Here is a 55,596-nt window from a genome sequence, read left to right as displayed (position 1 = left end):
AAATCTATTGCTCTCCGGTTCTTGACCCCGGCACGAGGAACGACATGGAAAACAGCGACATTACACTTTCGGAAGCCGCAGCGAAGCGAATCGCCCAGATCGTCGCAGCGGATGCGGGCAAGCAGGCTCTGCGTGTTTCGGTGGAAGGCGGCGGCTGCTCGGGCTTCTCCTACAAGTTCGACCTGGCGGAAGACCCCTCCGATGACGACATCGTGATTGCGCGCGGAGACGCCAAGGTGCTGATCGACAGCCTGTCGGTTGTCTATATGGCCGGCTCTGAAATCGACTTCGTCGACAATCTGCTCGGCCAGTCCTTCCAGATCAAGAACCCGAACGCGGTCGCAAGCTGCGGCTGCGGCACCAGCTTCTCGATCTGAGTGAAACGGCCCGCGGCTCTGCCTCAATGCTCTCAGCTTTGAGGTGATCCGCGTCCCTCTCCTGCCTCATCCCTGTCTCCCCGCCGCGCAGACGCGCGTCGACTGGATTCCTGTGACAAGCACAGGAATGAAGGGATAGAGACATGACGCTGACTTCGCGGCCCAGTTCACTCTACCAACCTCCCCTCTATCCACCACATCCTCACCAGCCGTTTCCAAAAACGGTGGCAATCGCTTTTGCATCGGGTAAAAGTAACCTCACAAAAGGGAAACTCCGATGAAGATTGCCACCTGGAACATCAATGGCGTCAAGGCGCGTATCGAAAACCTCTGCCAGTGGTTGAAGGATTCATCGCCCGACATCGTTTGCCTTCAGGAAATCAAGTCGGTTGACGAAGGCTTTCCCCGCCTTGAGCTGGAAGCGCTCGGCTATCACGTCGAGACCCATGGCCAGAAGGGCTTCAACGGCGTCGCCCTTCTGTCGAAGATGAAGCCCGACGAGATCAATCGCGGCCTGCCGGGCGACGATGCCGATGAACAGGCGCGCTTCATCGAGGGTGTGTTTTCCGTTGATGGCGGTGCGATCCGGGTCTGCTCGCTCTACCTGCCGAACGGCAATCCGCCTGACGATCCGGTCAAATATCCCTACAAGCTCGCATGGATGGAGCGGCTACGCCGCTTTGCCGAAGATCGCCTTGCGCTTGAGGAGCCGCTTATTCTGGCGGGTGACTACAACGTCATCCCCGAACCCTTCGATTGCCACGATCCGCGGGTCTGGGCTGGCGATGCGCTGTTCCTGCCCAAGACGCGCTCGGCATTCCGCAGGCTGGAAAATCTCGGCTTTACCGATGCCGCACGCGCGACGACGGATGAACCCGGACTTTATTCCTTCTGGGATTATCAGGCTGGCGCATGGCCGAAGAATAACGGCATCCGCATCGACCATCTCATGCTGTCGGCGGAAGCGGCCGACAGGCTGGAATCGGTGAGCATCGAAAAACATGTGCGGGCCTGGGAAAAACCGTCCGACCACGTACCGGTCTGCGGTTATTTCAATTTCACGCCGATCAATTGAACGGCGCTCGCCGGGCGAGTTAGAGAATTTCCGGTAAAAGTGCTCCGAAACGACGAGTTAGAGCACGTCAAACGATTCCGTTTAAACAGGACGTGCTCTGAGTCGCCTCAGCCACAATAGACATAATTGTCAGTTCGGATCGTCGATCTGCATGTTCTGCGCCAGCGCGATGGCCGCGCGGCGATCGTTTTCACCCGCGAGCGAAAAAGCCTGTTCCTGAAGGGTTTGGATCCAGGTGCAATCCACCGCCGTGCACTTGTCGAGCGCGGCCGTCATGAAGGCGAGTCCCTGCGTCGTCTGGCCTTCCTGGAAAAGCAGATTACCGAAAATCGACATGGCGCCGGCATGGCCGTGCTTGCGTGCCTGATTGAGCCACTTCTTGGCCTGCTGCACATCCGCCCGGCCGCCCTCACCCGCAAGGATCATTTCCGCCAGACGGAACTGGGCCTCAGCCACGCCAAAGGTGGAAGCCACCTGAAAATATAGCTGGCGGGCCTGCGACAGGTCCATCTTTACCGGAGTGCCGGGAATGCCGTGGCGGTAATAATCGGCAAGAGAAAGCAGCGCGTTGACGAAGAAGCCGGTATCCTCGGAGCCCGGCTCGACGCCCTGGCTGGCAATTTCGCTGTAGATCTTGAAAGCTTCGAAGTCGTTCTTGGCAACGCCATCGCCGAAGGCATACATATTGGCAAGCGCCCAGCGCGAGCCGGTATGGCCCTTTTCGGCCGCATAGCGATAGGCCTCTACGGCTTCGTCCTTGTTACCGTTCTTGTAGGCCTTGAAGCCGAACTTGAACAGGTCGAAGGGGCCGGATTCCTTGGTAACGCCTGCGTTGATGTCAAAAGCCAGCACCGGCATTGCGAGCGACGCAAGCAAAAGGCTCATGATGAGCGGCTTTAGAACATGTGCTTCACATTTCAGCATTTAGGCGAACTTCTCTCACTCTTCCCGGCATATAGCCAATACTTGCGGAATACTGCAAAGCTGAACCCCGCCGGGTCGCGATTTTTCGAACACACTGCGTCTTTCCGGCAGCACTTTCCAGCGCACTGCCGGTGGTCATATGCGGTAATTGCTCCAAATTTTCAGTGAGACAGATATAGGCATAATTTCCGGCAATATAACGGCGTTTGACCGCCTGCCGGTCAGCGCCAAACAAGAAACCCGGATCAAATTCCCGTATTACTTGCTTAAACCCTGAATCCAAACCCGTTTTCACTCTTCGCAACTCCGCAGGCCCACATCAAACGCCTGCATGTTCTTCCATCCCCGCGTCCATAAACAGAAGCCAAGCACCTTGTTTGTGGCGGGAAATGGACAGATATGCCCAGATTCCAACGCGGCACCACGCTTGCAGAAAAGTGTTGCCAAATCGTCACAAAACTTTCGGGCTAGAAATTTTTATCGAGCAGGAATCATAGTCGGGAATGAAAAAAGGTCCGGTTGGTAAACCGGACCTTTCTTTTCGTTCAGGTGTGGCGAATGGTATCAGAACTTGACCTTGACGCCCGTAGAGATCGCAGCCACGAGATCGTTGCCGAAGTCGTAGCCCGCCTCATTGCCGCAGGTGAAGCCCGCACCGCAAGGTCCACCGTTGATGGATGAGCTACCGGAGGTCAGGAGGCCGAGAGCACCGGCAACCTTGAACTCGATATTCTTGTTCGGCGAGTAGACGATCTGCGTGCCCAGCGTCCAGGTGTCGGTCTGGGTGCCGATGACCGTCGATGTACCGCGATCCCAGGTCAGGCTCACAGCACCGCTCCACTGCTCGTTGAACTTATGACCAACGCCGCCGGAGATCGTCCAGCCATCACGATAAAACAGATCTAGCGTGTTCAGCGTGTCAGCGCCGCTCGGAACGCAGGGAGACGTCCCTACCGCGCAGAAAGGAATGACCTGAATCTGGCTCCAGTCAGTCCACTTCACCGAACCGAAAGCCAGCCAGTCCGGCGCTATGCCGGATTGCACCTTCAGTTCGATGCTGTCTGGCATCGAAACGGAGCCATAGATCGGCACCAGCTTGCCGCCGTATTTCGCCAGCGTCGGAGAGATGGACGGCGGCGTCTGCGGAACTCCTCTGACGTCGGCGAAACCGGTCAGGTCATGATCGACGGCGCTGTTATAAACAAGGCTCGCCCGGAAGGCGACCTCGGGGATTTCGTAGGCAACGCCGGCGCGCCAACCCCAACCGTCCCCTTCCATCTCAAGTTTGCCGACGCCGCTGAAGCTGGACCAGGCCGGATTGAGGCCAAGAACAGCTGGCCCAAGAACCTGACGGTATTTATAACCGCTGATCTCCTGGTAAAAGCCGCCGCCGATAATCGAGAAGTCGCCCTTGCCAAGATCAAACTTCACACGGCAGGTGGTGGCGTAATTGTGCGACTTTACCTTGGTTTCGATATTGTAGCTTGATCCCTGCCAGATGCCCGGATTGAGGTGCGCGCCCCAAGGCTGCGAATAATCGAACATGCAGTCGCCGAAATCGCCGATTGCCGCCTTGGCGCCGATGCGGGTCGACCAGAAGTTTTCAGAGTCATCTGCGCTCCTTGACCAAGTCGCAGGCAGCGGACCGCTCTTCAGCGGATTGTCACGCGCATTCTCAACCTTGCGCTGTGGCGCAACGAATGTAGCGGAACTGTCGAGAACATAGTCGGACGGGTCGAACAGCAGGTCGATATTGTAGCCACCGCGCTCGAGGCCGCCCGCCAGTGAAGGCGTGACCGCCGCGATGCTGGCTACGAAACATACTGCGCCGCGAAAAAATGCAGTTTTTGCCATCTCTCTCCCCAATCAAGGCAATGTGATCATTGAGAGAGTGAAATGCTTTGCGGCAAATGACAATCTGCCGTGGCGCGGCGCGGTTGCCACCGGATGGCCATTTTTTTACGTAAGTTTTTGATGTTTGGCATCTTACATAATCATTTTAGGCTATTATTCTAATCCAATTAGAAAAAACGACACAAAACGAAACAAACTCCCAATCCGCACCGGAAATGTCGCCAAATAACCACAGTTGGACGTTTCCGAAGAAAATCGCTTATCAGGCCGTTTTTATTGATCTTTTTCGTCTTCCCGCGCGGTTTTGTGCGCCTCGCGGCAGAAATAATCGCGCTATCACGCAGTGCATGATTCGCCATTGCAACGCAGCAATGAATTGAGCCGGCCCTGACAGAACGCAAAACGCCCCGTTTTCACGGGGCGTTTTGATTTTACACGCAACAGGAACCTTATCCTGCTTCGCTGACCCGCTGCAGGGCGGTTCGAAGACTTGTCAGCTGAACTTCCAGTTCCGCCTTACGCTCGCGCTCGGCGGCCACAACCTCCGGATCGGCATTGGCCACGAATTTTTCGTTCGACAGCTTCTTGTCGATGCGTTCCATCTCCGCATCCACCTTGCCGATCGCCTTTTCGAGACGGGCCTTTTCGGCCGCGAGATCGACGAGGTTACCGAGCGGCAGGCAGACCGTGGCCTCACCGATGATGATCTGCGCGGAACCTTTTGGCGCCACATCGGCACCACGGATTTCATCGGCACGCGCCAGGCGCCGGATGGCGGCGGCATGGCGGTCCAGCCGCGCTTCTGTCGAGGTATTGGCACCGACCACCACCAGCGATGCGGTGGCGCCCGGCGGCACGTTCATCTCGGCACGCGTAGAGCGGATGCCCGAAACCAGATCGATCAGCCAGTTGATTTCCGCAGCCGCGGCATCGTCGCGGAATTCCGGAGTCGGCCAGTCGGTAAGGCAGAGAAGATCAGCCCGCTCCTCGCCCTCGCCCGCCGTATGCGCCCACAGCTCTTCCGTCATGAAAGGCATGAAGGGATGCAGGAGCTTGTAGATCTCATCCAGAACATAGGCCGCGCAGGCCTGCGATTCCGCCTTTGCCGCCTCATCCTCGCCACCGAACACGGGCTTGAGCAGTTCCAGGTACCAGTCGCAGAACTGGTTCCAGACGAAACGGTAGAGGATACCGGATGCATCGTTGAACCGGAAGTTCTCAAGAGCCGCCGTCACATCGCGCGCGGTGTTGGCAAGCTCGGTAAGGATCCACCGGTTGATCGTCAGCGATGCGGTTTCGGCCAGGAAATGTGGATCGCGCTTTACACCGTTCATTTCGGCAAAACGCGTGGCGTTCCATAGCTTCGTGCCGAAGTTGCGATAACCGGCGATACGTGCCGGATCGAGTTTCACGTCACGACCCTGCGCCGCCATGATGGCGAGCGTGAAGCGCAGCGCATCCGCACCGTATTCGTCGATCAGTTCCAGGGGATCGATGACGTTGCCCTTGGACTTGGACATCTTCTGGCCGTTCTTGTCGCGAACGAGCGCATGGATGTAGACGGTGCTGAACGGCTCGACCGGATTGCCGGCATCGTCCTTCATGAAATGCAGACCCATCTGCATCATGCGGACGACCCAGAACGGGATGATGTCGAAACCGGTGACAAGCACATTGGTTGGATAATACCGCGCCAGTTCCGGTGTCTTTTCCGGCCAGCCGAGCGTCGAGAACGGCCACAGCGCCGATGAGAACCAAGTATCGAGAACGTCTTCGTCACGGGTCAGAATTTCACCCGGCTTGAAGTTTTCAAGCTTCTCCTCGACCCAGGCCTTCCACGGACCTTCATGGGCGATATAATGCTGGATAGCGGCCTGAAGCGCCTCTTCCTCGGTCTTTTCAACGAAGACCTGCCCGTCAGGGCCGTACCATGCCGGAATCTGGTGTCCCCACCACAATTGCCGCGAGATACACCAGGGCTGGATATTCTCCATCCACTGAAAATAGGTGTTTTCCCAGTTCTTAGGCACGAAATTGGTGCGGCCTTCGCGAACCGAGGCAATGGCCGGCTGAGCCAGCGTCTTGTTGTCCACCCACCACTGGTCGGTGAGGCGCGGCTCGATCGGCACGCCGCCACGGTCGCCATGCGGCACGACGTGCTTGTGCGGCTCGATCTTGTCGAGCAGGCCGGCTTCCTCGAAGATTTCGACGATGACCTTGCGGGCGAAGAAACGATCCTGTCCTTCCAGACGATCCCATGCGCCGTGCAGCGCCGCCGGATGATTGAGGCCCTCGAGGAAATCCTCGTTCTCCTTGATGGAGATCGTCCCATCGATATTCATGACGTTGATGGCGCGCAGACCGCAACGCTTGCCGACCTCGAAATCGTTGAAGTCGTGCGCAGGCGTGATCTTCACGGCGCCCGTTCCGGCCGTCGGATCGGCATAGTCATCGGCAACGATCGGGATCTTGCGGCCAACGATCGGCAGGATGACATGCTTGCCAATGATGCCCTTGTAGCGCTCGTCTTCCGGGTTCACCGCAACACCGGTATCGCCGAGCATGGTTTCTGGCCGCGTGGTAGCAACAACGATGTAATCGCGCGTTTCGAACTCGGTAGGCTTGCCTTCCTCGTCAAATGCGATCGGGTGCTGATAGGTCACACCCTTTTCCAGCGGATAACGGAAGTGCCAAAGGTTGCCCTTCACTTCCAGCTGTTCGACTTCCATGTCGGAAATCGCGGTCTGCAGCTTCGGGTCCCAGTTGACGAGGCGCTTGTCCTTGTAGATCAGGTTCTGCTTGTAAAGGGTGACGAACACCTCGAGAACGGCCTCGGACAGACCCTCATCCATGGTGAAGCGCTCACGCGACCAGTCGCAGGACGCGCCGAGACGCTTCAGCTGGTTGAAGATCAAGCCGCCGGATTCGGCTTTCCATTCCCAGACCTTGTCCACGAAGGCCTCACGGCCCATTTCGCGGCGGCCCGGAAGCTGCTGTTCCATCAGCTTGCGCTCGACGACCATCTGCGTGGCGATGCCCGCATGGTCCATGCCCGGCTGCCACAACACGTCCTTGCCGCGCATGCGCTCGAAGCGGACCAATATGTCCTGAAGCGTGTTGTTGAGCGCATGGCCCATATGCAGGGAGCCGGTGACATTCGGCGGCGGGATGACAATGGTGAAGGTTTCCGCGCCCGGTTTGGCGTTGGCGCCGGCACGAAAAGCGTTCGCCTCGTCCCAGGCTTTGGCGATTTTCGGTTCGACGGATGCGGAATCGTAGGTCTTTTCGAGCATTTCCTGACCTGAATTTTAGAGTTCTTGTGTGGATTTTTTTAAATAAGGATGGATGGTCGAGAGTCAACAGAAACCGACCCGTCAGCGACTATGACCCCATAGCGCCTTCATCTTCAACAAAAAAGCCGCCCCGGTGCCGGAGCGGCCTCTGTTTCATTATCTTGCGCATGTTACAAGACGCGGACGAACAGAGCCTAGCGGCGCGAGCCCCGCGCCACACGTTCGATTTCCTCACGCACGAGACGCTCCACCAGGGTCGGCAGATTGTCTTCCAGCCAGTCCTGCAGCATCGGACGCAGCATTTCGGCGGCCATATCCTCGATCGAGCGTCGTTCGACGCCATCGAAAATTTCCGCAAGTTCGCTGAAGGAACGGGCGATCTGCGCACCGGCAGCCTCGGAAATGAGGTTGAGCGACAAACCGCCCTCTTCCTTGGATTCGGCCAGATCGAATGACGGCATCTCGACAGCAGGTTCCTGCACCGAAATCTCGAAATGATCCTGGGCTACAGGCGTTTCGATGGCGCCACGCAGCGTCAGCTGGTCGAAGCGGTTCTCGAAAGCTGCGCTCTCGACAGCGGCAGCAGCAGCACGATCCTCGGCGGCAAAAGCTGCCGGCTGTTCACTGGTGCTCGCGGCAGCGGCCGCCAGCAGCGGCCGCACATCCGTCGGGCGCTGCGGCGCAGGGCGTTCAACCTGTTGCGCAGCCGAAGGCTGCGGTACGCTGGAGGAATGAGCGGCCGGGGCCGCCTGCGCGGGCTCACGCTGCGCCTGGGCGGCAAATGCCTGCGGCCCCATGGCAGCGTTGCGGTCGGCGGCAGCGCGAACGCGGGCGGCGACATCGGCAAGCGACATGCTTTTCTCGGCCGAGATTTCCTGCTGTTCTGGCGTCTGCTTTTCGGAGGCCGCGGAAAAATCCTGCACCGGCCTTGCGCCAAATGCCTGGTTTGCGGCGGGGGGAAMGCGCGCCGGCGGGCTGATGGCCTCCGTCACGAAGGACGCTTCGCCTGCGCCATCGTCTTCGTCGTCATAGACAGGCGGCAACTGCCCGGAAAACGCGCCGGTAGGCCCGGTCTCGTTGCTTTCGATGATCCGGCGTATGGACGCCAAGATCTCTTCCATGGACGGTTCACGCGCTACGCTTGGCTGAGCCATATCAATCCCCGGTTTCCACTCTCTAGACCGCCTTGCGTCCATACGGACGCCAAAAGGACGCTCCAACATTTTAAATCTGCACACCGTTCCTGTCGAAAATCGCTTCCGGTTTTCGGGCCGATGGCCTGAAAAGGGGTAGAAATACGCACACCCCGAATCACCCTTAGTCTAGGGCAGCATAGTCAGGAACTAAATCACTGATTCGACAAGTTTCGCCGTGATGCACAGCTTTGTGAGAATGGTTTTTTTGGGCAATTGGGTGGGCGAAGCGGGTCTGCCGGTGCGGCACCCGCAAAAATAAACGCCGGGGCGGAAAGTCCACCCCGGCGTCCAAAACAATGATCGCTTTTAAAGATCAGAAAACGAATTCGGCCGCCTTGGCAAAACCGGGCAGAGGCTTGATCGACGCGTTGAAAGAGGTTGCAGCCGAGGTGCTGTTGCCATCGCGACGGTAAACGGTTGCCTTGGCAGCGTTACCGTATCCGACAACGACGAGCAGACGTCCGCCATCGCGCAGCTGGTCGGTCAGTGCCGCCGGCACTTCCTCTACAGAGCCGTTGATGAAAATCAGGTCATAGGGTGCTTCGCCCGCATAACCCTTTTCGAGATCGCCGGTGACAACAGCAACATTGTCATATCCGAGCGAGGCCAGCGTCTCAGTCGCCTCAGCTGCCAGCGTTTCGTCGCATTCGAGCGAAACCACAGAACCGGCGAGCTGGGACAGGATGGCCGCGGTATAACCGGCGCCGCCGCCGACTTCCAGCACCACGTCTTCCTTGGTCACCGCCGCAAGCTGCAAAAGCTTCGCCAGCGGCGAGGCCTTCATGACGTAACGGGCCGGGCGACCATCCCGGGCGGGACAGATCTGCAGATCCTCGTCCACATAGGCAATCTGCCGCACACCCGCCGGCACGAAAGCTTCGCGCGGCACGCTCAAAAACGCCTTCAGCACAGAATGCGACGTCACGTCGGTCGTGCGCAACTGGCTGTCGACCATATTGGCGCGTGCGGTTTCGAAATCCATCATATCGTTATCGCCTCAATTTCGCGGATGCCGGTCGGGAAGCCTCGGCCCCAAAAGCTCAAAACGGCACGGGTCTCCCCTCGCCTTTAAACAATCTCATAATTGCCCAAGCCTGCGCTTTCAAGCGCGGTAAGCCGTAAGTGCTGGAAAAAGCGAAATGGCCGGGATTTTTTAGAACAGCAAGGGCAGCCGATGACCGCAAGGTGGGCCAAAGGTTCAAAAAAACAGGTTCTATTCGGTGAAGTTTTTGGAGGCCTCGCCCGGAATTGAACCGGGGTACAAGGATTTGCAGTCCTCTGCGTCACCACTCCGCCACGAGGCCTCACACGCTCATGAATTCGAGCGATGGCGGGCATTTAGAACGAATCCATTATGCGCGCAAGAGGGTTCGTTCCGAATGTGCTGTTTTTTCCGATCCGATGGACAAAGGGCAATCGACCACGTCCTAAGCCCTTCGGATTCCGACATTTTTTGTATCTCACTCATATTCCAGAAGAAACAATGCCCGCAGCCGGGGCTTTGCGCGGGTGCGGGCAGTCGCTGCATCTTCAATGCGGATCGATCAGATGCGACCCAGCAGAACAAGAACGAGGACGATGACCAGAACCAGTCCGAGGCCACCCGAGGGACCATAACCGTAATTGTGGTAACCCCAGCTTGGCAAAGCACCGATCAGGAAAAGAATGATGAGGATAACGAGAATGGTGCCGATCATGTTTAGCCCTCCATGAATAATAGGTATGCGCTGTATTTAATGATCAAACACGCAAAAAGTTCCGTTTCCTTCATCCGCTTATGGCATGGGCCGGAGAATTCATCTCCAGCCGATTCAACGGGTTAAACGGCATTTGCGGACAATGCGGCGGGTCGTGCGCGCGCACGGCGGCTGCGATTGGCTAGGCACCACGCTCCGCCCCCGGGGTGATCGACCAAGGTAGCGATTTATTCGAGGTAATTTCTCGGTCTATGTATATCGCGTACCGTTCGTCATACTAAATCAAGTCACCCGTTCCCTGAAACTGGCGGGGGACTGGGAGACCTGGTATCACTGGCAGTGCGCCAGGTCTCACCTGTTTCCTTCTTCTCCGGCGATCTTCCCGCCGCACGCAAACCGTTACCCAAACAGGCACACGGACATTTTACCTGCGGCGCTGCACGCCACGCTTGCCTTGCCTCTTTCTCTCCGGTTAGACCCCGGATCGGGAGGGAGAAATGAGAATCATATGTCCGGTTTTGCGAACCTCATCCCGCTTTTCATCTTCGGCCTGCTCGTCTACGCTTTCTTCCGCTGGGTCGCGCGCGACACTCAAAATCCGAGACGAAAGTAGCAGGTGCGAATAGCTCTGCCCTTTATCACTCGCGGGGAACCGTTGCGCCTCCATATCGTTTTCGCAGATGCACTTCGGAGGACAGGATGAAAACGCTCGTATCATTGGCCGCAATCGCGCTTACGCTTGCGGGCTGCACGACCTCAGGCCCGGCCGCTTATGTCGAACCGATCCCCGGCAGCATCACCTATAAGGGCCAGCCGCGCACCAAGCTGACGAAATCGCCGATCGGCAGTACCTTCAGCCACGAGTTCCGCATCGACGGCAGCACGAGGGCGGTGGAAACCTATCGCATTGCGCCCGATCGCTCGCTCGAACTCATAGACCGCCGCATCATTCGCGATTGGCTGTTCGGACGCGACGACTGACCGCACCGCAAGCCAACCGAAACCAATTGCGCATCCTGCTCGCTTGGTTTAGAGCCGGGCACGATAACCAACACGGATGAGCGATGAACACGCGCTGGCAAAAACCCGTCCTGATCGCGTTCGAAACGCCGGGCGACTATACGAGCATGGAGACCACGCAGGCGGCGTCCTGGGCCATGATCGAGGATTGGCCGATAGAGGACGGCGATGCGTTGGACGCGGCGTTGCTGGTCTGCGCCGCCGTCGATGCCGGCAGGAAAAAGCCGGAGGATGCGCGCAAGGCCTTCATCGCCGCCGCAATCGAGGCTGGCCTCGACATCAAGGCCTGACGGCATCAAGACCCATGGTCGAGAATTAAAATGGCGTACTGAGGCGAAACAAGTCAGGACAACAGGTTTAAAGGGTAAAAACAGATGGAAGCTTCTGGAAACATGAAAAAAGCCCTGTTCATATTTCTCCTCTCCTGCCTCGCCATCGGCCTTCTCGGCCACCTCGTGGTCGCCTTCGTCGTTACCGGCTGAAGCACCGATGTCCACTCCGTATTGTGGCGGAGCGGCAGGGCATTAAAATTTCCTAAATTTCATTCTGCTGTTATGGAACCGCGATAAATCTTTTCCGTTCTCTCTTCGATCAACAAGGAGGATTGAAATGCGTGACGGATTGAATGGTTTTCTCGAAATTTCCATGCTCGGCGTCGTGATTGCAAGCTGCCTTTTCATGGTCAACCTGCCGATCTGACCCGCCTTAAAACTCATTCCCTGCGGTACCGGCGACGTTAGATGCCGGGGTAAGAAAATGCGGCCTTTCGGGCCGCATTTCTTTTTCCAGCAATGCAGGCTCAAGCAGAAAGCTTGGCGGCCAGCTTCGCGACATGTGCGCCCTGATAGCGTGCGGCTTCCAGTTCGATAGCAGAAGGCTGACGCGAGCCGTCGCCATCGGTGATGGTGGAGGCGCCATAAGGCGAACCGCCCTTGATTTCATCGACGCCCATCTGGCCCTGGAAGGCATAGGGCAGACCGACAACGGCCATGCCGTGGTGCAGGAAGGTGGGGAGGAAACCAAGGATGGTCGATTCCTGACCGCCGTGCTGCGTGGCCGACGAGGTGAAGGCAGAGCCGACCTTGCCGACAAGCTTGCCGCCGAACCACAGACCGCCGGTCTGGTCCCAGAAATTGCGCATCTGTGAGGCAACAGTGCCGAAGCGGGTGCCAGCGCCGACGATGATGGCATCGTATTCTGCCAGTTCGTCAACAGTCGCGATGGGAGCAGCCTGATCGAGCTTGAAGTGCGAGGATTTGGCGACTTCCTCAGGAACCAGTTCCGGAACGCGCTTGACGACAACTTCCGCGCCGGCAGACTTCACGCCTTCGGCAACGGCATATGCCATCGTCTCGATATGGCCGTAAGATGAATAATAAAGCACCAGAACTTTTGTCATTTTCTTTGTATCCTTAGGGTTAATCGTCTCAGGCGTACCAGCCAGAAGCCTTTTTAAGAACGCGATGATCATTAGTGGTGACCCGTTACAAGCATGTGATGCAAAGGTAGCCCAGAGGCCGGTCCCACACCAGCGGTGCATCCGCATACGCACTGTTCGCAATCAGTGAACGAAACGCCGGAACGTCAACCTTTCATAGATAGACATTTTTTCAAAACCGCTTTGCATTCACCGGGCGGCGGACTAACGTCGGACAAAACAGCTGACGAGTACCCCCATGTCCAATCCCTCACCCACCCCATCTGTCGTGACCGCCGCCATGCTCGCCATCGGCGACGAATTGCTGTCGGGACGCACCAAGGACAAGAATATCGGGCACCTCGCGGATGTGCTCACCATGTCCGGAATAGACTTGAAGGAAGTGCGCATCGTCGCCGACGAGGAGCACGCAATAGTCGAAGCGCTGAATGCGCTGCGCGCCCGCTATGATTATGTCTTCACCTCCGGCGGCATCGGCCCGACCCATGACGACATCACCGCTGATGCGGTATCCGTGGCTTTCGGCCTGCCCTGCGAGCACGATGCCGAGGCTTTGCGGATATTGGGGGACATGTACCGTGTGCGCGAGATGGAATTCACCGAAGCGCGCAAGCGCATGGCCCGCATGCCAAGGGGGGCAAGCCACATCGCCAATCCCGTCTCGGTCGCCCCCGGCTTCGTCATCGGCAACGTCCACGTCATGGCCGGCGTTCCGCAGGTGTTTCAGGCCATGCTGGACAATGTCATGCCAACGCTGCGCACCGGCGCGAAAGTCATGTCGCAGTCGGTGCGCTCTCCCTATGGCGAAGGTGACATCGGCACGCCGCTGACCGCAATCCAGAAAGCGCACCCGGAAACCAGCATCGGCTCCTACCCGAAATATGACGGACAACGCTTTTCGACTGAGATCGTCGTGCGCGCCCGTGATGCCACCGTCCTGAAAGCGGCGGCGGATGCAGTGGCGACGATGATCGAAACCATTGGTCAGGAAAAAACACTGTCGGCCAGCAAGGGCGATGCAACCGCCTGAGACGGAAGCGGATTGACCAAAATCAAGGTGGCACCCGGCAAAGGCAGCCACTCTCCCCAAAACGACGCGTCACCGAGGAGCTAAAAAATGGGTTACAAAACGATACTGGCAGTGATCGACAATGTGGAGAACACGCAAAAGCTCGGCGATTTCGTGGTAAGTCTTGCCAACCAGTTTTCCTCGCATGTGATTGGCCTGCACATGGAAACGCTGGCCGCCGTTCCGCTCGTCGCGCCGATGGAAATTCCCGACCCCGCTACCGTTCAGGTGCTTCAGGACGTGGCGCACAAGGAAACCACGGATGTTGGAAACCTCTTCGAACACACGCTGTCTGCCAATGGCATCTCGCATGAGTGGCGCAGCTTTGTAACCTCGGTGGGTTACGCCTCGTCATCGGCAATCGATAGCGCGCGCTGCGCCGATCTCATCGTCGCCCGCCAGAGCAACTCCTCCGCACTCTCCGACAGCCGCTCGGATATAGACGGCTTTCTCCATGAAAGCGGCCGCCCTGTTCTTCTCGTTCCGCATGTGCTGACGGTTGCCAAACCGGTCAAGCGTGTACTGATCGCCTGGAACGGCTCCCGCGAGGCAACACGCGCCACCTTCGATGCCCTGCCCTTCCTGATTGCAGCCGAGAGCGTCGAGATCTTCTCCGTCGATCAGGCCGAGAGCGAAACGCAATCGTCTGGACTTGCCGGAACCGAACTGGCCGCAACACTCGCCCGCCACGGCGTCAACGTCACGGTAACCTCGCAGGAAAAAATCGCCGGCATCTCGCCGCAGGCGGCTATCGAAAACCGGCTGTCAGACCACAGCATCGACCTTCTGGTCATGGGCGCCTACGGCCATTCCCGCTGGTGGGAACTCCTGTTCGGCGGCGTGACGCGCACGCTGCTCGATTCCATGACGGCGATGACGCTTTTGTCGCGTTAAACACCGGTAGCCGTGGATGAAGCCGCAAGAGCCTGCGCGCAATGCTTGCCTTTTTGCAGGTCTTGCGGCTATTAGCCAAAGCCATCGACAATTTTGACCAGATGGTAGACGACATGTCCCTTCCCGATAAAGCCTTTCCCGTAACCTGGGATCAGTTTCACCGCGACGCCCGCGCGCTTGCGTGGCGTCTTGCCGGCCTTGGCCGGGAGTTCCGGGCGATCGTATGTATCACCCGCGGCGGTCTCGTTCCGGCAGCGATCATTTCCCGCGAGCTGAACATCCGCCTGATCGATACGGTCTGCATCGCCACCCGCCACGATTACGTCAACCAGGGCGACACGATTCTCCTGAAGGGCGTGGCGCCGGAGCTGATGTCCGACGGCGGCGAAGGCGTGCTCGTCGTTGACGATCTGACCGACACCGGCAAGACCGCACTGGAAGTGCGCGAAATGTTGCCGAAGGCGCATTTTGCCTGCGTTTACGCCAAGCCGAAGGGCGTGCCCACCATTGACACCTTCGTCACCGAGGTCAGCCAGGACACCTGGATTTATTTCCCCTGGGACATGGGCTTCACCTATCAGGAACCGATCGCCAAGGGATCGCGCGGCTGATCGCCTGTCGCAACCCAAAACCATGCCTGAAAAGCCGTCCCTTCGGGGCGGTTTTTTTGTGTGGAAATGCTTTTTTGGTAACGGCAAAAAAACACGGAAAAACCGCAGTGTCGCCTTTATGCCGCACCCCGGAAATGCGGGGTTTTCGCTTTCCGCTGCGGAAACCAGCCTCGCGCAAGCTTCAAAGTCTCGCGCCAAGTCACTGATTTTTTTGAACGCTTTTGCTATCCCCGTTTTCCACAGGCGCTGCACACAATATCTTGTGGTTAAAAAACGGTTTCAATCTATGGCTTGACGAATCTATGCCGCAGGAGGAAAGTGACAGTTATGTTGCGGCGGCAACGGACCGGAAAGTAACGAGGCCGGTTCCTTTCAATCTCAGTTCGCAAGTCCAGAAGGGGCGTCCCGACCATCAGGGGGCGGTTCGCCGGTGGATTTTGCGTGCCTTGCGGATACCGCCAAAAACATGACGCGGGGACTGGCGGCAGGAAGCTGTTGATACTATATTTAGTACTCACATGACTCTTGCAGCCGAATAAGCCACGAGATACAGGGATCACATCCAAGGATGAACATCCCTTACAGATCGGCAAAAACCGGCTGCGCGCATAGTTCGCACGGCTGGAACGAATTTTTGCGCCCTTTGCCGGGCGCCCAATGGACGAGGACACGAAACCATGCGCATCGAACGCCGCTTCACGAAGCCCGGCCAATCGTCTTATGCGGAAATCGAATTCCGCAAGGCCGTCAGTGAAATCAAGAACCCGGACGGTTCCATCGTGTTCCGTCTGGCGGATATCGACGTTCCCGCGCAGTTCAGCCAGGTCGCGACTGACGTTCTGGCGCAGAAATATTTCCGCAAGGCCGGCGTGCCGAAGGTGCTTAAGAAGGTTGAGGAAAACGATGTTCCTTCCTTCCTGTGGCGTTCGGTTGCCGATGAGAAGGCCATGAAGGACCTCCCCGAGGGTGAGCGTTATGGCTCCGAAACCGATGCGCGTCAGGTTTTCGACCGCCTTGCCGGCACTTGGACCTACTGGGGCTGGAAGGGCAAATATTTCTCCACCGAGGAAGACGCACTCGCCTTCCGCGACGAGCTTGCCTATATGCTGGCGACCCAGCGTGTAGCCCCCAACAGCCCGCAGTGGTTCAACACCGGCCTGCACTGGGCCTATGGCATCGACGGCCCGGGCCAGGGCCACTTCTACGTCGACCCCTTCACCGGCAAGCTGACCAAGTCCAAGTCCTCTTACGAACATCCGCAGCCGCATGCCTGCTTCATCCAGTCTGTCGAAGACGATCTGGTCAACGAAGGCGGCATCATGGACCTGTGGGTGCGTGAAGCGCGCCTGTTCAAATACGGTTCTGGTACCGGCTCCAACTTCTCCTACCTGCGCGGCGAAGGCGAAAAGCTTTCCGGCGGCGGCAAGTCCTCCGGCCTGATGAGCTTCCTCAAGATCGGCGACCGGGCAGCCGGCGCAATCAAGTCTGGCGGTACCACGCGCCGTGCGGCCAAGATGGTCGTCGTTGATGCCGACCATCCCGATATTGAAGCCTATATCGACTGGAAGGTGAACGAGGAGCAGAAGGTTGCCGCTCTCGTCACCGGTTCCAAGATCGTTGCCAAGCACCTCAAGGCAATCATGAAGGCCTGCGTCAATTGCGAGGCAGATAACGGCGATTGCTTCGACCCGGCCAAGAACCCTGCCCTGAAGCGCGAAATCCGCGCTGCCAAGAAGGACATGGTGCCGGAAAACTACGTCAAGCGCGTCATCCAGTTCGCGCAGCAGGGTTACAAGGACATCCAGTTCAAGACCTACGACACGGATTGGGATTCCGAAGCCTACCTCACGGTTTCAGGCCAGAATTCCAACAACTCCGTATCGCTGAAGGATGACTTCCTGCGCGCTGTTGAAAACGACGGTGACTGGAACCTGACCGCCCGCAAGGACGGCAAGGTCATGAAGACGCTGAAGGCCCGCGACCTATGGGAAAAGATCTCCCACGCCGCCTGGGCATCGGCCGACCCCGGCCTGCACTTCAACACCACCATGAACGACTGGCACACCTCGCCGGCCGAAGGCCCGATCCGCGCTTCCAACCCGTGCTCGGAATATATGTTCCTCGACGACACGGCCTGCAACCTTGCTTCGCTGAACCTGCTTCAGTTCAAGGATCAGGCAACGAAGCGCATCGACATCGCCGATTACGAACATGCGGTTCGCCTGTGGACCGTCGTTCTCGAAGTCTCGGTCATGATGGCGCAGTTCCCATCGCGCCAGATTGCCGAACGCTCCTACGAATACCGCACGCTCGGCCTCGGTTATGCCAATATCGGCGGCCTGCTGATGTCCTCGGGCATTCCCTATGACAGCGACGAAGGCCGCGCCATCGCCGGTGCGTTGACCGCCATCATGACCGGCGTTTCCTATGCCACCTCGGCTGAAATGGCCGGCGAGCTTGGCCCCTTCCCGGGCTTTGCGCCGAACCGCGACAACATGCTGCGCGTCATCCGCAACCACCGCCGCGCCGCCCATGGCCTTTCCTACGGTTATGAAGGCCTGTCGGTGAACCCGGTTGCCCTCATCCATTCCGATTGCACGGATCAGGACCTTGTCGCCCACGCTACCGCCGCCTGGGACAAGGCGCTGGAGCTTGGCGAAAAGCACGGCTACCGCAACGCCCAGACCACCGTCATCGCGCCGACAGGTACGATCGGTCTCGTGATGGATTGCGACACGACCGGCATCGAGCCGGACTTCGCGCTGGTGAAATTCAAGAAGCTCGCCGGCGGCGGCTACTTCAAGATCATCAACCGCGCCGTGCCGGAATCCCTGCGTTCGCTCGGTTATTCGGAAAGCCAGATCGCCGAAATCGAAGCCTATGCCGTTGGCCACGGCAATCTCAACCAGGCACCTGCCATCAATCCCTCGACGCTGAAGGCCAAGGGCTTCACCGATGAGAAGATCGAAGCCGTCAACGGCGCGCTGAAAAGCGCCTTCGACATCAAGTTCGTCTTCAACCAGTGGACGCTGGGCGCCGATTTCCTCAAGGGCACGCTCAAGGTTTCCGACGAGCAGTTGTCCGACATGAGCTTCAACCTGCTGGAGCACCTCGGCTTCAGCAAAAAGGACATTGAAGCGGCCAACGTGCACGTCTGCGGTGCGATGACACTGGAAGGCGCACCGTTCCTCAAGAACGAGCACTTGGCCGTATTCGATTGCGCCAACCCCTGCGGCAAGATCGGCAAGCGTTATCTCTCGGTCGAATCGCATATCCGCATGATGGCGGCAGCACAGCCGTTCATTTCGGGTGCGATCTCCAAGACGATCAACATGCCGAATGATGCAACCGTGGAAGATTGCGGCGCAGCCTACATGCTGTCCTGGAAGCTGGCGCTCAAGGCCAACGCCCTTTACCGCGATGGCTCCAAGCTTTCCCAGCCGCTCAACGCTTCGCTGGTGGAAGATGAGGACGACGAAGACTTCGTTGAAGAACTGATCCAGCAGCCGCTCGCCCAGCAGGCCGTGACGATCACCGAAAAGATCGTCGAGCGCGTCATCGAGCGGGTATCGCGCGAGCGTGAAAAGCTGCCGAACCGCCGTCAGGGTTACACCCAGAAGGCAACGGTCGGCGGTCACAAGGTCTATCTGCGCACCGGCGAATTCGGTGACGGCCGCATCGGCGAAATCTTCATCGACATGCACAAGGAAGGCGCTGCGTTCCGTGCGATGATGAACAACTTCGCCATCGCCATTTCGCTTGGCCTGCAATATGGCGTGCCGCTGGAAGAATATGTGGAGGCCTTTACCTTCACCAAGTTCGAGCCGGCCGGCATGGTGCAGGGCAACGACGCGATCAAGAACGCCACGTCGATCCTTGACTACGTGTTCCGCGAACTCGCCGTCTCCTATCTCGGCCGCCACGACCTCGCCCATGTCGATACGTCTGACTTCTCCAATACCGCACTCGGCAAGGGTATCCAGGAAGGCAAGACCAATCTGCTCTCCACCGGCTGGACACGCGGTTACAAGCCGACGCTGGTTTCCAACAACGAAGGCGAACGTGCTGCTTCCGAACCCAAGGGCTCGGCAACGGCAGCCCCCGCCCGCGCCTCGGCCAACGTCACTTCCTTTGCAGGCTCAGCCGCCCGCAAGCTGGAACCGACAGTCGCGATCTCCACCTCGGAAATCGTCTCCTTCAAGCGCGATTATGAAGAACGCGCCAAGGGACTGGCGGAAGAGATTGCCGAAGAGGTAATCGACGACGTGGTTCAGGAAGCCAAGCAGACCGCCACCGCCCTCTTCTCCGACAAGGCCGCCGCCGACGCGGCATCGGCCAAGGCGGAAGCCAAGAAGAAGGAAAACGAACGCCGCATGCGCTCGATCGCGCAAGGCTATACCGGCAACATGTGCTCGGAATGCCAGAACTTCACGATGGTGCGCAACGGCACCTGCGAGAAGTGCGATACTTGCGGTGCGACGAGCGGTTGCAGCTGAGCCAACGGCTTTGATAGCATAAAATCTAACTTTTCCAGGCGCTTAGGCGCCTGGAAATTGATGACGAGAACAAAAAGTGAATATCGCAGTATTCATTTGGTGGCATGCCCGTCGATCCTTCTTCAGACATGTCCAACTCGGCAAACGATGCTTTGTTATTGAACCCAACTTCCGACGTATTGGTTATCGCAAGATATTAGAGGTAGAAAGCAAGTGGGTTTATTCGATGGAATTTTGGGTCATGGTACAACCGTGGACCCGAGAGAACTGGAAAAACGTCTAAGCGGTGTCCTAATTGACGGTGAGCAACCACAACTCGCTTTCAAGCTAATTCGCGATTTTTTCGTTTTCACTCAGCATCGCGTCATACTTGTCGATATCCAAGGTATTACGGGCAGCAAAGTCGACTATATGTCCATTCCGTACAAAGCTGTCACTCGCTTCTCCGTCGAGACAGCAGGAACATTCGACTTGGATGCGGAACTTAAAATCTGGGTATCTGGGTCGAGCCAGCCGATTACAAAGACCCTCAAGAAGGGAACAGATGTTCGAGGTATTCAGCGAGCGCTTGCAACAGGTATACTTCGATAGTCTAAGCTCAGGCCGCACTTCAAAAAGGCGCGGCCTGACGCGCCTCACCCCACAAAATCAAACAGCAGCTTCACATTCAGCGCTGCAATTACCACCGCGATAAGCCATGCAAACGCCGAGAGCCATCGCGGGGCGCACAGTTCGCCCATTTTGGCGCGGTCAGCGGTGAACATGACCAGCGGGAAGACGGCGAAGGAAAGTTGCAGGCTTAGGACCACCTGCGTCAGTATCAGCAGTTGAGACGTGCCGCTTTCGCCGAAGGCGATGGTGACGCCGGCGGCGGGGATGATGGCGATGCCTCGGGTGATGAGGCGGCGCAGCCACGGGGCAAGCCGCATCTTGAGGAAGCCTTCCATCACGATCTGGCCCGCAAGCGTTGCCGTGACGGTGGAGTTGATGCCACAGCACAAAAGCGCCACCCCGAACAGCGTCGGCGCAATCGCAAGGCCAAGCAGCGGCGCGAGCAGACTATGCGCTTCACCCAGTTCGGCAACATTCGTCTGACCCGTTTTGTTGAAGGTCGCCGCTGCAAGGATGAGGATCGCGGCATTGATGACGAGAGCAAACGTCAGGGCAATGGTTGAATCGAGTGTCGCGAATTTGAGCGCCTCGCGTTTTTCGGCCAGCGTCTCGCCGATGGCGCGCGTCTGCACGATCCCTGAATGCAGATAGAGATTATGCGGCATCACCGTCGCGCCCAGAATGCCAAGCGCCAGATAGAGCATCTCGGGGTTGGTGACGATCTCCGTCGTCGGCGCAAAACCACGAATCACCTGGCTCCAGTCGGGATCGGCCAGCGCCAGCTGAATGGCGAAACACACCGCGATGACGCCGAGAAGCGTGATGACAAGCGCCTCCACCCAGCGGAAGCCAAGCCTTTGCAGATAAAGGATCAGGAACACGTCAAGCGCCGTGATGAGGACGCCAAGTTCGAGCGGAATGCCGAAAATCAGGTTGAGGCCGATAGCCGTCCCGATGACCTCGGCGATATCAGTCGCGATGATTGCGATTTCGGCCAGCAGCCAGAGGACCATCGCCACCGGTTTCGGATAGGCATCGCGACAGGCCTGCGCCAGATCGCGCCCGGAAGCAATCGCCAGACGGGCACAGAGCGCCTGTAGAACGACGGCCATGATGTTCGATATCAACGCCACCGTCAGCAGCGTGTAGCCAAACTTGGAACCGCCGGCGAGCGACGTTGCCCAGTTGCCGGGGTCCATGTAACCGACCGCGACGAGATATCCGGGTCCGAAGAACGCCATCGCCCGGCGAAACGTACCGGCATTCGGGCTTATCTTGATCGAGCTGTGAACGTCGGACAGCGAGAGATCGTCGCCATTCCGCCGCCATCCAAAGACAGGCTTGTCCATCTTGCGAACTTTCAAATGGAAATAGAATTAATGCAATTGCAAATCATTCGCATAAAAGGGTGTGGACTGGCAAGTGGAGTTTCGAAGCTGTGTGCCGGCGCGAGAGGCCGCAGTAACATTCGGCCTGAACGCAAGCACCGGCGCAACGCTTCATGGATTTAATGAAATGAGACCCCTCCTCGGTCATTCCAGCCTTAAGCCGGAAGCCAGCAAGCCAAAGTCTCTGGGCTGAAAAGACTCTTCTCCGTCGTGTAGTGACCAGCGAACAAGGGGGACCCACGGCCAATCCTACCGCGAAACCTCACGGCGTTGTCATCGCCTCTGCCCCGCCATTGCGGAACAGCCGCGTGCATGCCCGCGTTTGTCTGTCACGAAGCGACAATAGTCCGGGGAAGTTCATGCGAGACGGCAATAAATTCAGCGTGGCGAACCAGCCTTACCGGTGGCCGAAATATATCATGGCGCAGCGAAGGCCGCGCGACTGGCTGATGACCATCAGCGGCGTGGTGCTGCTGGTCATCGTCGCCGCCGCTGTCGCCATGGGTTATCTCGTCACCAGCCATCCCGGCAAGCCCGAGCCGAATACCGGCATCATCGAGGAAAACGCAGCGGAGAACGCCTGATATGCGGCGCAAGATGCGCCGCTTAACTCAGACCCTGAAGATGCCCGCTGAACTGCGCCTCATGCAGGCGGCTGTAATGGCCCTTGGCGGCCAGAAGCTCGGCATGGGCGCCAGTTTCGGCAATACCCGTCTGGTCCACCACAACGATGCGTGACGCATCGCGGATCGTTGCCAGCCGGTGGGCGATGACGAGCGTTGTGCGGCCCTTGGCAAGCTCCGTCAGCGATTGCTGGATGGCCCGCTCGGTCTCGGTATCCAGCGCCGAGGTCGCCTCGTCGAGAATAAGGATAGGCGGGTTCTTGAGGAACATGCGGGCGATGGCAAGACGCTGTTTCTGACCACCGGAAAGTTTCACGCCACGCTCACCGATGACGGTGTCGAGCCCCATCGGCATCGCTTCGATGACGCCATCGAGCCGGGCACGCCGCGCCGCATCCATGATTTCGACATCGGAAGCGCCGAGCCGGCCATATTCGATATTCTCGCGGATCGTGCCGCCAAACAGGAACACATCCTGCTGCACGATTCCGATCTGGTTGCGCAGCGAGGCAAGCTTCATCTTGCGGATATCGATGCCGTCAATGGTGATCGAACCGCTGGTGACATCATAAAAGCGCGGCAGCAGCGAGCAAAGCGTCGTTTTGCCCGCCCCCGAAGGCCCGACGAAGGCCACCGTCTCGCCCGCATTGATCTTCAGGTCGATATTGTCGAGAACCTGCTTGCCCTCGGCATAACCGAAACCAACATGGCGATATTCAATGGCGCCGGAAAGCGCCGGTGCCTCGATCGCATCCGGTGCGTCGACGATATCCGGCGCCGTGTCCAGAAGCTCGGTAAAGCGGCGAAAACCGGCAATGCCCTTCGGATAGGTTTCGATGACAGAGTTGATCTTCTCCACCGGGCGGAAAAACACGCCGACCAGCAGCAGGAAGCCAACGAAGCCGCCTTCCGTMAGGCCGCCATGCAGCACGAACCAGGCGCCGCAGATCATCACGATCATCTGCGTCAGCCGCATGCTCATGTAGCTGAGCGAAGTGCTGGCAGCCATGATCTTGTAGGCATCCAGCTTCGTGCGGCGGTATTTCTGGTTGTCCTTCTCAAACAGCGCGCGTTCGTGGTCCTCATTGGCAAAGGCCTGCACCACCCGCATGCCACCGACATTTTCCTCGATACGGGCGTTGAAATCGCCTACCCGACCATAGAGCGCGCGAAAGTTCTGCGTCATTCGGCCACCGTAACGGCTCGTCACCCAGGCGGTGACAGGCACGACGGCGGCGGTGACAAGTGCCAGCGGCACATTGACCGACAGCATCAGCAGGAATGCGCCGATGAAGGTCATGATGGCGATGAACAGATCCTCGGGGCCGTGATGGGCTACCTCGCCGATCTCTTCCAGATCCTTCGTCAGCCGCCCGACCAGATGGCCGGTCTTCTGGTTGTCGAAATAACGGAAGGACAGCTTCTGCAGGTGATCGAAAGCCAGACGCCGCATGTCGGTCTCGATATTGATGCCGAGCATATGTCCCCAATAGGTGACGGTCGCCATCAACCCAGTATTCAGCACATAGATGACGAGCAACCCGACGGAGGCGGCAAGGATGATGCCCCATTCGCCACCCGGCAGCAGCACGTCCACAAAGGCCTTCACCGCCATCGGAAAGCCGAGTTCGAGCACGCCCGACAGAACCGCGCAGGAAAAATCGAGAATGAACAGACCGCGATAGGGACGGTAATAGGCGAAGAAACGGCGCAGCATGGCGTGACCTGAAGAGCGGGCGCGGCAAGCGGAGGCCGCAATAAAAACGGAGTTCAATTGTCATATTTCAATGCGCGCGCCAAGACCGATGTTCTATTTTTACCAAAATCGTTCAATAGGCTGAGCGATAAACACACAACGGTAATGTGATACGGCTATATTGCACTTATATGTATTGGTGTGACAGAGTGAATGCACCCTTCGGGGAGAATGCGAGAAAGAGCCTGCCGTGAGTAATATTGACAGCCGTAAGCCCAGTGGCGAACCGAGATGGCTTGGTCCTGCAAGCCCGACGCGGATCGCCCTGATCCCGCCAATATCGGCTGCGCGCTGGCTGCTGGTTCTCGTCGCCCTTGCGGGCATCTACTTCTTCCACGGCTTTCTCGTTCCGGTTCTGGCCGCCCTTGTCATCGGCTTCGCCAGCTGGCCGGTCTATACGCGGCTTCTGCGGCAGGTGGGCGGCAACACCACGCTCGGCGCCTCCATCGCCATCATCCTCATCCTCACCTTCCTCGTGGTGCCGATTTTCATCGCCGCTTCCTATACGGCCAGCGAAATCCGCGAATGGTTCGGCTGGGCGGTGCATGTCAACAAGGTGGGCGCACCCGTGCCAGACTGGATCGCGGCGCTGCCCGGCGTAGGCTCCTGGCTCGGCGAGCAGTGGGTGAAATATATCGGCACACCGGGTGCGATCGGCGAAGTGATCCAGCTCGTCAGCGGTGCCAATATCGGCAATATCTACCGGGCGATCCTCGCCGCGGGCAACGGCGCGTTCCACCTCGTGCTGACCCTGCTGTTCATGTTGATCGCGCTGTTCTTTGTCTATCGCAACGGTGCCGGCTTCTCCCATCAGGTCGATCTTGTGGGAGAACGCATCCTGCCGACGCGGTGGGAGCGCATTTCCCGCGTCGTGCCAGCCACCATCAGCTCCACCGTCACCGGCATGACATTGATCGCCATCGGCGAAGGCATAATCCTCGGCATCGCCTACTGGATTGCCGGCGTCCCCTCGCCCGTCACACTCGGCGTGCTCACCGGTGTCATGGCGCTCATCCCGGGCGGCGCGCCGCTCTCTTTCACTCTCGTATCGATCTATCTGGTCGCCAGCGGCTCTCCCGCTTATGGCCTGGGGCTATTCATCTGGGGTTCGGTAGAGCTTTTCATCGTCGACAAGACCATCCGTCCGAAACTCGTCGGCGGCCCGATCAAGCTGCCTTTCCTGCCGACCTTTTTCGGCCTCGTCGGCGGCGTCAAGAGCATGGGCTTCCTCGGCCTCTTCATCGGCCCGGTGCTGATGGCGCTGCTGGTAGCAATCTGGCGGGAATGGGTGCGAGAGGTGGAAATCTCCACTGGCGCCACCGTCGACGTTCCGCCGACCCCTACAGCTGAAAATGACCCGCTCGACGACATCGTTGCGCGTGAAGAGGATAGCAACGAAGCGACGGCGTTCCGAAAAGCAGCGTCTTAAACCTCGTCTTCGTCATGCTCGGGCCTGTCCCTGGCATCTGCAACCCAACGATGTTACCAGACATCGGCAGATCCCCGGCACGACGCCGAGGATGACATCGCCAAGGGCGGCATCGAGTGTTCTGCAAAGCGCGCCGATAGCGCCCGCCTCGCCTTTAAAGCGTCTTCTCCATGAACAGGCTGAGCGGGTCCGGCTTATAAGGCGCAAACGCCTCTATCTCGACAAACCCCGCCTTGCGGTAAAGACCGATCGCCTCCGGCTGGCTGATGCCGGTTTCAAGCCGGATGGCGGTAAGCCCTAGCTCGGCGCCGCGCGCAATGAGCGTATCCATGATCAGCTTGCCGATCCGCAATCCCCTCGCCTCCGGATCGACGAACATGCGCTTGACCTCCGCCGTACCGTCACCCGCCTCCACCAGCGCGCCGCAGCCAACGACACGGCCATCATGCCGCGCCACGAAAAAGGAGACATTGTCCTTTTCCAGCTGGCCGATATCGACCAGATGATTGCTTTCGGCGGGATAAAGCGATGCCATATAGACGTTAGACAGATCGATAAGGCGCAGAACCGCTTCCTGCCGGGGTGTTTCAAGCTTGATTTCGGGGGCCAATGCGATGCCTGCTTTCTCTCAAAAAAATGCGTATTTCGTCGTAATGTCACTGCAATCGAGATAGATGAGTTTTTAGAGCATAATTCCCGACAGAGGCAACACACACCATGAAAACAGCCCTCGTTCTCATGACCTTCCTAGGCTGTGACGACACCGCCACCGATTGCCATTACCTCGCCACCTCGCAGCAGCGCTGGACGAGCATCGAACTATGCGACGCCGTGTCGGAGGAAGAGCTGGAACGTTTCGCAAATGCGTCCTACCCGGTCGTGGTGGCCGTGTGCCAGACACCGGGCGAGCAGACGCCCCAGACTGCGGGCAACGCGCCCGCAACGCAGCCTCCCGCCGCCACGGCCCCGGCCGGAACAGAGGAGCCATCGGCACAGGTCACGCAAAAGGAAGAAGAGAGCCTGACAAAACAGGCGATCAGCCGCGTCAGCCGCATCCTGCCTTCCACTGAAGGCGTGAAGCACCTGCTCGGAACGCCGGTCAGAATGGTGGAAAACAGCTATTCGTGGATTGCCAAGCGGTTCGAGAAGTAGGCCTCAGGCAGCCTCGACCGTCAGCGCTTCCGCATAGTGCCGCGCTTTCTGCCGCTCCTCGGCAATGGTCAGTTTACGCACGGCGTGCAAGAGTTCGAAAAGCGTTTCGGAACCATCGACGCTGCTGAAATGCGCAAGAAGTTCGGCCGATACAGAGGCTGCGGCCTGCGACAGATGCGATCGGGCGGCGCGGCGCCACATCAGCGTCGCCTCAATGAAGACATCAACCACATCGCCCAAAAGACCGACGGACTGGAACAGCGCCTTCAGCGCGTGCGGCCGTCCGGTCGCCAGAATGGCGCGCACCTTGCGGTCGTCGAGACCTGAGAGATTGACCATCGCCGCCGTGAAAAACTCCAGCCTGCCCGAACAGACGGCATGGATGAGAAGCGCCGGTGTCAGTTCCAGCCTTTGCCGCAGATGCTCCACCAGCGCCGGCAACTCCGGCGACGAAACATTGGCGGCGATGAGGATGGTGGCGGAATCTTCCGCTTCGCGGAAAATACTGTCGGCGCGGTTGCGCGCGATCAGGGCATGAACCAGCGCCGAACCTGCCAGGGCCTCGCTGACGCGCGCCATCAGAAGATGGCGGGTATCGGCGGGCAGCACCTCTCGGCACAGCAGCAGGTCGCGAATGTCGGCGTTGCAGCCATGCCGCTCGGCAATGCGGCGCAGCGAAAACGGTGTGATGAAGGCGTCGTCGTTCTCTAGAAGGATCATCGTTTCCGGCAGATCACCGACTTCGGCAAGTGCTGCGCAGACACCGCGCGGCAGGCCCCGCCTTGCCGCAATGAAGGCGCGTGTTAGGCTTTCACCGCGCCCGGCGAGATCGACCAGATCGGCCTCGCCAAGAACCGGCGAGCGGGCAATCACGGTGCAGGCAATCTCCGGCTGGTCTTCGGCAAGCGAAACGAGAATGGCGCGCGGCGCATCGGGATCATCCGCCAGCGCCTCGGCAAGTGCCAGCCGCACGCGCGGAGATGGGTCGTCAAGAAGATAGGTCATCGCCATATAGGCGGCGTCACGGTTCTCCCGCGCCATGTCTGAATGCAGATAGGCACGGCCAAGCGCATTGGCGGCCTTCGCCCGCTCGGTCGATCCAGCCTTTTCAGACCAGCGAAGAAATGCCTGTACGATCACCTGAGCCTCGAAACACATTCGCAACAATGGACGACGGCATCATTGCCGCCGCCATGTATAAAACTCTAGGCGCAAATAGTTTACGTTTGGTTCACCATAAAATTTAACAGTTGCCGGCGAAGAAGTTCTACGGCGCAGTAGACGGACGCTTCAACTGAAACACGTCGCTGCCGCCGTCGCAGTAGTCCATGTAACCCATACGGGCCACCGGACGTGCCAGTCCCATATCGATGCGACCATCACGAATGATCGCATCGTCGATGTGAATAGCCATGACCTGCCCGATCACCATCCAGGAATCCGCCGGCGTGCCGTCGATGTCCTTCAGCTGGATGATCTCGGTCACGCGGCATTCCAGAACGGCCAGCGCCTCCCCCACGAAAGGCGCATCCACCACCCGCCCGTCAACGGCAGTCAGACCGGCAAGCCGGAACTCGTCGACATCATAGTTCACCGGCGCGGAAGACGCGTTCATCCGGTCGACGAGGTGGCGGCTGACGAGGTTGGCGGTGAAGACACCGGTCTCCTCTACATTGCGAAGGCTGTCCTTGCGCCCGCTGGAGGAGAACATCACCAGCTTCGGCCGGTCCGAAATCGCGTTGAAAAACGAATAGGGCGACAGGTTGAAAGAGCCGTCCCGGCCTTTAGAACCAATCCAGCCGATCGGCCGGGGCGCGACGATAGCCTTGAACGGATCATGCGGCAGGCCGTGCTGGTTGGTGTCGGTGGTGTAGAACATCAGACATCCCCAACCCAGGTTACCACATCCGCAAGCTCCGGCCGTGGCCGCTCCACAAGCGGGAATGTCGTTGAGCCGATATGAATATATCCGGCGACCTTCTCGTCTGCGGCAATCCCCAGTTCCGACAGGAAGGCCGGGTCGAAGGCAAGCCATTCCGTCAGCCAGTTCGCCGCATAACCATTGGCGTTGGCGGCGAAGATGAGATTGAGGCACACCGCACCGGCGGACATGACCTGTTCCCATTCCGGAATCTTGAAATGCGGCTTGGCGGTGCTGATGACGGCGATGACGACGGGAGCGCGCGTGAAGCGGGTGCGCTCCGCGTCCTGCTGCTGCAGGTCCAGTTCCGGGTTCTTCTCTAGCGCGATCCGGAGCGCTTCTTCCCCCAGACGCACGCGGTCTTCGCCGCGATAAACGATGAAGCGCCACGGCGCCAGTTTGCCATGGTCAGGCACGCGCACGGCAAGGCGCAGGATTTCCTCGATTTCCGCTTTCGATGGCCCCGGCTCAGCAAGTTGCAGGGCGGGGGTGGAGCGGCGAACCTTGAGATAGTCGAGGAGCTTGATGTCACTTGTCATGATCAAAATTCTTCCATTGTGCTGTCATCGCGAAATTATGGGCCTTGAAATAGCCACGGCATTGGTTTTGAAGTGATGCGGGAAAATCAAGAAGTCAATCGGTATCGAAAATGTCGGCAATCAAAATCGCGGCACGTCTGGCCATTGCGTTCGCCGCGATCGGCGTTTTATCACAGGCAGCCTTTTCGCAAGACGCTTTCAAGGACTTCAAGCAGCTTGGCGGCACGCCTAAAATGCCGAAACTCAATGCTTTCACCGCTCCTACCGCCCCGAATGCCCCCGCAAGCACCGCCCGTGATATCGACATGGAAGCGAAACTGACGAGTGAAGGCGAAGCGGTGAAGGAAGGCCTTTCCTGGCGCGTCTTCAGCCCCATTCCGGGCGCTGACGGCAAGTTGCCGATGCTGGCAAGCTCCGAGGGTGGTTCGGCGCAGTTCCATCTGGTACCCGGCGAATATTTCGTCAACGTTGCCTTCGGGCGCGCAGGTGTTACCAAGAAACTCAATGTTCCGAGCTCCGGTAATGTCCAGAAACAGGTGCTGATTCTCGACGCTGGCGGTTTCGTTCTGAATGCGATCGCGGGTTCCGACAAACAGATCTCCGCTAACCAGCTCAAATTTTCCGTCTATTCCTCCGACGCCCGACCGGATGGCGAGCGCGGCCTTGTCATGGCCGACATCAAGCCCAACACCGTCGTTCGCCTCAATGCCGGCACCTATCATGTCGTTTCCGAATACGGCAACGTCAATGCGGTGGTGCGCGCCGATATTCAGGTGGAGGCAGGCAAGCTGACCGAAGCGACCCTGCAGCATCAGGCGGCACAGATCACGCTCAAGCTCGTCTCCGAACAGGGCGGCGAAGCCATTGCCGATACGGCTTGGTCGGTGCTGAACGGCGGCGGCGACGTTGTGAACGAAAGCGTCAGCGCGTTTTCGACCATGGTTCTGGCGGAAGGCGAATATACCGCCATGGCCCGCAACAAGGACAAGGTCTACCAGCGCAACTTCAAGGTCACGTCAGGCCGGGACGCCGATGTGGAAGTGCTGATGAAGGATCAGGCGCCAGAAGACATGACCGGCGATTTCGAATAGGCGTCAATACCCTCAGCCAGTAACGAAAACGGCCCCCGAAGGGGCCGTTGTTTTTTGTCACGCAACCTGCTTCTTCGCCGCAAGCTTGCGCTTCACATCCGGCGGCGTCGCCTCTTCCACGAGGCTTGTAATCGCGTCTTCGAGCGACATCGGCGTCTGGTTCTGGGAACCGAGACGGCGGATGTTGACAGTGCGCTCTTCCGCTTCCTTGCGTCCGCAGACGATGATGACCGGCACCTTGGTCACCGAGTGCTCGCGGACCTTGTAGTTGATCTTCTCGTTGCGGAAGTCGGTTTCGACAGCCATGCCCGCCTCGCGCAGTGCTTCGGCAACCTCGCGGCCATAATCGTCCGCATCCGAGGTGATCGTCGCGACCACGACCTGAAGCGGCGCGAACCACAATGGCATGTGACCGGCAAAGTTCTCGATCAGGATACCAAGGAAGCGCTCCATCGAGCCGCAGATGGCGCGATGGATCATCACCGGCTGCGTCTTTTCGGAGTTCTGGTCGATGTAGAAGGCGCCGAAACGTTCCGGCAGGTTGAAGTCCACCTGCGTCGTGCCGCACTGCCATTCACGACCGATGGCATCCTTCAGCGTATATTCGAACTTTGGCCCGTAGAAAGCGCCCTCGCCCGGCAGAATGCCGGTCTTGATGCGGCCGCCGGACTGTTCCTCGATGGTCTTCAGAACCTCCATCATGACGCTTTCGGCACGGTCCCAGAGATCGTCGGAACCGACACGCTTTTCCGGACGGGTAGAAAGCTTGACGACGATCTCGCTGAAACCGAAATCCTCATAGACCGAGAGGATCAGGTCGTTGATGCGCAGGCATTCCGCCGCCATCTGCTCTTCCGTGCAGAAGACATGCGCATCGTCCTGCGTGAAGCCGCGAACGCGCATCAGGCCATGCAGTGCACCTGAAGCCTCGTAGCGATGGACATTGCCAAATTCAGCAAGGCGAACGGGCATTTCGCGGTAAGACTTCAAGCCATGCTTGAAGATCTGCACGTGGCCGGGGCAGTTCATCGGCTTCAAGGCAAAGACGCGCTGGTCCGCATCCTCGTCATCGGGATGGGTAAAGGCATGGGCGGATTTCACCGCGAACATGTTTTCCTGATACCAGCCCCAGTGACCTGAGGTTTCCCACAACGACTTGTCCAGCACCTGCGGCGCGTTGACTTCCTGATAGGTATTGGCAAGTCGACGGCGCATATAGGCCGTCAGCGTCTGGAACATGCGCCAGCCCTTGCCGTGCCAGAAGACCACGCCCGGACCTTCTTCCTGGAAATGGAACAGGTCCATTTCCCGGCCAAGACGGCGGTGGTCGCGCTTTTCGGCTTCGGCCAGAATGTGCAGGTAATTGTCCAGCTCTTCCTGGGTCGCCCAGGCGGTGCCGTAGATGCGCGACAGCATCGCATTGTTGCTGTCACCACGCCAATAGGCGCCGGCCACTTTCATCAGCTTGAAGGCCGTACCGACCTGACCCGTGGACGCCATATGCGGGCCGCGGCAAAGATCGAACCAGTCGCCCTGATAATAGATCTTCAGGTCCTGACCTTCGGGAATGGCATCAACCAACTCGACCTTGTAGTTTTCACCCTTTGCGGCAAACACTTCCTTGGCCTTCTCGCGCGACCAGACTTCGCGGGTAAACGGCTTGTTGCGCTGAATGATCTCCTTCATCCGCTTTTCTATCTTCGGCAGATCTTCGGGCGTAAAAGGTTCGTTCTTGGCAAAGTCGTAATAGAAGCCGTTCTCGATGACAGGGCCGATCGTCACCTGCGTGCCGGGCCACAACTCCTGCACGGCCTCGGCCATGACGTGGGCGGCATCGTGGCGGATGAGTTCCAGCGCGCGGCTGTCCTCACGCGTGACGATTTCTATCTTGCCATCGGTGATTGCCTCGGACAAATCGCGCACGGTGCCATCAAGCGCAATGGCGACAGCCTTCTTCGCAAGCGATTTGGAGATGGATTCGGCCACCTCGCGGCCGGTCGTGCCGGCGGGATAGCTGCGTACGGAACCATCGGGAAATGTAAGGGAAACGGTTTGTGACATCGTCGAATGCTCCTGATCCAGTCCCGCCAACGAATGCGGGTGGTGTTGGAATAAAAAAGAATGCCCTCTTTCGGAGATGGGCAGGCAGGCTGATAAAGAATTTTGCCGTTCCAGTCAAAGGTGAACGGCGGCTCAGCGAAGCATTTCGGCAATTCCATTGACGGTATTGGCGTTGCGGGTCGTGCCGATGCCGAGCTTCTTCGTGGTCAGCGCAGAGAGAAGCCGGCTTTCGCTTGGCTTGCCGCAAAAGTCGATCCACAGGTCACCGCCGACAATGGCGATCTTTTCCTTCTGGCGGTACTTCTCCAAGAGTCCAAGATAATCCCCGGCAAGCGGCTTGCGCATCACCCTTACGCAGACATCCGGTGGATTGCCATCCGGAAACGGGTTTGTGGCAGTCAGGGCAAGCCAATCAGGCGCTGAGCGAACGAGAATATCGACGTGTTTGCCGAACCGTTTTTCAAAGGCGCGCTCCAACGCATCCTCGATTTCGCAGACAGGCGCCTCCGGTGCACGGAAGACCAGATTTCCGGTCGCAACCAGCGTCCTGCATTCCTCAAAGCCCAGCTCCTGCGCCATTTCACGCAGATCGGCCATGATGAGCCGCTTGCCCGCCCCGAGCACGATGCTGTGCAGAAGAGCGACATAGGTCATTGATGCAGCATCCAGTATCGCCAGGGCGTCCACCAGTGCTTGTCAGCGCCAAGCGTTTCCGGCACGGGGTCCAGCCCGCTGGTGCCGCCCGGACCGCAACGCGCGACGCGAAACAGCGTCATCCACCCGCCCGGCCAAAGTCCGTGGCGGGCGATCGCCTCGTAGCCATATTCGGAACAGGTGGGAATGTGGCGGCAGGAATTGCCGACGAAACCCGACAAAGTCAGCTGATAGAGGCGGATGAAGCCAACACCGAAAAGACGGCCTGGGGTCTTCGCAAAGACTCCCCCCCAGTTGCGGGATCGCCCGACCTTCTCCCCTGTCTTCTGATGTCCGCAGTCCGGTTCACCGCACATCGCCTAACCCGCAGCGTTCAGAACCGGCCGGGCTTCGATCTGGTCGAGAGCATCGACCACTGCTTCGAAGGTCAGCATGGTCGAGGCGTGGCGTGCCTTGAAATCCCGGACGGGTGAAAGCACCCGCATATCCTCGAAACGGCCCGTTGGCCCCTCGCCGCCCTGTTTCAGCATGGCAAGCATGTCTTCCCGCGCCTGCCGGATCTCACCGCTGGAAGCGCCGACGACATGATGCGCCATGATCGAGGCGGATGCCTGGCCGAGCGCGCACGCGCGAACCTCATGTGAAAAAGCCGTGACGATGCCGCCTTCCACCTTCAGATAGACCTTGAGTTTGGAGCCGCACAGCCGCGAGTGTTTTTCAGCGCTCGCATCGGCATCATCAAGCACGCCGGTCAGCGGAATATTTCCGGCAAATTCCAGAATTCGGTTGTTGTAGATATCGTCCATCATCAGGTATCCGGCGTTCAAGAATGCCCAAAAACGGGACAGGATATTTTTTTCAAACACAGCGTTTGTCGCAGTGGAGCTTTCCTGCCCTTCATTCCCATTATATGCTAACGAGCTTTCTGGACATCAAGCCGATATGAAATTAACGGCTCCGATACCGAAATATCAGCATCGGCCTTGCCAAAATGCTGTAAAACAACCAGATAGCAGCAACGGTGGACGAAGTCCCCGCTACGAAAAACAAAGTTCAGGTGCGGCCTTGACCCGCATCGGGAGAGACGGAATGGATGCGATCGTGAAGAATTTCCCCGGCGCTGGCGCAAAACCCGATGTGGCAGAGGCTCGCCCAAGCCAGACGGAAGCGGAAGAAGCAGTGCGCGTTCTTCTGCGCTGGGCAGGAGAAAATCCCGCCCGCGAAGGACTCCTGGACACGCCGAAGCGCGTTGCCAAGGCCTATCGCGAACTCTTCGCCGGTTACGAGCTGAACGTCCAGGACGTTCTCGGCACGACCTTCGAGGAAGTTGGCGGTTATGACGATGTGGTGCTGGTGCGCGACATCCCCTTCTTCTCCCATTGCGAACACCACATGGTTCCGATCGTCGGCAAGGCGCATGTCGCCTATCTTCCGGCCGGGCGCGTGCTCGGCCTGTCGAAGATCGCCCGTGTCGTCGAAATCTTTGGCCGCCGCCTGCAGACGCAGGAAAACATGACCGCGCAGATCGCAAGATCCATCGAGGAAACTCTGAAGCCCCGCGGCGTGGCCGTCATGATCGACGCCGAACATATGTGCATGTCCATGCGCGGCGTAAACAAGCAGGGGTCCACGACCCTCACCACCAGCTTCACCGGCACCTTCAAGAACGACCCGGCCGAGCAGGTGCGCTTCATGACCATGGTGCGGAACCGCTAACGGTTCCGCTTTTTCCCCGGGGTAGCAATGTCCATTTCGTTTCCGTCTGCGCCTGCGGACAAGGAAGTGCTTGAAAATTCAGGTCTCTTCTCACCGAAATTCGATGCCCACGGCCTTGTCACCGCCGTGGTCACCGATGCGCGTGATGGTGAATTGCTGATGGTCGCCCATATGAATGCGCAAGCCCTGTCGCTGACGCTGGAAACGGGCATCGCCCACTATTACAGCCGCTCGCGCGACAAGATCTGGAAAAAGGGCGAAACCTCCGGCAACCTGCAGACGGTGAAGGAATTCCGCACCGATTGTGATCAGGACGCCGTATGGCTGAAGGTCTCCGTCGCCGGTCATGACGCAACCTGCCATACCGGCCGCCGCTCCTGCTTCTACCGCACGGTCGAGTTGGCCGATGGCAATGCCGTCACCAGAATCACCGACGATATCCGCCATTTCGACCCGGCGACTACCTATTCTGGCACGTGAACGGCCACCTTCCATCCGCCGCACCAATTTGCTACCAATAATTCAGGATTCGGGGAGGAACAGACCGGGTCTTGGGAGCAGGCAGGGAGTGTACGGTCATGTTGGGCTGGGGAAGCAATCGTCACAATGCTCTTGCGGCTGGCAACACCGAAACAATCGTCAACGAGATCGTTGATACGCGCCGGATTGCGCTTGCGCTCGGCGGTGGTGCTGCGCGCGGCTGGGCCCATATCGGCGTCCTGAGGGCACTAGACGAGGCCGGGGTGAAGATCGGCATGATTGCCGGAACCTCGATAGGCGCGCTGGTCGGCGGTTGTTATCTCGCCGGAAAGCTCGATGAGCTGGAGGAATTTGCCCGTTCGCTGACGATGCGGCGCATTGCCGGCCTGCTCGATCTGACGATCGGCGGCGGCGGTCTCTTCGGCGGCATGCGGCTGACCAAGCGCATGCAGGAACATCTCGAAGGCTTGCGCGTCGAAAACCTCGAGCACCCTTTCATCGCCGTCGCCACGGAATTGCGCACCGGCCACGAGGTCTGGATTCACCAGGGCGACCTCGTCACCGCACTGCGCTCATCCTATGCGTTGCCCGGCATTTTCGAGCCCGTGCAATGCAACGGCCGCACCCTGATCGACGGCGCTCTCGTCAACCCCGTACCGGTTTCGGTCTGCAGGGCCTATGAGCAGGCGCTCGTCGTCGCCGTCAATCTCAATTACGATCTGTTCGGCCGCTCTGCCGTGGTCAAACATTCCTCTTCGCCCCCGAACGGCGCAGCACCTTCCCTGGAAGGTCGGCCACGCCCCGGCCTGCCGGGCGTCATGGTGCAGGCCTTCAATATCATTCAGGACCGGATTTCGCGCTCGCGTCTGGCGGGCGACCCGCCCGACCTTATGCTGCATCCCCGTATCAACGATATCGGCCTCTCGGAATTCCATCGCGCCAGCGAAGCCATCGACAGGGGATACGAGGAAACACGCGCCCGCGTTCCCGAGCTGGAGCGCATGCAGCAGGCGTTCCGACGCTAACTTACACTACAAATATTCGTGCTTAGCATTCCAGCTTGCGGTAGCCGCAGCCTCCTAGGCCGTCATTCCTGCGCGTGTCACAGGAATGACGTAGTCGTTTCGAAATGACTATTGCGGACGCGCCGGAAACGAAACCTCATCCGGCGATATAGGCCTTGATATGTTCGGCTTCCGCCTCGATCTCGCCGATCCGCGCCTTTACCACGTCACCGATGGAGATGATGCCGGCAAGACGACCGTCGTCCTCAACCGGAATATGGCGGAACCGCCCTCCGGTCATGATTTCCATCAACTCGTCGGTGGTGGAATTGTGATGACAGCGGATGACGTTCTTGGTCATGGCCACCGAAACGGATTGCAGAAGGGAGGCAGCGCCCTCGCCTGCCACGACCTTCACCAGATCGCGTTCCGTGAAAATACCGAGAACGACGCCGTCGGCATCGGTCACGACGAGTGCACCGATCTTGTGCGCGTTCAGCGTTGCTGCCGCCTCGCCGATGCTTACGCTCGGACCCACAGTCACGACATTCCGGCCCTTGCGGTCGAGAAGATCTTTTACGAATGTTGCCATGCCTTCCTCCTCCTGTCAGCAATCTGCAACGCGGCGAAGTCTCTCCGCGGTTGCAAATCATGGAACATGGTGCGCTGAGGCCTATGCGAATGCAATCCCGGATGGGACCTGCACAAGCAAATTTGCGCCACGGCCGACAAGGAGCGTGATCGCCCTAGAGCGGGTGTTCCACACTTCCACTGGAAAGGTCCCCGCGGATCGGGCGATCAAACAGGCCGAAGAACAGGAAGCCGAGCAGAAAGCCGAAGACATGGGCATCCCAGGCGACTTCACCGCCGACATCGCCAAACAGCGGCACGCCGACCGCGATCAGGACATTGCCGAAAAGCCACATCAGCGTGAAGATCAGCACGGTCCTGTTCGAAAGCGCCGCGACAATGCTCTGCCTCGGCATCAGATGGCCGAAAGAGGCGCTGTAGCCGCCGCGTGACGGGAAAGCGAAACGGCATGCGGCTCCCATCAGCGCCGAAACGACACCAGATGCTCCGATCAGAACCGTCACATCGCCCCAGTTCAGCGCCGCGTGGCCAAAAGCTGAAACGGCGGCGGATATGCACCATAACAGCACGAAGCGAAGCGTTCCGATCCGGCGCAGAACCGGTGCGCCAAAGGCCATCAACCACAATCCGTTAAAAAGAATATGCTCGATGCCGCCGTGCAGAAAAGAATATGTCACCGGCGTCCAGAGCCATTCCAGCCCCTGCTGGGATAATGGCACCGCGTAACGCAGCGGAATGAAGCCGAAGGTGAAGATGAACCAGCCGTTGCCATCCTCCGAAAGAAGATAGGCCGGAACCACAAAGGCCAAGAGCAGCGCCGCCAATATGCCGACCAGAAGCGGCGGCAGGTTGAAGACGGGATTATGTGCGTCCTCTTTCAGTTCCTGACTTTCCGAAACCGGCGGCTGTTCGCCGTCGCCGTTGGACATGATTCCATCCCTGTTTTTGTGGAAATTTGCGTCCCCCGAGCAATATAGGAAGCCCGGGCGAAAAAAAAGCCGTCCTGCTTTTCGGGCCACGACGCAAAAACCGCAATCGGTTCAAGCGCCTGTACCCAAAGGGCAGTCCGGCCTGCACGCCCGCCGTAAAATTACGGGCGAAAGCATCAATTGTGCTGACTGGGAGCATGTCCCCGACATGGCCGCAGCGATGCCACGAGCTTGGTCGTCGCGCAATCTCAACCATTTGTTAACCTTAACAAAATCGGTTGGCATGAAATTCGCTACACCACAAGTAACAGACGTTCGGATGGACATGATGTCCCAAAAACGAACATGGAGAACGATGCTATGAAGAGCATGGCCGGACTGGAGATATATGCCTATTGGGACACGCTGCGCGGCAATAAACCTGCGCCCCGCCGAGAAGACTTCGATCCCGCAAAGCTGAAACATCATCTCGGCGACCTCTTCATCCTGACGGACAAGGGAGAAAGAACGCCATTCTTCCGCCTTGCAGGCACGCACCTGTGCGACCTGTTCGGCCGGGAATTGCGCGACAGCCCGTTCTCGGATCTGTGGCCGGCGGCAAGTGCCACCTTCCCCTGCCGCGTCGCACGCGGCATCCTGCAACATCAATTGCCCGTGGTGTTCGATATCGAAGCGGAGGACGACCATGGCGCGGCGCCGCTTGCTTTCGAAATGCTGCTCTTGCCACTAAGTTCGGATAATGACACAGCCCCGAGATTGCTCGGAGCGCTGCTGCCGGAGCGGCCCCGTCACGAATTCGCAGCACCGATCAGTTGCCTCGTCATGAAAAGCAGCCGCTTGCTACGCATGGATATCGCGCCGACAACGTATTCTACGAATGCGCGAACCGCTGTCATGCCGCATGCGGTAACCCGCTGACTGCCGCATCCCACCCCGCATGGTGAGGGTGGATCGCGTATGATCGCACCGGAATTTCGTACGAAATACGTCAAAGCTGTAACGATTTTGACGATTGCAAAAATTGTAAGGGTTAAACAATACAGTCTGTTAACCCGGGCGGCGTAGAGATTTGTCATCATCACTGGTTACAATTGCGCTGCCATGTTCTCATCACGTTCGGTCAACACTGCCCAAACCCTGCGTCCGGTTGAAGAGGTTCACTTCGACGATCCCGTCCGTGTGTCCTTCACTGGTCGCCTCATGTTGCCCGATCACCAGGAATATGATTGCACCGCAACCGAGATGACCGCCGAAAGAGCGCTGTTCGCCTGCTCGGGCATTGCGCGCAACGGTGATCGCGTCATCTCCTATCTCCAGCATATCGGTCGCATCGAAGGAACGGTTACGGCGCTTACCGCGTCAGGCTTCGTCATTGCCATCAATGCGCCCGAACGCAAGCGGGAAAAGCTGGCCGCCCAGCTCGCATGGATCGCCAAGCGCCAGCTGCTTGGCCTGCCGGAAGACCGCCGCCACGACCGCCTGACACCACGCAATACCCGGGCACATCTGATGCTGGAAGACGGCGTGCTTCTCGCCTGCCGGCTGATCGACCTTTCATTGTCGGGCGCAGCCATCGAGATCGAAAACCGGCCTCCACTCGGCACCAGGGTCCAGCTTGGCAAGAACATGAGCGGCAAGATCGTACGCCACTTCATGGAAGGCGTTGCGGTCGAATTCGACCGGGTCCAGTCGCCCGACGCCCTGATCGAATTTCTCTAGGTCATTTCTCGTAATACCGTGGAGCGGTATGTCCGTGCGGCAAGTGCGGCATTCGCCAGATCTTGTCACGGCTATCGCTTTCCGGCGCTCCGGCCGTGAGCCGGAATACAGCCAGCCCAGGTCTCTTGGCCGAAAAAGCTTTTCCCGCGACACAGGCGCACATCGATCCGATTCCGGCTAAGGCCGGAATGATGGGAGCACACTGCTTTCGTCTACAAAAATGCCGCTCGTGCATTTGCGCTGACAGTTTAAAATACTGCTTTCCCGCACTTTGGATTCCGCTGAAGCTGACTTCCGTGCTATCCGGTCAGAGTGCCCGGCGCGCTCCATTTCGCGTTAGTTCTCGCGCAAAACCGCACTGGAAAATCCCGTTCCAGGCATTTTTTCCAAGAAAAAAACAGTTTTCTTGAAGTTTTTTTCGCTGGCTTTTTGCCCTGTCCCGACTTGAAACACCAATCCCAAAACGGGAAATCCGCGTCTTCGATACGCTCCGCGGCCTGACTACCCATCATCGCAAAAATATCTCTGTGCCGAAAATCGCTTTCAATACAGGGGCCTAAATGGCTACCAAAAACCTAAGGTCGAGATGCGTAAAATTGTAATAAAATTTGCTTCAAACACGCGTAAAAACTAACTCGAATACAGTTCAAAACAAGCGCTAATTTGCTGAAATATAAGCTCAAATTGACACGCGCATCTTTCCGCGGGGTCAAAATATACATGCGAGTGTCTCCTCAACACGGGGAGACAAGCAATGAACAAAAACAACCGTTTCGGTTTCTTTCTGATCGCATTCATCGTCAGCGCCATCGCCCATCAGGCCAGCGCTTCGCCATCCGCCGCCATGCGCGTGATCGGCAAGGCCAACCCGCCGATCGGCCACTACGAGTTCTGCCAGACCTATCAGAGCGAATGCCAGCCGACATCGCTGGATAACGGCCCGATGAAACTGACCGAAGAGCGCTGGAAGACGATGCTCGACGTCAACTATACCGCCAACACCACGATCACGCCGATGACCGACATGGAAATCTACGGCGTCGAAGAGCGCTGGGCCTACCCCACCACGGTCGGCGATTGCGAAGATTTTGTGCTTCTGAAGCGCAAAATGCTAATGAACAAGGGCTTCTCCGCCAACAACCTGCTGATCACGGTTGTTCTGCAGCCGAATGGCGAAGGCCATGCAGTTCTGACCGTTCGCACCGATCGCGGTGATTTCGTCCTCGACAACATGCGCAACAAGGTCATGAACTGGTCGGAGACCGAATATACCTACCTGAAGCGTCAGGACACCGCCAATCCCGGACGCTGGGTGAAAATACAGGATGGCCGCGCCACCACTGCGGTTGGCGGCATCAACTGAAGCCATCCAAACCCACGCAAATACCGTCTCCCCAAATGAAAAAGCCGGCTCCGCAAGGAAGCCGGCTTTTTCATTTCAATCACATCATTGACGATCAGAGAAGGCCTAGTTCGGCCAGTTCCCGCTTGAGGTCGGAGGGCATCTCCTCGCCGCCGAAATCACCGCCGCCGAGATCGCGTGGGGCCTCGTTGTCCTTGAGGTAGCGCCAGCCCTGAAACGGCCGCTTCGGCGCAGGCGACGTCTCGATCACCTCGGGGCCGAGAATGAGATCGCAGCGGGTAATGCCGTCGTCGCCCTTGAAGGAACGTATGTCGAGAAGTTTCTGCCGTGCCTGCACCTGGCCCTTGATGACCCAATAGAGCGAACCGCCTTCCAGCAATTCGTCAAGCCGTTTCGGGATCATCCGCGTGGTGTGGACGCTGTGCGGCTCAAGGCCAGCGGCGATCGCGGTCAGCGAGCGATGCGCAACCCAGTCTCTCAAATCCTGGAGTGAATCCGCGCCGACGCAAAGTTTTATAAGATGTAGAGGCATATGCTTATCAATGCCTTTTTGCGGCGGGCGTCAAGCATGTGGACCATGCCTGACGCCCTGCCCGCTCAGCATTCCACAACGTTGACGGCAAGACCGCCGGTGGAAGTTTCCTTGTACTTGTCGCTCATGTCGTTGCCGGTCTGGCGCATGGTTTCGATACAGGCATCGAGCGGCACGAAATGCTGGCCGTCACCCTTCAACGCCAGGGAAGCCGCCGTTACCGCCTTCACCGCACCCAGCGCATTGCGCTCGATGCAGGGCACCTGCACCAGACCGGCGATCGGGTCGCAGGTCATGCCGAGGTGATGCTCGAGCGCGATTTCGGCGGCATTCTCTACCTGTTCTGGCGAACCGCCCATGACGGCGGCAAGGCCTGCAGCCGCCATGGCGGCAGCGGACCCAACCTCGCCCTGACAGCCGACCTCGGCACCTGAAATAGATGCATTATGCTTGATGATGCCGCCGATTGCGGCCGCCGTCAGCAGGAAATCGCGAACATCGTCAACGGTCGCATCCTCGTGGAAATGCCGGAAATACCGGACCGTGGCCGGAACGACGCCCGCAGCACCGTTGGTCGGCGCTGTCACCACGCGCCCGCCCGCAGCATTTTCCTCGTTCACGGCCATGGCATAGACGCTCAGCCAGTCATTCGCCATGACAGGATTGAGCCGGTTGCTGCGCCATTCCTCATTCAGCTTCTCGTAGATGGAGCGGGCACGGCGGCGCACCTTCAGGCCACCGGGCATGATGCCGTCCACCTTCAGCCCGCGCTCGATGCAGCCGTTCATCGCCTCCCATATCTGGTCGAGGCGCTCGTTCAGCTCGTCGCGGGAGATTACCGTTTCTTCGTTTGCGCGCTTCATCTGGGCGATGGTGCGGCCGGAGCGGCCCGCCATCTCAAGCATTTCCCGCGCCGTGGCGAAAGGATAAGGCACACGCGGACCATTATCGATGGTCTTGCCGCGCTGCTTGATCGCTTCCAGTTCCGTATCGGTCACGACGAAACCGCCGCCGACGGAATAATAGATGCGCTTGAGAAGCAGCCTGCCCTGATTGTCGAAGGCGGAAAAGGTCATGCCGTTGGCATGGCCGGGCAGCGGGTTCTTCTTGTCGAAGACCAGATCCTCGGCTGGGTTGAACTCATAGGAGGGGTGGCCGGGTGGCGACACGGTGCCCGCCTTTTCAACCTTTTCGATGATCGGGTCCATGGCGTCGGGGTCGACGAGATCCGGCCGCTCGCCCGTCAGGCCGAGAATGACCGCACGGCCGGTGCCGTGGCCAATGCCGGTAAAGGCAAGCGAACCGTGCAGGCTGACCTTCAGGCGCGACACGGAAGCACCCGCCGGACGCGGCCATTCATCACCGAGGATAAGCGCAAGAAAGCGGTTAGCCGCCGTCATCGGCCCCATCGTATGCGAGCTGGAAGGACCGATACCGATCTTGAAGACGTCGAAGACCGAAAGAAACATGAGGCTTACCTTGAATAAGAATGGATTCCACCGCCATCATATCCAAAGCCGCGACGGATCGCCACAAAAGAGCGGCACCGGCTTTTGCAGCTGCGACATACAGGCCGCAGAAACGAAAACAGCACGGTTTCCAGAGGAAACCGCGCCGTTTCAAAACCCGTCATTCATGAGAAGTGCTTATGGGCTGCCAAAAATGTACGTCAATGCGAGAAATGCGGCAAAGCCTGCAAGCGCGCGCAAGGTGACGGCCCAACAGGATTTCTGAGCGGTTTCTTCCATGATTACTCCAGCTATTCACTCTCCGGGCGATCTTCAAGACCGGGCCCGTTGGGGGAAGCATTTATTAAAATCCGGCGCAGAACGCAAATGCAAAAAGCGGCTAAATGAAGGCGTTTTTGACGGGCTGCCATTCGTCAGTTGCATAGGTGTGTGAAAAAACAAGGCGTTAGATCGGGGCGTTCGGGTTACCCTTTTTGCCGTTCGCCTCAATTTGAACCAAAGTGTAACTGGTTTATGAAGGTTTCGCACAAACACCTGTTGAAGCCAGCGGCAATCGGCATTCCAGAGTTGAATTTCAGTGTCCGGACTGTTGTGCCTTGAAAGCCTTTCGGCTGTGCCTTATCGACAGAAAACGGCAACGGGATTCGTCATTACATGCAGCAGGCATCATCTTTTCCGGACCGCGAGACGGTCGCATCGAAACTTGCCTCGCTTGCAAGCGAGGACAAGGCGTGGGTGCTGCTTTTGATGGAAAACGTGTTGCAGGATGAAAACCTGCTGGCTGGCCTCAATCTCTATCTCGATCAACAGGCCAATGCCCGCTTCCTTAACAGTCTGAAACTGGAGACATCAGGCGAATGGCTGGGCTGTAACGCCCCTGCCCGCCTGCAGATACGCATCACGGAAGCGGCCAAGGCCAGCCAGCATCCTGCCTATCTGGCCTTCCGCAAGGGACTGACGGCATCGGCAGGCCTCGAAAAAGCCTACCCCAAGGCGCCGATCTGACTTAGTCAGGCACCCTGTCGACGACAGCGATAATCGGCCCCATGGGAAACAGGGAATCGCGCCTTTTCATCGCGGGAATGTCGACACTCGAAATCGTCCCGTCGAGATACAGCGCGTTTGGCGCATCCAGCACATCCCTGAACAACGTCGCGAAGTCGTAAAAACGCACGGTGTTTTCCGAAATCGCGAAATGCACCATGCCGCCGCGCGACACGCCGACGCCGTTGCGGCGTTTCAGGCTGTCGCTATCGGGCAGAAATCGCGGATGCAGCTTTCCATCGATCACCAGCATCGGGCCGGACTGGGTGGCAAAATCCGGCTTCAAGCCGGCAGACACATAGGCCTGCGTTTCCAGAACGCCCGCCATTGCACCCTTCAGATAAAACACGCCATTCGGCAGAAGATGGAAATTGCCCCACCCGCCGCCGGTAATAATCGGCGAACGTTCGACGCCGTTTTCGACAAAAAGGCCAACGGGAGAATAGTCGGAATGATACATGCCGCCATTCATGGCGAAGACGCTGAACATGTGCTGCCGCCACAGGGCGGAGGAGAGATCGGAGAAGGAGCGATATCCCTCACCCGAAACATGATCGCGGTCGTAAATCCGGATCATGCTTTTCGCCGGATCGAAACTGCAGACGATGTAGCGTCCGCCCGCATGCTCCATGGTTTTGCAGAAATCCGCCTGTCCGCCCGCCTCAGCCGAAAACGGCAAAAGCAATGGCAGCAGCAAGCCAATCAGTCTTTTCGTCACCAGTCTTTTCATCAACGCCCGCTCATGCCCTCTCGCCCCATCTTAATACGGCGCGATTCTTACTTCATGAACTGTGACGGTGAAATCAGGTCAAAGAAAAGGCGTCCCCTTCATTCAGGGAGACGCCAGACCTTGGAGGGGAGAGACTTAGCGACGCGCGGCGCGGTCTACGCTACGACCTGCGTCCTGCGTGGCGTCCACTGCATTTGCCGTATCCCGGCCAACGCCGCGAATGGTATTACCGCAGGAACTCAAGGTCACGACGGTCAACAAAGCCACGAAAACTGTCGAAAGAATACGTGTGATCATTTGAAATAACTCCCCTATGACTTGCCGTCCAAAGGCAAGCGCCGATGTGATATGCGTCACAATAACGTGAGCATTGGAAATCGGTTCCACCGGCGTTTGAAAAAATCCCGTCGGTGAAAATTAACATGGTTTTGAACTTCGCGAGTGAAACTCGGGCGCAGGGATCATGATCGGGAAAATCGTGTGGGTGACATGACTGAGATAAACAATCGGCTACTGGTGATGACGGCGGGGGGGCTGAACCCCAATGTCATGATCAATGCGCTGGCCGCCCGGTTTCCGGATATCCATGTCATCGTGGAGCAGGCGGAAAGCAAATCGGCCATTCTGAAAAGACGGGCGCGGCGGCTCGGCTGGATGACAGCCGCAGGCCAGATGGCGACGATGATCGCCTCCCGGCTCGGCAAACGCTTCACTGTTCGGCGCACCAATGAGATCATTGCCGAACATGGCCTCTCTGCCGATCTCGACCAGGCAGTTCCTGTTACACACGTTGCCTCCCTGAACGACGAAGAGTGCCACAAGGCCATCACCACCTTGCAACCGGCGGCGATCTTCACCATTTCCTGCCGCCTTCTGACACCGGCAACCCTTAAAGCCCTGCGCTGCCCGGTCATCAATTTCCACGCCGGCATCAATCCCGCCTATCGCGGCCAGATGGGCGGTTATTGGTCGCTGGTGGAAAAGGACCGGGGTAATTTCGGCGCGACCGTGCATCTGGTCGACAAGGGCGTGGATACCGGCGCAACCCTTTACGAAAAGCGGCTGAAGCCCTCGCCTTCCGATACCATTGCCACCTACCCCCTGCTTCTGACCGCCGCCTCGGTCGATATTGCGGTCAGCGCTATCGAGGACGCCCTTTCCGGCAGCCTTGCGCCGCAACCGCCCTTGCCTGGCAAATCGGTGCTGCGGTTTCCGCCGACGATCTGGACATGGCTGTGGAACGGCCTCACCAAACGTGTCTGGTGAGAACAACCAGCCATTGCCGCCAGCCAAACGCATGAAATCAAGCTTCGTCGCAGATGCAGGGCTGTCTTGCCGCAACAGGCAAAGACGTGGGCAAAAAACCGGTGCATGATAAGGAAAAGGACCAAATTCAAATTGCACGATATCTCGACCTCTCCCGCCATTGCCGCCTCCATTGAAGCCTCACCCGCACAGGTGCTCGGCCCGGCAAGTCTTGCCGGTATCTTTCCACAGGGCGTGCGTGTTTATCTGACAGACACCGGACAGGCCTCGCAGGACAGGCTGGTCGACGCTGCAAAACATCTTCGCGATCTCGGCTACACACCAGTGCCGCATCTCGCGGCACGGCGCATATCGTCTGGCGTGGAATTCGAGGAGCAGGTGAAGCGGCTGGCAGGCGAAGCGGGTGTGTCGGATGTGCTGGTAGTCGGCGGTGGCGTCGCCACGCCGGCTGGTCCCTTCACATCCAGCATGGATATGCTGTCGACCGGCATCCTCGATCGCTGCGGGATCAATCAGATTGCAATCGCCGGCCATCCCGAAGGCAGCCCCGATTTCAGCGAAGAGACGGCGGCGGCCGCCTTGAAGTTGAAGTATGATTTTGCCGAAAGAAGCGATGCGGCAATGCGCATCGTCACCCAGTTCGGCTTCGACCCCGCGCGCTTCATCGCCTGGGCGGAAGGACTTGCCGCCTCCGGCATCGACTTGCCGGTGCATATCGGCGTCTCCGGTCCGGCCAGGATCACGACGCTGCTGAAATATGCAGCTCTCTGCGGCGTCGGCAATTCCATCGCCTATCTGAAAAAGAACGCGCTCTCCCTGACGACGCTGGCCAAGGGCCATTCACCGGAAAGCGTGGTCGGCCCTATCGAACGGCATTGGCAGGCAAATCCGGCAGGGCCGATCCGGCAAATCCACGTTTTCCCATTTGGTGGGCTACAGAATTCGGCAGACTGGCTGGCCGGTCGTGGAAGCTGGCAAATCGGCGATGCGGACTTTTCCGCAAAGCGGGGCACGGTAGCGATCTAGGCCCACCTTTGCCTATGGCGCGACGGACGCTCGCCGTCGCGCATTCCCGTTATAAAGATCTACCTCAGGCCGCCTTGGCGACCTCGACAAAGGCGTTGCGGATGCTTTCCGCGACCGCAAGGATGGGGCGCGAGGGTCTTTCGCCCGTGATCAGACGAATATCGAAATAACCAAGTTCCGGCAGGCCTTCCTTGTCGCTCAGAATGACCATGTCGTTCTGCACATAGGAGCGCGGCAGGGGCGCGATGGCGAGATCGGCGGCAATTGCTGCGCGCTGCGCCATGGTATGGCCGCTGAGATAGGCCACGCGGAAATTGCGACCCCGCTTTTCAAGCGAGTTGATCGCTTCCGAACGCCAGATGCAGCCCTCTTCCCAGATCGATATGGGCAGCGGATCGCGCAGATAGGCCGTACCGCATTTTGCCCCGGCCCAGACGAGACGTTCGCGCATCAGCACCTCGCCCGTATCCCGCAGCGGATGCGACGCACAGTTGACCAGTGCCAGATCCAGCCGCCGTTCATCCATGCGCTTGTAGAGATTGGAACTGGAATCGATCGTGACATCGATCATGATGCCGGGGAAAACCTCGGCAAAACGCTTGAGGATACCCGGGAGCAAACCGCGTTCGCCAATATCTTCCGGCGCACCGAGCCTGACGACGCCAGACAGTTCAGGCATGACGAAACGCGACACGGCCTCGTTAGACAGCGCGATCATGCGGCGCGCATAGGTAAGAAGCGTTTCGCCATGGGCCGTCAAAGTAACCGAGCGGGCATCGCGCAGGAACAACGTCGTCTTCAGCTGTTCCTCCAGCTTCTTTATCTGCATGGAAACGGCGGACGGCGTTCTGAACACCACCTCTGCAGCGGTGGAGAAGTTCCCGGTCTCGGCAATCGCGACGAAGGTTCTCAGAATGTCGTTATCCAGCAGCGGCAGCGGTTGGCGGAAAGTTACGGTCATGGCACGAACCTTCAAATATTTTGATTTATAGATGGATATCATTTCGTTTGATTGAATGTCAACACAGGCGCACCATCCGGGACATCGAATGACAGGGCAACTAACACCTTGTCGGAATGAAGCGCTGGCCCATCACGGAACGACAGAAAGTCCGGCAGGCGGCGAGCGCGAGTCATTCCGAAAACTGATGAATGACATAAAATTCATTCTCTTGTTTGATGAGATATGTAAGCGCATACCGAAGTCGTAAACAGGATCGTGGTTCACGAAAGGATCAAGACATGGCCATGATACATTATCACCCCACAGCGAGCCGTTCATCGCAACGCCCCTCGACCGGTAGCTGGCTCCAGCGCCTGTCCGGCCAGATTTCCGCTCTCCATACGTCATGGAAGCGCGCAAGAATGCTCCGCGCGCTGGAAGGTTTGCCGCCTGAAACATTGAAGGACATTGGATGGCCGACAACCGACAGCAACCGCATCAGGGTCATCCGCAAATGATGCGCAACCCCATGGCTCGCAACCGTCCCAGGACTTGCGAGCCATCCCCGTCAATCCCGAGACGCGCCGGCAGAGGCGTAAAATGACCTGCCTGTTTTACATGCGACACGACGCCCTTTAAAAAGGCTTGTCGCAAATTTTGCATATTTCAAAAGCTATTTTTTGACAGCCCGGATTTCACGGCGTATTTTTCGTTAAAGATGTCGGAAACAGGACATCCAGAAGACCGATTCCAAGGGAGGAATTGCGTATTCGCAACGGAGCACGGGCAAATGAGCAGGAACTCCCAGAAGAAACGCTCAATCGTCTTTTTTCTCATTCCGCAATTTACCATGCTGCCGTTCGCCGCAGCGGTTGAAACGCTTCGCATCGCCAATCGCATGCTGGGGTATCAGGCTTACGAATGGCGCCTTGCCTCGCTCGACGGCCAGAAGGTCATGTCATCAAGCGGCATCTGTCTTGAGGTCGACACCTGTCTTGCCGATGAGCGCCGATATGTCAGCGGCGAAAACCGCGTTGAAATGGCGATCATCTGTTCGGGCATTGATGTCGACCAGCACATCAACAAATCCGTCAATGCCTGGCTGCGTGAAGCCTATAATCGCGGCATCGCCATCGGCAGCCTCTGTACCGCCGCGCATATCCTCGCGCAGGCCGGTCTCTTAAATGGCAAACGCTGTGCGATCCACTGGGAGAACCTGCCTGGTTTTTCCGAGGCCTTCCCGCAGGTGGAAGTCTATGCCGATCTCTTCGAGGTCGACAGCAACATCTATACCTGCGCCGGCGGCACCGCATCGCTCGATATGATGCTGAGCCTGATCGGTCAGGATTTCGGCGAAAATCTTGTCAACCGCGTCTGCGAGCAGCAATTGACGGACCGGGTGCGCAGCCCCAACGACCGCCAGCGCCTGCCGCTGCGTGCGCGCCTCGGCGTTCAGAATAGCAAGGTCCTGTCGATCATCGAATTGATGGAAGGCAATCTGTCCGAGCCGCTGTCGCTGCTCGACATCGCCGATGCGGCCGATCTGTCGCGCCGACAGGTGGAGCGTCTCTTCCGGCAGGAAATGGGCCGCTCACCCGCCCGCTACTATCTTGAAATCCGCCTGGACCGCGCCCGCCACCTGCTGGTGCAATCGGCCATGCCGGTGGTCGAGGTTGCCGTTGCCTGCGGTTTCGTCTCCGCTTCGCATTTCTCAAAGTGTTATCGCGAAATCTACAATCGCACGCCGCAACAGGAACGGGCGGAACGCAAGCTGCTGATCAGCGCTTCACGGATGGCAACCGCGAGCCAGGGCAAAGCCGCGCATTGACGCGGCTTTAAACCTCTAGGGCGAAAAAGCCCTCGCCTCAGGAATGAAAACCTCTCCTCCGTCATGCCGGACTAGATCCGGCATCCAGGCACGACGCGTCTGCGCAGCGAAAGGTATCTCCTGCGATCAAGTCCGGTGACGGCGTGGACACCAACTCAAGGTCACGCAAACGGCCGCACCGCGTGGGCGAGATCCTCTGCCGTCATACCTGTACCCGCCCTGCTGCCCGCCTCGCCATGCAGCCAGACACCGGCAGCGGCGGCCTCAAAAGCAGGCGTTCCCTGCGCAAGCAATGCGCCGATGATGCCAGCCAGCACATCGCCTGACCCCGCCGTCGCAAGGCTCGACGGCGCATTGGTATTGACCAGCGCGCGGCCGTCCGGCGCGGCGATGACCGTATCCGCACCCTTGTAGACCAGCACTGCGCCGCTGCGCGCCGATGCGGTCTGCGCCTTCTCGATCTTGCTCAGTGACGTGTCAGCGGCGAGATCGGGAAAGAGCCGAGCAAACTCGCCCTCATGCGGCGTCAATACGAATTTCCCCGCGCCTGAAATCACCCGGTCGAAGAGGGTTTCCGGGCAGTCCTTGAAAGCGGTGATCGCGTCGGCATCCAGCACCACCACCTTGTCCCCGAGCAGGGACACGAATTGCCGCGCCTTTTCGAGATCGCCGAAACCGGGACCGAGGACGAAAGCGCCGTGGCGTTTGTCGTCCAGCCAGTGGCGCAGATCGTCCGCATCATCCAGACCGGAGCTCATCACCGCCGTCAATGTCACCGAAAGCACGTCGAGCGCCTGCTTCGGTGCGGCGATGGTGACGATGCCCGCCCCCGCCTTCAGCGCCGCAATTGCCGTCATGCGGCTTGCTCCCGTCGCATGTGGCGGTCCGGAAAAGACGGTCAGATGCCCACGGCGGAATTTATGCGTTTCCATTTCGGAGCGGGGCAAGGCGTCGCGCCAGACAAGTGGATCGTTTTCCGCAACCGATCCCGCATGAGCGGCGAGAATACGGGAGGGGATACCGATATCGAACACCTCAAGCGTCCCGCACAGTTCCCGCCCCGGCATCAACAGATGGCCGGGTTTTCGCGCCATGAAGGTTACGGTCCGCTCCGCCTTGAACGATGCGCCCAGAGGCACGCCCCTCCTGCCGCAAAGACCAGACGGGAGATCGACGGCGAGAACCGGCACGGCTGCCTGCGTCACCGCATCGATCACGCGCCGAAGCTCCGACGGAATCTCGCGGGACAATCCGGCACCGAACACCGCGTCAATCACCACGTCTCCAGCCATGGGCACATAGTCGCCAAGCGGCAGGGCTGTGACGCCGCTAACCTCGAGAGCCGTGCGGGCATCGCCTTTCATGGCCGTGACTTGGCCAAGATGATGAACCGCAACTGTCGCCCCGCTTTGCACAAGCGAGCGTGCCGCAACGTAACCATCACCGCCATTATTGCCGCCTCCGCAGAGCACGACGAAACGCAGCGCGTCCGGATAGTAGCGAAGGGCCGAAGCAGCGACCGCCTGCCCTGCCCGCTCCATAAGATCGTATAGGGGAATGCCGGATTGGCCTGAGGCCGCATCGATGCGGGCCATCACAGCAGGGTCGATAAGAGAGAGATTCAATAGGGATTTCATGGAGCGATCATCCCTTCAAAACGCCGGAAAGGCAATCGATACAAAAATAAGCAAATGGCTGCGGCGAAATAATAATCAAATGCATAAAATATAAACAAATCAACAACACGCCGTCAGTGCATTCCTAAATATTCAACATAACTAAAATAAGGAAAACCGACAGAATTGATGACGGATTTTTCGGGTTTTGGCGAGAAATTGGCTGGAAAACCACAAAAAGCGAATGCATTTTGTGCCAGAAAGCCGGGCAAGCGAAGTTTTTTCTTCAAGCCCGCTTCCGATCTGGCACAATACGTGCATTCTTGTGGCAGAGCGGGAATAACCTGCTTTAACGGGAGAAGCGGAGAGATATTTTCTCATGAAAAAGATCGAAGCGATCATTAAGCCTTTCAAGCTCGATGAAGTGAAGGAAGCCCTTCAGGAAGTCGGACTTCAGGGAATCACGGTCACGGAAGCAAAAGGCTTTGGTCGTCAGAAGGGCCACACGGAACTCTACCGCGGAGCAGAGTACGTCGTGGACTTTTTGCCGAAAGTGAAAGTCGAAGTCGTATTGGCGGACGAAAATGCGGAAGCCGTCATTGAGGCTATCCGCAATGCGGCACAGACCGGACGAATCGGCGACGGAAAGATTTTCGTTTCCAACGTCGAGGAAGTCATCCGAATCCGTACCGGTGAAACAGGCGTGGACGCCATATAATCGGAACCAGGTCCTGAGCCGGGGAGGCTCAGGTTTTTCACCTCGTCACCACCACACTCAAGGAAAACGTTTAAATGACGACCGCAAACGATATCTTGAAGCAGATCAAGGATAACGACATCAAGTTCGTGGACCTGCGCTTTACCGACCCCAAGGGCAAGCTGCAGCATGTCACCATGGATGTTGTATGCGTAGACGAAGACATGTTCGCCGATGGCGTCATGTTCGACGGCTCCTCGATCGCCGGCTGGAAGGCCATCAACGAATCCGACATGGTGCTGATGCCCGATCCGGCAACTGCCCATACCGATCCGTTCTTCGCCCAGTCGACCCTCGTCATCCTTTGCGACATTCTCGACCCGGTTTCCGGCGAAGCCTATAACCGCGACCCGCGCGGCACCGCCAAGAAGGCCGAAGCCTACCTCAAGGCCTCCGGTATCGGCGATACCATCTTCGTTGGCCCCGAGCCGGAATTCTTCGTCTTTGACGACGTGAAATACAAGGCAGACCCTTACAACACCGGCTTCAAGCTGGACTCGTCGGAACTGCCGTCCAACGACGACACGGATTACGAAACCGGCAACCTTGGCCACCGTCCGCGCGTCAAGGGCGGTTACTTCCCGGTTCCGCCGATCGACAGCCTGCAGGACATGCGTTCCGAAATGCTGACGGTTCTCGCTGAAATGGGCGTCGTCGTCGAAAAGCACCACCACGAAGTCGCCTCCGCGCAGCACGAGCTGGGCGTGAAGTTCGACACCATGGTATCCAGCGCCGACAAGATGCAGATCTACAAGTACGTCGTGCACCAGGTCGCCAATGCCTATGGCAAGACGGCAACCTTCATGCCGAAGCCGATCTTCGGCGACAACGGCTCGGGCATGCACGTGCACCAGTCGATCTGGAAGGGCGGCAAGCCGACCTTTGCTGGCGACGAATATGCCGGCCTGTCTGAAAACTGCCTGTACTACATCGGCGGCATCATCAAGCATGCCAAGGCAATCAACGCCTTTACCAACCCCACCACCAACTCCTACAAGCGTCTGGTGCCGGGTTATGAAGCTCCGGTTCTGCTGGCCTATTCCGCCCGTAACCGCTCCGCATCGTGCCGCATTCCCTTCGGCTCCAACCCGAAGGCAAAGCGCGTCGAAGTCCGCTTCCCGGACCCGACCCAGAACCCCTATCTCGGTTTTGCGGCCATGCTGATGGCCGGCCTCGACGGCATCAAGAACAAGATCCATCCCGGCAAGCCAATGGACAAGGACCTTTACGACCTTCCTGCGAAGGAACTGAAAAAGATCCCGACCGTCTGCGGCTCGCTGCGCGAAGCGCTGGAAAGCCTCGACAAGGATCGCAAGTTCCTCACCGCCGGCGGCGTGTTCGACGACGACCAGATCGACTCGTTCATCGAGCTGAAAATGCAGGAAGTCATGCGCTTCGAAATGACCCCGCATCCGGTCGAATTCGACATGTACTACTCTGCCTGACCGGCATTTGGGACGCCTTTAGAGGCGTCCCTTCCCGCTCGGCGGTTTTCCCCTGGAAAGCCGCCGTTTTCTTTTGATGCCCAGCCATGTCGCGAACAATGTCGATCAAGCCAGCCTCTCAGCAAACGCGCCTCACGGACTGGCTCATCTTTCTGGCGGTACCGTTCTTTTTCTCCAGCAACATCATTTTCGGCCGCGGCGTCATCGGAGAGGTCTCGCCCTTCATTGCCGCCTTCATTCGCTGGATCGGATCGAGCCTCATCATCGCTCCGTTCATGATCGCCGACTGGCGGAACTGCCTCGCCTTCGTGCGCCAGAAAACGCTGCTCTGGCTCGTTCTTGGCATTCTCGGCATGGGCGTCTGCGGTGGCGTGGTCTATTGGGGCCTCACAATGACGACGGCTGCCAACGGTACGTTGATCTACACGACTTCGTCGCTATTCATCATCCTGTTCCAGCGCATCTTTCAGGGCCGCCCGATCCGCAGGCTCGAAGTGGCGGGCATGATCATCGCTTTTGCGGGCGTGGCGGCAATCGTGCTCAAGGGCGATCTGTCCGCTCTCTGGCAGATGAAATTCAACATTGGCGATTTTGCCATTCTGACGGCAGCGATTGCGTTTGCGGTCTATTCGCTGCTGTTGCGCGATCCCGCGGCGCGGCAGATGGCCTCGTTCAGCCTTTTCGGCCTCATCGCTTTCTCCGGCGCGCTGGTCCTGCTCCCGCCGGCAGCTGTGGAACTGGCGCGTGGTGGCTTGCTGCCGGCCACGGCCATCGCCTGGGCCAAGATCGGCGGCATCATCCTGTTCGCCTCACTGCTTGCCTTTTATTGCTTCACCCATACGGTCCGCGTTTTCGGCCCCGCCACGGCAGGCATCACGCTTTACATGATGCCACCCGTCTCGATTGTCATGGCCGCGCTTTTCCTTGGTGAAACGTTTGAAACATATCACGCCATCGGCATCGTGCTGGTTACCGGCGGCGTCGTCATCGCCACCGCACCGATCGGCCGCAGGGTCGCTTAAGAGCATCACCGGAAAAAGGGCCGGATACCGCTAGCCCTTGATATTTCCCATTCCGCACCCAACTATTAGTGGGAAAGGAAGTTCATACCATGAAACAAAGAGACGCAAAATTTACGCTTGGCGAGATCGTCCGCCACAAGGTGTTTCCGTTCCGCGGTGTGGTGATTGACGTGGATCCGGAATATGCCAATACGGAAGAGTGGTGGAACGCCATCCCCGCCGATATTCGCCCGGAGCGCGACCAGCCCTTCTACCATCTTCTGGCGGAAAACGATGAGACGGAATATGTCGCTTACGTTTCCGAACAGAACCTCGTCCACGATGAAAACGAGGCGCCGCTCCGCAACCGCAATATCGAGCGGATGTTCGACAAGGCGCCCAACGGCGAGTGGCGGCCGAAGATGTCGCTGGCGCATTAGCGCACGCCCGATTTGACAACAATCATAAGGGCGCTGTGCGCTTTTAATGAAAATACGTCGGATCAAAACCGCGCATAAAAAAACCGGCCTGAAAACAGGCCGGTTTTTTCGTGTTCTCGTAAAGAGATCAGGGCTTCGGCGCGCCCTTTGCGGCGTCCTGAGCAGCTTCCAGCTTCTTGCGAGCCTCTTCGGCCTTTTTCTGCATGCCTTCCTGAAGGCTGCGCTGGCTTTCTGCGAGCTGCGACTGGGTGATAGCCGCGCCGTCATAAGCGCCGGTAAAGCCGGTAAGCGCGATCTTGATGGGGTTCGGCGCGCGGCGGAAGTTGATCGAGGTGAAGACGATCTCGTTGCCCTTCTTCAGCGACGCGATCATGGCGTCCGTCAGCGGAACTTCGGCCGTGCACTTGTCGGGAAGGCAAACAGCGTAATCGAGCTTCTGACCCTTGCCACCGTCGATCTGCATCATCACACCCGGGGGAATGAGACGCGCGGTCGGAACGGAAACCTGGAGCAGCTTGCGGTTGACC

General features: G+C 58.4%; 58 protein-coding genes and 1 tRNA gene (1 of these 59 only partly in view). 30 read left to right on the top strand and 29 right to left on the bottom strand.

All coding sequences use genetic code 11. From position 1 onward, the window contains the following. Positions 1-44 precede the first annotated feature (44 nt). The gene (gene erpA, locus AC1DCP_RS06090; RefSeq protein ID WP_065687298.1) at positions 45-377 is read left to right on the top strand and encodes an iron-sulfur cluster insertion protein ErpA; all 333 of its coding nucleotides are present in this window, start codon (positions 45-47) and stop codon (positions 375-377) included. Positions 378-654: 277 nt separating this feature from the next. Next, positions 655-1,452, top strand: coding sequence for an exodeoxyribonuclease III (gene xth / locus AC1DCP_RS06085; protein WP_003515617.1), 798 nt, complete (start codon positions 655-657; stop codon positions 1,450-1,452). 129 nt (positions 1,453-1,581) lie between these two features. Here xth and exoR read toward each other — a convergent pair whose 3' ends face one another. The 8 genes from exoR to AC1DCP_RS06045 all read right to left on the bottom strand — a co-directional run bounded on the left by exoR (position 1,582) and on the right by AC1DCP_RS06045 (position 10,416). Then, positions 1,582-2,376, bottom strand: coding sequence for an exopolysaccharide production regulator ExoR (gene exoR / locus AC1DCP_RS06080; RefSeq protein ID WP_003515620.1), 795 nt, complete (start codon positions 2,374-2,376; stop codon positions 1,582-1,584). Beyond that, positions 2,363-2,671, bottom strand: a complete 309-nt coding sequence (locus tag AC1DCP_RS06075; RefSeq protein WP_233283652.1) for a hypothetical protein — start codon at positions 2,669-2,671, stop codon at positions 2,363-2,365. Before AC1DCP_RS06075 ends, exoR begins: the two co-directional genes overlap by 14 nt. A 269-nt stretch (positions 2,672-2,940) precedes the next feature. Then, positions 2,941-4,230, bottom strand: coding sequence for an outer membrane protein transport protein (locus AC1DCP_RS06070; RefSeq protein WP_003515621.1), 1,290 nt, complete (start codon positions 4,228-4,230; stop codon positions 2,941-2,943). A 449-nt stretch (positions 4,231-4,679) separates the two neighbouring features. Beyond that, on the bottom strand, positions 4,680-7,523 hold the full coding sequence (locus tag AC1DCP_RS06065; protein ID WP_065687297.1) for a valine--tRNA ligase: 2,844 nt from the start codon (positions 7,521-7,523) through the stop codon (positions 4,680-4,682). Positions 7,524-7,717: 194 nt separating this feature from the next. After that, complete coding sequence (gene popZ, locus AC1DCP_RS06060; RefSeq protein ID WP_476774184.1) at positions 7,718-8,677, bottom strand: cell division protein PopZ; 960 nt, start codon at positions 8,675-8,677, stop codon at positions 7,718-7,720. A gap of 355 nt (positions 8,678-9,032) precedes the next feature. After that, positions 9,033-9,704, bottom strand: a complete 672-nt coding sequence (locus tag AC1DCP_RS06055; RefSeq protein ID WP_065687295.1) for a protein-L-isoaspartate O-methyltransferase family protein — start codon at positions 9,702-9,704, stop codon at positions 9,033-9,035. A gap of 245 nt (positions 9,705-9,949) precedes the next feature. Then, positions 9,950-10,023 (bottom strand) — tRNA-Cys (locus AC1DCP_RS06050). Positions 10,024-10,263: 240 nt separating this feature from the next. Then, entirely contained in the window at positions 10,264-10,416 is a 153-nt protein-coding gene (locus AC1DCP_RS06045) for a DUF3309 family protein (RefSeq protein ID WP_003515628.1), read from the bottom strand. Between the two features lie 699 nt (positions 10,417-11,115). Here AC1DCP_RS06045 and AC1DCP_RS06040 point away from each other — a divergent pair. Together AC1DCP_RS06040 and AC1DCP_RS06035 are read left to right on the top strand one after the other, a co-directional pair. Continuing rightward, on the top strand, positions 11,116-11,397 hold the full coding sequence (locus tag AC1DCP_RS06040) for a hypothetical protein (RefSeq protein WP_003515633.1): 282 nt from the start codon (positions 11,116-11,118) through the stop codon (positions 11,395-11,397). Between the two features lie 83 nt (positions 11,398-11,480). Beyond that, positions 11,481-11,726, top strand: coding sequence for a DUF982 domain-containing protein (locus AC1DCP_RS06035; protein WP_476774183.1), 246 nt, complete (start codon positions 11,481-11,483; stop codon positions 11,724-11,726). Between the two features lie 509 nt (positions 11,727-12,235). Here AC1DCP_RS06035 and wrbA read toward each other — a convergent pair. After that, positions 12,236-12,835: an NAD(P)H:quinone oxidoreductase type IV gene (gene wrbA, locus AC1DCP_RS06030; protein ID WP_019566148.1), complete on the bottom strand. Its 600-nt coding sequence runs from the start codon at positions 12,833-12,835 to the stop codon at positions 12,236-12,238. A gap of 277 nt (positions 12,836-13,112) precedes the next feature. Here wrbA and AC1DCP_RS06025 point away from each other — a divergent pair, with 277 nt between their 5' ends. The 6 genes from AC1DCP_RS06025 to AC1DCP_RS06000 all read left to right on the top strand — a co-directional run bounded on the left by AC1DCP_RS06025 (position 13,113) and on the right by AC1DCP_RS06000 (position 20,535). Continuing rightward, complete coding sequence (locus AC1DCP_RS06025) at positions 13,113-13,904, top strand: competence/damage-inducible protein A (protein WP_013636292.1); 792 nt, start codon at positions 13,113-13,115, stop codon at positions 13,902-13,904. An 87-nt stretch (positions 13,905-13,991) separates the two neighbouring features. Beyond that, positions 13,992-14,837, top strand: coding sequence for a universal stress protein (locus AC1DCP_RS06020; RefSeq protein ID WP_003515639.1), 846 nt, complete (start codon positions 13,992-13,994; stop codon positions 14,835-14,837). Between the two features lie 113 nt (positions 14,838-14,950). Then, complete coding sequence (gene gpt / locus AC1DCP_RS06015) at positions 14,951-15,448, top strand: xanthine phosphoribosyltransferase (protein ID WP_065687405.1); 498 nt, start codon at positions 14,951-14,953, stop codon at positions 15,446-15,448. A 22-nt stretch (positions 15,449-15,470) separates the two neighbouring features. Continuing rightward, positions 15,471-15,743, top strand: a complete 273-nt coding sequence (locus AC1DCP_RS06010; protein WP_153793569.1) for a hypothetical protein — start codon at positions 15,471-15,473, stop codon at positions 15,741-15,743. 382 nt (positions 15,744-16,125) lie between these two features. Next, positions 16,126-19,944 carry a vitamin B12-dependent ribonucleotide reductase gene (locus tag AC1DCP_RS06005; RefSeq protein ID WP_065687294.1) on the top strand — a complete coding sequence of 1,273 codons (3,819 nt, stop codon included), beginning with the start codon at positions 16,126-16,128 and terminating at the stop codon, positions 19,942-19,944. Positions 19,945-20,157: 213 nt separating this feature from the next. After that, entirely contained in the window at positions 20,158-20,535 is a 378-nt protein-coding gene (locus tag AC1DCP_RS06000) for a PH domain-containing protein (RefSeq protein WP_065687293.1), read from the top strand. 44 nt (positions 20,536-20,579) lie between these two features. Here the strand turns inward: AC1DCP_RS06000 and AC1DCP_RS05995 are convergent, their stop codons facing one another. Beyond that, positions 20,580-21,905 (bottom strand): Nramp family divalent metal transporter, encoded by a 1,326-nt coding sequence (locus AC1DCP_RS05995; protein WP_013636297.1) that lies wholly within the window; start codon positions 21,903-21,905, stop codon positions 20,580-20,582. A gap of 398 nt (positions 21,906-22,303) precedes the next feature. Here AC1DCP_RS05995 and AC1DCP_RS05990 point away from each other — a divergent pair, with 398 nt between their 5' ends. Next, on the top strand, positions 22,304-22,528 hold the full coding sequence (locus AC1DCP_RS05990; protein ID WP_013636298.1) for a hypothetical protein: 225 nt from the start codon (positions 22,304-22,306) through the stop codon (positions 22,526-22,528). A 22-nt stretch (positions 22,529-22,550) separates the two neighbouring features. Here the strand turns inward: AC1DCP_RS05990 and AC1DCP_RS05985 are convergent, their stop codons facing one another. Beyond that, positions 22,551-24,284, bottom strand: coding sequence for an ABC transporter ATP-binding protein (locus AC1DCP_RS05985; protein WP_025593660.1), 1,734 nt, complete (start codon positions 24,282-24,284; stop codon positions 22,551-22,553). A gap of 229 nt (positions 24,285-24,513) precedes the next feature. Between AC1DCP_RS05985 and AC1DCP_RS05980 the strand changes: the two genes are divergently transcribed. Then, a complete protein-coding gene (locus tag AC1DCP_RS05980; protein WP_476774182.1) occupies positions 24,514-25,752 on the top strand; it encodes an AI-2E family transporter in 1,239 nt (412 codons plus the stop codon). A 154-nt stretch (positions 25,753-25,906) separates the two neighbouring features. Here the strand turns inward: AC1DCP_RS05980 and AC1DCP_RS05975 are convergent, their stop codons facing one another. Further along, on the bottom strand, positions 25,907-26,362 hold the full coding sequence (locus AC1DCP_RS05975) for a GNAT family N-acetyltransferase (protein ID WP_025593662.1): 456 nt from the start codon (positions 26,360-26,362) through the stop codon (positions 25,907-25,909). A gap of 107 nt (positions 26,363-26,469) precedes the next feature. Here AC1DCP_RS05975 and AC1DCP_RS05970 point away from each other — a divergent pair, with 107 nt between their 5' ends. Then, a complete protein-coding gene (locus AC1DCP_RS05970) occupies positions 26,470-26,904 on the top strand; it encodes a hypothetical protein (protein WP_025593664.1) in 435 nt (144 codons plus the stop codon). Between the two features lie 3 nt (positions 26,905-26,907). Here the strand turns inward: AC1DCP_RS05970 and AC1DCP_RS05965 are convergent, their stop codons facing one another. From AC1DCP_RS05965 to AC1DCP_RS05955, 3 genes are all read right to left on the bottom strand, one after another. Continuing rightward, entirely contained in the window at positions 26,908-28,062 is a 1,155-nt protein-coding gene (locus tag AC1DCP_RS05965) for a DUF2336 domain-containing protein (protein WP_035198346.1), read from the bottom strand. 109 nt (positions 28,063-28,171) lie between these two features. Continuing rightward, positions 28,172-28,783, bottom strand: a complete 612-nt coding sequence (locus AC1DCP_RS05960) for a flavin reductase family protein (RefSeq protein ID WP_025593667.1) — start codon at positions 28,781-28,783, stop codon at positions 28,172-28,174. Then, positions 28,783-29,364 carry a nitroreductase family protein gene (locus tag AC1DCP_RS05955; RefSeq protein WP_065659312.1) on the bottom strand — a complete coding sequence of 194 codons (582 nt, stop codon included), beginning with the start codon at positions 29,362-29,364 and terminating at the stop codon, positions 28,783-28,785. Before AC1DCP_RS05955 ends, AC1DCP_RS05960 begins: the two co-directional genes overlap by 1 nt. Before the next feature lie 110 nt (positions 29,365-29,474). Here AC1DCP_RS05955 and AC1DCP_RS05950 point away from each other — a divergent pair, with 110 nt between their 5' ends. Further along, on the top strand, positions 29,475-30,455 hold the full coding sequence (locus AC1DCP_RS05950) for a hypothetical protein (RefSeq protein WP_003515664.1): 981 nt from the start codon (positions 29,475-29,477) through the stop codon (positions 30,453-30,455). Positions 30,456-30,512: 57 nt separating this feature from the next. On the opposite strand, the gene thrS is transcribed toward AC1DCP_RS05950, so the two are convergent. The 4 genes from thrS to AC1DCP_RS05930 form a co-directional block, all read right to left on the bottom strand. Next, entirely contained in the window at positions 30,513-32,516 is a 2,004-nt protein-coding gene (gene thrS / locus AC1DCP_RS05945; RefSeq protein WP_065659311.1) for a threonine--tRNA ligase, read from the bottom strand. A gap of 132 nt (positions 32,517-32,648) precedes the next feature. Then, on the bottom strand, positions 32,649-33,170 hold the full coding sequence (locus AC1DCP_RS05940) for a DUF1697 domain-containing protein (RefSeq protein ID WP_065687290.1): 522 nt from the start codon (positions 33,168-33,170) through the stop codon (positions 32,649-32,651). Continuing rightward, positions 33,167-33,526: a membrane protein insertion efficiency factor YidD gene (gene yidD, locus AC1DCP_RS05935; RefSeq protein WP_065687289.1), complete on the bottom strand. Its 360-nt coding sequence runs from the start codon at positions 33,524-33,526 to the stop codon at positions 33,167-33,169. The genes AC1DCP_RS05940 and yidD overlap by 4 nt, the downstream gene beginning before the upstream one ends. A gap of 3 nt (positions 33,527-33,529) precedes the next feature. After that, the gene (locus AC1DCP_RS05930; RefSeq protein ID WP_025593674.1) at positions 33,530-33,976 is read right to left on the bottom strand and encodes an iron-sulfur cluster assembly scaffold protein; all 447 of its coding nucleotides are present in this window, start codon (positions 33,974-33,976) and stop codon (positions 33,530-33,532) included. Between the two features lie 283 nt (positions 33,977-34,259). Between AC1DCP_RS05930 and folE the strand changes: the two genes are divergently transcribed. From folE to AC1DCP_RS05915, 3 genes are all read left to right on the top strand, one after another. Further along, on the top strand, positions 34,260-34,886 hold the full coding sequence (folE, locus tag AC1DCP_RS05925; RefSeq protein WP_003515674.1) for a GTP cyclohydrolase I FolE: 627 nt from the start codon (positions 34,260-34,262) through the stop codon (positions 34,884-34,886). A 27-nt stretch (positions 34,887-34,913) separates the two neighbouring features. Next, positions 34,914-35,366, top strand: coding sequence for a phosphoribosyl-AMP cyclohydrolase (gene hisI, locus AC1DCP_RS05920; RefSeq protein ID WP_003515676.1), 453 nt, complete (start codon positions 34,914-34,916; stop codon positions 35,364-35,366). A 98-nt stretch (positions 35,367-35,464) separates the two neighbouring features. Continuing rightward, positions 35,465-36,391: a patatin-like phospholipase family protein gene (locus AC1DCP_RS05915; RefSeq protein ID WP_065687288.1), complete on the top strand. Its 927-nt coding sequence runs from the start codon at positions 35,465-35,467 to the stop codon at positions 36,389-36,391. 136 nt (positions 36,392-36,527) lie between these two features. Here AC1DCP_RS05915 and AC1DCP_RS05910 read toward each other — a convergent pair whose 3' ends face one another. After that, positions 36,528-36,962 (bottom strand): CBS domain-containing protein, encoded by a 435-nt coding sequence (locus tag AC1DCP_RS05910; protein WP_003515681.1) that lies wholly within the window; start codon positions 36,960-36,962, stop codon positions 36,528-36,530. Between the two features lie 154 nt (positions 36,963-37,116). Next, complete coding sequence (locus AC1DCP_RS05905) at positions 37,117-37,890, bottom strand: rhomboid family intramembrane serine protease (protein ID WP_065687287.1); 774 nt, start codon at positions 37,888-37,890, stop codon at positions 37,117-37,119. Between the two features lie 360 nt (positions 37,891-38,250). Between AC1DCP_RS05905 and AC1DCP_RS05900 the strand changes: the two genes are divergently transcribed. From AC1DCP_RS05900 to AC1DCP_RS05890, 3 genes are all read left to right on the top strand, one after another. Further along, complete coding sequence (locus AC1DCP_RS05900; RefSeq protein WP_013636309.1) at positions 38,251-38,808, top strand: PAS domain-containing protein; 558 nt, start codon at positions 38,251-38,253, stop codon at positions 38,806-38,808. A gap of 183 nt (positions 38,809-38,991) precedes the next feature. Beyond that, complete coding sequence (locus AC1DCP_RS05895; RefSeq protein WP_003515693.1) at positions 38,992-39,609, top strand: PilZ domain-containing protein; 618 nt, start codon at positions 38,992-38,994, stop codon at positions 39,607-39,609. 754 nt (positions 39,610-40,363) lie between these two features. Then, on the top strand, positions 40,364-40,972 hold the full coding sequence (locus AC1DCP_RS05890; RefSeq protein ID WP_019566128.1) for a transglutaminase-like cysteine peptidase: 609 nt from the start codon (positions 40,364-40,366) through the stop codon (positions 40,970-40,972). A gap of 94 nt (positions 40,973-41,066) precedes the next feature. On the opposite strand, the gene AC1DCP_RS05885 is transcribed toward AC1DCP_RS05890, so the two are convergent. Together AC1DCP_RS05885 and AC1DCP_RS05880 are read right to left on the bottom strand one after the other, a co-directional pair. Then, positions 41,067-41,504, bottom strand: coding sequence for a DUF1489 family protein (locus AC1DCP_RS05885; RefSeq protein ID WP_013636312.1), 438 nt, complete (start codon positions 41,502-41,504; stop codon positions 41,067-41,069). A gap of 65 nt (positions 41,505-41,569) precedes the next feature. Next, positions 41,570-42,973 carry an L-serine ammonia-lyase gene (locus tag AC1DCP_RS05880; protein WP_013636313.1) on the bottom strand — a complete coding sequence of 468 codons (1,404 nt, stop codon included), beginning with the start codon at positions 42,971-42,973 and terminating at the stop codon, positions 41,570-41,572. On the opposite strand from AC1DCP_RS05880, the gene AC1DCP_RS05875 reads away from it, so the two are divergent. Together AC1DCP_RS05875 and AC1DCP_RS05870 are read left to right on the top strand one after the other, a co-directional pair. After that, positions 42,972-43,238, top strand: a complete 267-nt coding sequence (locus tag AC1DCP_RS05875; RefSeq protein WP_019566127.1) for a hypothetical protein — start codon at positions 42,972-42,974, stop codon at positions 43,236-43,238. The two genes, AC1DCP_RS05880 and AC1DCP_RS05875, sit on opposite strands and share 2 nt — an antisense overlap. Positions 43,239-43,627: 389 nt before the next feature. Then, positions 43,628-43,978, top strand: coding sequence for a hypothetical protein (locus tag AC1DCP_RS05870; RefSeq protein ID WP_003515702.1), 351 nt, complete (start codon positions 43,628-43,630; stop codon positions 43,976-43,978). A gap of 1 nt (position 43,979) precedes the next feature. Here AC1DCP_RS05870 and AC1DCP_RS05865 read toward each other — a convergent pair whose 3' ends face one another. Then, a complete protein-coding gene (locus AC1DCP_RS05865) occupies positions 43,980-44,747 on the bottom strand; it encodes a phosphodiester glycosidase family protein (RefSeq protein ID WP_112152877.1) in 768 nt (255 codons plus the stop codon). A gap of 135 nt (positions 44,748-44,882) precedes the next feature. Continuing rightward, positions 44,883-45,044: an entericidin domain-containing protein gene (locus AC1DCP_RS05860; protein WP_003515706.1), complete on the bottom strand. Its 162-nt coding sequence runs from the start codon at positions 45,042-45,044 to the stop codon at positions 44,883-44,885. A 192-nt stretch (positions 45,045-45,236) separates the two neighbouring features. Between AC1DCP_RS05860 and AC1DCP_RS05855 the strand changes: the two genes are divergently transcribed. Both AC1DCP_RS05855 and AC1DCP_RS05850 read left to right on the top strand, forming a co-directional pair. Then, entirely contained in the window at positions 45,237-46,013 is a 777-nt protein-coding gene (locus tag AC1DCP_RS05855) for a formyl transferase (RefSeq protein ID WP_112152878.1), read from the top strand. A gap of 105 nt (positions 46,014-46,118) precedes the next feature. Next, positions 46,119-47,039 (top strand): methylenetetrahydrofolate reductase, encoded by a 921-nt coding sequence (locus AC1DCP_RS05850; RefSeq protein WP_320187509.1) that lies wholly within the window; start codon positions 46,119-46,121, stop codon positions 47,037-47,039. Between the two features lie 64 nt (positions 47,040-47,103). Here AC1DCP_RS05850 and AC1DCP_RS05845 read toward each other — a convergent pair whose 3' ends face one another. Next, positions 47,104-48,042, bottom strand: coding sequence for a LysR family transcriptional regulator (locus tag AC1DCP_RS05845; RefSeq protein ID WP_003515711.1), 939 nt, complete (start codon positions 48,040-48,042; stop codon positions 47,104-47,106). A 239-nt stretch (positions 48,043-48,281) separates the two neighbouring features. Between AC1DCP_RS05845 and AC1DCP_RS05840 the strand changes: the two genes are divergently transcribed. Continuing rightward, on the top strand, positions 48,282-48,500 hold the full coding sequence (locus tag AC1DCP_RS05840) for a DUF1127 domain-containing protein (protein WP_112152880.1): 219 nt from the start codon (positions 48,282-48,284) through the stop codon (positions 48,498-48,500). Between the two features lie 272 nt (positions 48,501-48,772). Beyond that, on the top strand, positions 48,773-49,810 hold the full coding sequence (locus AC1DCP_RS05835) for a GlxA family transcriptional regulator (RefSeq protein ID WP_003515714.1): 1,038 nt from the start codon (positions 48,773-48,775) through the stop codon (positions 49,808-49,810). 161 nt (positions 49,811-49,971) lie between these two features. Here AC1DCP_RS05835 and AC1DCP_RS05830 read toward each other — a convergent pair whose 3' ends face one another. Next, a complete protein-coding gene (locus AC1DCP_RS05830; protein ID WP_112152881.1) occupies positions 49,972-51,447 on the bottom strand; it encodes an NAD(P)H-hydrate dehydratase in 1,476 nt (491 codons plus the stop codon). A gap of 113 nt (positions 51,448-51,560) precedes the next feature. After that, a complete protein-coding gene (locus AC1DCP_RS05825) occupies positions 51,561-51,716 on the bottom strand; it encodes a hypothetical protein (protein ID WP_193559217.1) in 156 nt (51 codons plus the stop codon). 89 nt (positions 51,717-51,805) lie between these two features. On the opposite strand from AC1DCP_RS05825, the gene AC1DCP_RS05820 reads away from it, so the two are divergent. The 4 genes from AC1DCP_RS05820 (at position 51,806) to hspQ (ending at position 55,069) form a co-directional block, all read left to right on the top strand. Continuing rightward, positions 51,806-52,144 (top strand): P-II family nitrogen regulator, encoded by a 339-nt coding sequence (locus AC1DCP_RS05820; RefSeq protein ID WP_003515720.1) that lies wholly within the window; start codon positions 51,806-51,808, stop codon positions 52,142-52,144. A gap of 74 nt (positions 52,145-52,218) precedes the next feature. After that, entirely contained in the window at positions 52,219-53,628 is a 1,410-nt protein-coding gene (gene glnA / locus AC1DCP_RS05815; RefSeq protein ID WP_003515722.1) for a type I glutamate--ammonia ligase, read from the top strand. A 98-nt stretch (positions 53,629-53,726) separates the two neighbouring features. After that, positions 53,727-54,650, top strand: a complete 924-nt coding sequence (locus AC1DCP_RS05810; protein ID WP_112152903.1) for a DMT family transporter — start codon at positions 53,727-53,729, stop codon at positions 54,648-54,650. An 89-nt stretch (positions 54,651-54,739) separates the two neighbouring features. Then, a complete protein-coding gene (gene hspQ, locus AC1DCP_RS05805; RefSeq protein WP_003515726.1) occupies positions 54,740-55,069 on the top strand; it encodes a heat shock protein HspQ in 330 nt (109 codons plus the stop codon). A gap of 127 nt (positions 55,070-55,196) precedes the next feature. Here the strand turns inward: hspQ and AC1DCP_RS05800 are convergent, their stop codons facing one another. Continuing rightward, positions 55,197-55,596, bottom strand: the 3' portion of a protein-coding gene (locus AC1DCP_RS05800; RefSeq protein ID WP_013636323.1) for an invasion associated locus B family protein. The gene runs 254 nt beyond the window's last position; 400 of the gene's 654 nt are visible here — the last part of the coding sequence; the start codon falls outside the window, past its right edge; its stop codon occupies positions 55,197-55,199.

The sequence above is a fragment of the Agrobacterium sp. 10T429 genome (genome assembly GCF_056393925.1).
The sequence above is the reverse complement of the archived record's forward strand: the minus strand, read 5'-3'. Positions and strand labels throughout refer to the sequence as shown.

Bases quoted from the DNA above. Each gene is read 5' to 3' on its own strand.
- AC1DCP_RS05960 (WP_025593667.1), bottom strand. From the start codon at position 28,783: ATGTTCTACACCACCGACACCAACCAGCACGGCCTGCCGCATGATCCG.
- yidD (WP_065687289.1), bottom strand. From the start codon at position 33,526: ATGTGCGGTGAACCGGACTGCGGACATCAGAAGACAGGGGAGAAGGTC.
- AC1DCP_RS06010 (WP_153793569.1), top strand. From the start codon at position 15,471: ATGCCTGAAAAGCCGTCCCTTCGGGGCGGTTTTTTTGTGTGGAAATGC.
- AC1DCP_RS06055 (WP_065687295.1), bottom strand. From the start codon at position 9,704: ATGATGGATTTCGAAACCGCACGCGCCAATATGGTCGACAGCCAGTTG.
- AC1DCP_RS05830 (WP_112152881.1), bottom strand. From the start codon at position 51,447: ATGAAATCCCTATTGAATCTCTCTCTTATCGACCCTGCTGTGATGGCC.
- erpA (WP_065687298.1), top strand. From the start codon at position 45: ATGGAAAACAGCGACATTACACTTTCGGAAGCCGCAGCGAAGCGAATC.
- exoR (WP_003515620.1), bottom strand. From the start codon at position 2,376: ATGCTGAAATGTGAAGCACATGTTCTAAAGCCGCTCATCATGAGCCTT.
- AC1DCP_RS05990 (WP_013636298.1), top strand. From the start codon at position 22,304: ATGCGAGACGGCAATAAATTCAGCGTGGCGAACCAGCCTTACCGGTGG.
- AC1DCP_RS05950 (WP_003515664.1), top strand. From the start codon at position 29,475: ATGTCGGCAATCAAAATCGCGGCACGTCTGGCCATTGCGTTCGCCGCG.
- AC1DCP_RS05810 (WP_112152903.1), top strand. From the start codon at position 53,727: ATGTCGATCAAGCCAGCCTCTCAGCAAACGCGCCTCACGGACTGGCTC.
- AC1DCP_RS05940 (WP_065687290.1), bottom strand. From the start codon at position 33,170: ATGACCTATGTCGCTCTTCTGCACAGCATCGTGCTCGGGGCGGGCAAG.
- AC1DCP_RS06045 (WP_003515628.1), bottom strand. From the start codon at position 10,416: ATGATCGGCACCATTCTCGTTATCCTCATCATTCTTTTCCTGATCGGT.
- AC1DCP_RS05875 (WP_019566127.1), top strand. From the start codon at position 42,972: ATGAGGCTTACCTTGAATAAGAATGGATTCCACCGCCATCATATCCAA.
- AC1DCP_RS05905 (WP_065687287.1), bottom strand. From the start codon at position 37,890: ATGTCCAACGGCGACGGCGAACAGCCGCCGGTTTCGGAAAGTCAGGAA.
- AC1DCP_RS05860 (WP_003515706.1), bottom strand. From the start codon at position 45,044: ATGATCACACGTATTCTTTCGACAGTTTTCGTGGCTTTGTTGACCGTC.
- AC1DCP_RS06040 (WP_003515633.1), top strand. From the start codon at position 11,116: ATGAAAACGCTCGTATCATTGGCCGCAATCGCGCTTACGCTTGCGGGC.
- AC1DCP_RS05995 (WP_013636297.1), bottom strand. From the start codon at position 21,905: ATGGACAAGCCTGTCTTTGGATGGCGGCGGAATGGCGACGATCTCTCG.
- AC1DCP_RS05820 (WP_003515720.1), top strand. From the start codon at position 51,806: ATGAAAAAGATCGAAGCGATCATTAAGCCTTTCAAGCTCGATGAAGTG.
- AC1DCP_RS05955 (WP_065659312.1), bottom strand. From the start codon at position 29,364: ATGACAAGTGACATCAAGCTCCTCGACTATCTCAAGGTTCGCCGCTCC.
- AC1DCP_RS05910 (WP_003515681.1), bottom strand. From the start codon at position 36,962: ATGGCAACATTCGTAAAAGATCTTCTCGACCGCAAGGGCCGGAATGTC.
- AC1DCP_RS05970 (WP_025593664.1), top strand. From the start codon at position 26,470: ATGAAAACAGCCCTCGTTCTCATGACCTTCCTAGGCTGTGACGACACC.
- xth (WP_003515617.1), top strand. From the start codon at position 655: ATGAAGATTGCCACCTGGAACATCAATGGCGTCAAGGCGCGTATCGAA.
- AC1DCP_RS06035 (WP_476774183.1), top strand. From the start codon at position 11,481: ATGAACACGCGCTGGCAAAAACCCGTCCTGATCGCGTTCGAAACGCCG.
- gpt (WP_065687405.1), top strand. From the start codon at position 14,951: ATGTCCCTTCCCGATAAAGCCTTTCCCGTAACCTGGGATCAGTTTCAC.
- AC1DCP_RS05880 (WP_013636313.1), bottom strand. From the start codon at position 42,973: ATGTTTCTTTCGGTCTTCGACGTCTTCAAGATCGGTATCGGTCCTTCC.
- AC1DCP_RS05840 (WP_112152880.1), top strand. From the start codon at position 48,282: ATGGCCATGATACATTATCACCCCACAGCGAGCCGTTCATCGCAACGC.
- AC1DCP_RS05865 (WP_112152877.1), bottom strand. From the start codon at position 44,747: ATGAAAAGACTGGTGACGAAAAGACTGATTGGCTTGCTGCTGCCATTG.
- AC1DCP_RS06005 (WP_065687294.1), top strand. From the start codon at position 16,126: ATGCGCATCGAACGCCGCTTCACGAAGCCCGGCCAATCGTCTTATGCG.
- AC1DCP_RS05885 (WP_013636312.1), bottom strand. From the start codon at position 41,504: ATGCCTCTACATCTTATAAAACTTTGCGTCGGCGCGGATTCACTCCAG.
- wrbA (WP_019566148.1), bottom strand. From the start codon at position 12,835: ATGACAAAAGTTCTGGTGCTTTATTATTCATCTTACGGCCATATCGAG.
- AC1DCP_RS05850 (WP_320187509.1), top strand. From the start codon at position 46,119: ATGATAAGGAAAAGGACCAAATTCAAATTGCACGATATCTCGACCTCT.
- AC1DCP_RS06065 (WP_065687297.1), bottom strand. From the start codon at position 7,523: ATGCTCGAAAAGACCTACGATTCCGCATCCGTCGAACCGAAAATCGCC.
- AC1DCP_RS05835 (WP_003515714.1), top strand. From the start codon at position 48,773: ATGAGCAGGAACTCCCAGAAGAAACGCTCAATCGTCTTTTTTCTCATT.
- AC1DCP_RS05895 (WP_003515693.1), top strand. From the start codon at position 38,992: ATGTTCTCATCACGTTCGGTCAACACTGCCCAAACCCTGCGTCCGGTT.
- glnA (WP_003515722.1), top strand. From the start codon at position 52,219: ATGACGACCGCAAACGATATCTTGAAGCAGATCAAGGATAACGACATC.
- AC1DCP_RS05900 (WP_013636309.1), top strand. From the start codon at position 38,251: ATGAAGAGCATGGCCGGACTGGAGATATATGCCTATTGGGACACGCTG.
- AC1DCP_RS05870 (WP_003515702.1), top strand. From the start codon at position 43,628: ATGCAGCAGGCATCATCTTTTCCGGACCGCGAGACGGTCGCATCGAAA.
- folE (WP_003515674.1), top strand. From the start codon at position 34,260: ATGGATGCGATCGTGAAGAATTTCCCCGGCGCTGGCGCAAAACCCGAT.
- AC1DCP_RS05965 (WP_035198346.1), bottom strand. From the start codon at position 28,062: ATGTGTTTCGAGGCTCAGGTGATCGTACAGGCATTTCTTCGCTGGTCT.
- AC1DCP_RS05930 (WP_025593674.1), bottom strand. From the start codon at position 33,976: ATGGACGATATCTACAACAACCGAATTCTGGAATTTGCCGGAAATATT.
- AC1DCP_RS06070 (WP_003515621.1), bottom strand. From the start codon at position 4,230: ATGGCAAAAACTGCATTTTTTCGCGGCGCAGTATGTTTCGTAGCCAGC.
- AC1DCP_RS06025 (WP_013636292.1), top strand. From the start codon at position 13,113: ATGTCCAATCCCTCACCCACCCCATCTGTCGTGACCGCCGCCATGCTC.
- thrS (WP_065659311.1), bottom strand. From the start codon at position 32,516: ATGTCACAAACCGTTTCCCTTACATTTCCCGATGGTTCCGTACGCAGC.
- AC1DCP_RS06020 (WP_003515639.1), top strand. From the start codon at position 13,992: ATGGGTTACAAAACGATACTGGCAGTGATCGACAATGTGGAGAACACG.
- AC1DCP_RS05845 (WP_003515711.1), bottom strand. From the start codon at position 48,042: ATGATATCCATCTATAAATCAAAATATTTGAAGGTTCGTGCCATGACC.
- AC1DCP_RS05915 (WP_065687288.1), top strand. From the start codon at position 35,465: ATGTTGGGCTGGGGAAGCAATCGTCACAATGCTCTTGCGGCTGGCAAC.
- hisI (WP_003515676.1), top strand. From the start codon at position 34,914: ATGTCCATTTCGTTTCCGTCTGCGCCTGCGGACAAGGAAGTGCTTGAA.
- AC1DCP_RS05855 (WP_112152878.1), top strand. From the start codon at position 45,237: ATGACTGAGATAAACAATCGGCTACTGGTGATGACGGCGGGGGGGCTG.
- hspQ (WP_003515726.1), top strand. From the start codon at position 54,740: ATGAAACAAAGAGACGCAAAATTTACGCTTGGCGAGATCGTCCGCCAC.
- AC1DCP_RS05890 (WP_019566128.1), top strand. From the start codon at position 40,364: ATGAACAAAAACAACCGTTTCGGTTTCTTTCTGATCGCATTCATCGTC.